This window comes from Paractinoplanes aksuensis (assembly GCF_024137025.1).
GTDB classification, from domain to species: Bacteria; Actinomycetota; Actinomycetes; order Mycobacteriales; family Micromonosporaceae; genus Actinoplanes; species Actinoplanes aksuensis.
The window spans coordinates 115,344-172,201 of the sequence record NZ_JAMYJR010000031.1 but is presented as its reverse complement, the minus strand read 5'-3'; the positions used below and the strand labels follow the sequence as shown (position 1 = coordinate 172,201).

At 70.7% G+C, this 56,858-nt stretch carries 52 protein-coding genes (1 of these 52 only partly in view); 30 read left to right on the top strand and 22 right to left on the bottom strand.

Going from position 1 to position 56,858, the window contains the following annotated elements; translation table 11 throughout:
* Positions 1-156 precede the first annotated feature (156 nt).
* On the top strand, positions 157-459 hold the full coding sequence (locus tag M1L60_RS28395) for a WhiB family transcriptional regulator (RefSeq protein WP_097317528.1): 303 nt from the start codon (positions 157-159) through the stop codon (positions 457-459).
* A gap of 3 nt (positions 460-462) precedes the next feature.
* On the opposite strand, the gene bagB is transcribed toward M1L60_RS28395, so the two are convergent.
* The 3 genes from bagB to M1L60_RS28380 are packed head-to-tail and all read right to left on the bottom strand — an operon-like array spanning position 463 to position 3,453.
* Entirely contained in the window at positions 463-1,587 is a 1,125-nt protein-coding gene (gene bagB, locus M1L60_RS28390) for an ArsA family ATPase (RefSeq protein ID WP_253240672.1), read from the bottom strand.
* Between the two features lie 58 nt (positions 1,588-1,645).
* Positions 1,646-2,599, bottom strand: a complete 954-nt coding sequence (gene bagA / locus M1L60_RS28385) for an ATPase BagA (protein WP_253240587.1) — start codon at positions 2,597-2,599, stop codon at positions 1,646-1,648.
* A 23-nt stretch (positions 2,600-2,622) separates the two neighbouring features.
* Positions 2,623-3,453 (bottom strand): Rv0361 family membrane protein, encoded by an 831-nt coding sequence (locus tag M1L60_RS28380; RefSeq protein WP_253240586.1) that lies wholly within the window; start codon positions 3,451-3,453, stop codon positions 2,623-2,625.
* Between the two features lie 118 nt (positions 3,454-3,571).
* On the opposite strand from M1L60_RS28380, the gene sp36 reads away from it, so the two are divergent.
* The 5 genes from sp36 to M1L60_RS28355 all read left to right on the top strand — a co-directional run bounded on the left by sp36 (position 3,572) and on the right by M1L60_RS28355 (position 9,698).
* Positions 3,572-3,727, top strand: a complete 156-nt coding sequence (gene sp36, locus M1L60_RS28375; protein WP_127498762.1) for a Sp36 family protein — start codon at positions 3,572-3,574, stop codon at positions 3,725-3,727.
* Entirely contained in the window at positions 3,724-4,209 is a 486-nt protein-coding gene (locus tag M1L60_RS28370) for a RidA family protein (RefSeq protein WP_253240585.1), read from the top strand. The genes sp36 and M1L60_RS28370 overlap by 4 nt, the downstream gene beginning before the upstream one ends.
* A 98-nt stretch (positions 4,210-4,307) precedes the next feature.
* Positions 4,308-5,090: an MBL fold metallo-hydrolase gene (locus M1L60_RS28365; protein WP_253240671.1), complete on the top strand. Its 783-nt coding sequence runs from the start codon at positions 4,308-4,310 to the stop codon at positions 5,088-5,090.
* A complete protein-coding gene (locus tag M1L60_RS28360) occupies positions 5,087-8,725 on the top strand; it encodes an adenylate/guanylate cyclase domain-containing protein (RefSeq protein ID WP_253240584.1) in 3,639 nt (1,212 codons plus the stop codon). Before M1L60_RS28365 ends, M1L60_RS28360 begins: the two co-directional genes overlap by 4 nt.
* Before the next feature lie 31 nt (positions 8,726-8,756).
* Positions 8,757-9,698 carry a serine/threonine-protein kinase gene (locus M1L60_RS28355; RefSeq protein ID WP_253240583.1) on the top strand — a complete coding sequence of 314 codons (942 nt, stop codon included), beginning with the start codon at positions 8,757-8,759 and terminating at the stop codon, positions 9,696-9,698.
* Here M1L60_RS28355 and M1L60_RS28350 read toward each other — a convergent pair.
* The 3 genes from M1L60_RS28350 to M1L60_RS28340 all read right to left on the bottom strand — a co-directional run bounded on the left by M1L60_RS28350 (position 9,675) and on the right by M1L60_RS28340 (position 13,892).
* Positions 9,675-11,681: an ATP-binding protein gene (locus M1L60_RS28350; RefSeq protein WP_253240582.1), complete on the bottom strand. Its 2,007-nt coding sequence runs from the start codon at positions 11,679-11,681 to the stop codon at positions 9,675-9,677. The genes M1L60_RS28355 and M1L60_RS28350 overlap by 24 nt on opposite strands.
* A complete protein-coding gene (locus M1L60_RS28345; protein WP_253240581.1) occupies positions 11,678-13,009 on the bottom strand; it encodes a carboxyl transferase domain-containing protein in 1,332 nt (443 codons plus the stop codon). The genes M1L60_RS28350 and M1L60_RS28345 overlap by 4 nt, the downstream gene beginning before the upstream one ends.
* 205 nt (positions 13,010-13,214) lie before the next feature.
* Complete coding sequence (locus M1L60_RS28340) at positions 13,215-13,892, bottom strand: Crp/Fnr family transcriptional regulator (RefSeq protein ID WP_020515203.1); 678 nt, start codon at positions 13,890-13,892, stop codon at positions 13,215-13,217.
* Positions 13,893-14,097: 205 nt separating this feature from the next.
* Here M1L60_RS28340 and M1L60_RS28335 point away from each other — a divergent pair, with 205 nt between their 5' ends.
* The 5 genes from M1L60_RS28335 to M1L60_RS28315 all read left to right on the top strand — a co-directional run bounded on the left by M1L60_RS28335 (position 14,098) and on the right by M1L60_RS28315 (position 19,008).
* Positions 14,098-15,285, top strand: coding sequence for a CapA family protein (locus M1L60_RS28335; RefSeq protein ID WP_253240580.1), 1,188 nt, complete (start codon positions 14,098-14,100; stop codon positions 15,283-15,285).
* A gap of 50 nt (positions 15,286-15,335) precedes the next feature.
* A complete protein-coding gene (gene nth, locus M1L60_RS28330) occupies positions 15,336-16,133 on the top strand; it encodes an endonuclease III (protein ID WP_256517296.1) in 798 nt (265 codons plus the stop codon).
* 257 nt (positions 16,134-16,390) lie between these two features.
* The gene (locus M1L60_RS28325) at positions 16,391-16,954 is read left to right on the top strand and encodes a TlpA family protein disulfide reductase (RefSeq protein ID WP_253240579.1); all 564 of its coding nucleotides are present in this window, start codon (positions 16,391-16,393) and stop codon (positions 16,952-16,954) included.
* A 142-nt stretch (positions 16,955-17,096) separates the two neighbouring features.
* A complete protein-coding gene (locus tag M1L60_RS28320) occupies positions 17,097-17,795 on the top strand; it encodes an NUDIX hydrolase (protein WP_438862160.1) in 699 nt (232 codons plus the stop codon).
* Between the two features lie 34 nt (positions 17,796-17,829).
* Complete coding sequence (locus tag M1L60_RS28315) at positions 17,830-19,008, top strand: MarP family serine protease (RefSeq protein ID WP_253240577.1); 1,179 nt, start codon at positions 17,830-17,832, stop codon at positions 19,006-19,008.
* Positions 19,009-19,178: 170 nt separating this feature from the next.
* On the opposite strand, the gene M1L60_RS28310 is transcribed toward M1L60_RS28315, so the two are convergent.
* From M1L60_RS28310 to eccCa, 3 genes are all read right to left on the bottom strand, one after another.
* Positions 19,179-19,652, bottom strand: a complete 474-nt coding sequence (locus M1L60_RS28310) for an HIT family protein (protein ID WP_253240576.1) — start codon at positions 19,650-19,652, stop codon at positions 19,179-19,181.
* 271 nt (positions 19,653-19,923) lie between these two features.
* Positions 19,924-21,186 carry a type VII secretion-associated serine protease mycosin gene (mycP, locus tag M1L60_RS28305; protein ID WP_438862157.1) on the bottom strand — a complete coding sequence of 421 codons (1,263 nt, stop codon included), beginning with the start codon at positions 21,184-21,186 and terminating at the stop codon, positions 19,924-19,926.
* Between the two features lie 159 nt (positions 21,187-21,345).
* Positions 21,346-25,296, bottom strand: a complete 3,951-nt coding sequence (eccCa, locus tag M1L60_RS28300; protein WP_253240574.1) for a type VII secretion protein EccCa — start codon at positions 25,294-25,296, stop codon at positions 21,346-21,348.
* Positions 25,297-25,459: 163 nt separating this feature from the next.
* Here eccCa and eccD point away from each other — a divergent pair, with 163 nt between their 5' ends.
* A complete protein-coding gene (eccD, locus tag M1L60_RS28295; protein WP_253240573.1) occupies positions 25,460-26,896 on the top strand; it encodes a type VII secretion integral membrane protein EccD in 1,437 nt (478 codons plus the stop codon).
* Between the two features lie 93 nt (positions 26,897-26,989).
* On the opposite strand, the gene M1L60_RS28290 is transcribed toward eccD, so the two are convergent.
* The gene (locus M1L60_RS28290; protein WP_253240572.1) at positions 26,990-27,493 is read right to left on the bottom strand and encodes an inorganic diphosphatase; all 504 of its coding nucleotides are present in this window, start codon (positions 27,491-27,493) and stop codon (positions 26,990-26,992) included.
* A gap of 973 nt (positions 27,494-28,466) precedes the next feature.
* A complete protein-coding gene (locus tag M1L60_RS28285) occupies positions 28,467-29,123 on the bottom strand; it encodes a hypothetical protein (protein WP_253240571.1) in 657 nt (218 codons plus the stop codon).
* Between the two features lie 25 nt (positions 29,124-29,148).
* On the opposite strand from M1L60_RS28285, the gene dacB reads away from it, so the two are divergent.
* The 6 genes from dacB to folE all read left to right on the top strand — a co-directional run bounded on the left by dacB (position 29,149) and on the right by folE (position 36,161).
* Positions 29,149-30,318 (top strand): D-alanyl-D-alanine carboxypeptidase/D-alanyl-D-alanine endopeptidase, encoded by a 1,170-nt coding sequence (dacB, locus tag M1L60_RS28280; RefSeq protein ID WP_253240570.1) that lies wholly within the window; start codon positions 29,149-29,151, stop codon positions 30,316-30,318.
* Between the two features lie 96 nt (positions 30,319-30,414).
* Complete coding sequence (locus tag M1L60_RS28275) at positions 30,415-31,476, top strand: zinc-dependent metalloprotease (RefSeq protein ID WP_253240569.1); 1,062 nt, start codon at positions 30,415-30,417, stop codon at positions 31,474-31,476.
* Complete coding sequence (gene tilS, locus M1L60_RS28270) at positions 31,476-32,480, top strand: tRNA lysidine(34) synthetase TilS (RefSeq protein ID WP_253240568.1); 1,005 nt, start codon at positions 31,476-31,478, stop codon at positions 32,478-32,480. The genes M1L60_RS28275 and tilS overlap by 1 nt, the downstream gene beginning before the upstream one ends.
* 137 nt (positions 32,481-32,617) lie before the next feature.
* Positions 32,618-33,193, top strand: coding sequence for a hypoxanthine phosphoribosyltransferase (gene hpt / locus M1L60_RS28265; protein WP_253240567.1), 576 nt, complete (start codon positions 32,618-32,620; stop codon positions 33,191-33,193).
* A 308-nt stretch (positions 33,194-33,501) separates the two neighbouring features.
* On the top strand, positions 33,502-35,517 hold the full coding sequence (gene ftsH / locus M1L60_RS28260) for an ATP-dependent zinc metalloprotease FtsH (protein ID WP_253240566.1): 2,016 nt from the start codon (positions 33,502-33,504) through the stop codon (positions 35,515-35,517).
* Positions 35,514-36,161 (top strand): GTP cyclohydrolase I FolE, encoded by a 648-nt coding sequence (gene folE / locus M1L60_RS28255; RefSeq protein WP_253240669.1) that lies wholly within the window; start codon positions 35,514-35,516, stop codon positions 36,159-36,161. Before ftsH ends, folE begins: the two co-directional genes overlap by 4 nt.
* On the opposite strand, the gene M1L60_RS28250 is transcribed toward folE, so the two are convergent.
* Complete coding sequence (locus M1L60_RS28250) at positions 36,148-36,654, bottom strand: carboxymuconolactone decarboxylase family protein (protein WP_253240565.1); 507 nt, start codon at positions 36,652-36,654, stop codon at positions 36,148-36,150. The two genes, folE and M1L60_RS28250, sit on opposite strands and share 14 nt — an antisense overlap.
* A gap of 79 nt (positions 36,655-36,733) precedes the next feature.
* On the opposite strand from M1L60_RS28250, the gene M1L60_RS28245 reads away from it, so the two are divergent.
* Both M1L60_RS28245 and M1L60_RS28240 read left to right on the top strand, forming a co-directional pair.
* Positions 36,734-37,201 (top strand): MarR family winged helix-turn-helix transcriptional regulator, encoded by a 468-nt coding sequence (locus M1L60_RS28245; protein ID WP_253240564.1) that lies wholly within the window; start codon positions 36,734-36,736, stop codon positions 37,199-37,201.
* Positions 37,202-37,278: 77 nt separating this feature from the next.
* Positions 37,279-37,680, top strand: coding sequence for a RidA family protein (locus tag M1L60_RS28240; protein ID WP_253240563.1), 402 nt, complete (start codon positions 37,279-37,281; stop codon positions 37,678-37,680).
* Here M1L60_RS28240 and M1L60_RS28235 read toward each other — a convergent pair.
* Together M1L60_RS28235 and M1L60_RS28230 are read right to left on the bottom strand one after the other, a co-directional pair.
* The gene (locus M1L60_RS28235; protein WP_253240562.1) at positions 37,673-38,356 is read right to left on the bottom strand and encodes a hypothetical protein; all 684 of its coding nucleotides are present in this window, start codon (positions 38,354-38,356) and stop codon (positions 37,673-37,675) included. The two genes, M1L60_RS28240 and M1L60_RS28235, sit on opposite strands and share 8 nt — an antisense overlap.
* Positions 38,353-40,938, bottom strand: a complete 2,586-nt coding sequence (locus tag M1L60_RS28230) for an FtsK/SpoIIIE domain-containing protein (RefSeq protein ID WP_438862159.1) — start codon at positions 40,936-40,938, stop codon at positions 38,353-38,355. Before M1L60_RS28230 ends, M1L60_RS28235 begins: the two co-directional genes overlap by 4 nt.
* Before the next feature lie 143 nt (positions 40,939-41,081).
* On the opposite strand from M1L60_RS28230, the gene M1L60_RS28225 reads away from it, so the two are divergent.
* Positions 41,082-41,630 (top strand): Rv0361 family membrane protein, encoded by a 549-nt coding sequence (locus M1L60_RS28225; RefSeq protein WP_253240560.1) that lies wholly within the window; start codon positions 41,082-41,084, stop codon positions 41,628-41,630.
* Here M1L60_RS28225 and M1L60_RS28220 read toward each other — a convergent pair whose 3' ends face one another.
* The 7 genes from M1L60_RS28220 to M1L60_RS28190 form a co-directional block, all read right to left on the bottom strand.
* Entirely contained in the window at positions 41,631-42,236 is a 606-nt protein-coding gene (locus M1L60_RS28220; protein WP_253240559.1) for a hypothetical protein, read from the bottom strand.
* Positions 42,233-43,345, bottom strand: coding sequence for a M23 family metallopeptidase (locus M1L60_RS28215; protein WP_253240668.1), 1,113 nt, complete (start codon positions 43,343-43,345; stop codon positions 42,233-42,235). The genes M1L60_RS28220 and M1L60_RS28215 overlap by 4 nt, the downstream gene beginning before the upstream one ends.
* Before the next feature lie 2 nt (positions 43,346-43,347).
* On the bottom strand, positions 43,348-43,890 hold the full coding sequence (locus M1L60_RS28210; RefSeq protein ID WP_253240558.1) for a hypothetical protein: 543 nt from the start codon (positions 43,888-43,890) through the stop codon (positions 43,348-43,350).
* Between the two features lie 4 nt (positions 43,891-43,894).
* The gene (locus M1L60_RS28205; protein ID WP_253240557.1) at positions 43,895-45,895 is read right to left on the bottom strand and encodes an MFS transporter; all 2,001 of its coding nucleotides are present in this window, start codon (positions 45,893-45,895) and stop codon (positions 43,895-43,897) included.
* Position 45,896: 1 nt separating this feature from the next.
* The gene (locus M1L60_RS28200; RefSeq protein ID WP_253240556.1) at positions 45,897-49,427 is read right to left on the bottom strand and encodes an ATP-binding protein; all 3,531 of its coding nucleotides are present in this window, start codon (positions 49,425-49,427) and stop codon (positions 45,897-45,899) included.
* Positions 49,428-49,530: 103 nt separating this feature from the next.
* Positions 49,531-49,893, bottom strand: a complete 363-nt coding sequence (locus tag M1L60_RS28195) for a hypothetical protein (RefSeq protein WP_202990866.1) — start codon at positions 49,891-49,893, stop codon at positions 49,531-49,533.
* A 1-nt stretch (position 49,894) separates the two neighbouring features.
* Complete coding sequence (locus M1L60_RS28190; protein ID WP_253240555.1) at positions 49,895-50,188, bottom strand: hypothetical protein; 294 nt, start codon at positions 50,186-50,188, stop codon at positions 49,895-49,897.
* A gap of 341 nt (positions 50,189-50,529) precedes the next feature.
* Here M1L60_RS28190 and folP point away from each other — a divergent pair, with 341 nt between their 5' ends.
* From folP to M1L60_RS28155, 7 genes are all read left to right on the top strand, one after another.
* The gene (gene folP, locus M1L60_RS28185) at positions 50,530-51,381 is read left to right on the top strand and encodes a dihydropteroate synthase (protein ID WP_253240667.1); all 852 of its coding nucleotides are present in this window, start codon (positions 50,530-50,532) and stop codon (positions 51,379-51,381) included.
* 5 nt (positions 51,382-51,386) lie between these two features.
* On the top strand, positions 51,387-51,749 hold the full coding sequence (gene folB / locus M1L60_RS28180; RefSeq protein ID WP_253240554.1) for a dihydroneopterin aldolase: 363 nt from the start codon (positions 51,387-51,389) through the stop codon (positions 51,747-51,749).
* A complete protein-coding gene (folK, locus tag M1L60_RS28175; RefSeq protein WP_253240553.1) occupies positions 51,746-52,267 on the top strand; it encodes a 2-amino-4-hydroxy-6-hydroxymethyldihydropteridine diphosphokinase in 522 nt (173 codons plus the stop codon). The genes folB and folK overlap by 4 nt, the downstream gene beginning before the upstream one ends.
* A 41-nt stretch (positions 52,268-52,308) precedes the next feature.
* The gene (locus tag M1L60_RS28170) at positions 52,309-52,788 is read left to right on the top strand and encodes a DUF3180 domain-containing protein (protein WP_253240666.1); all 480 of its coding nucleotides are present in this window, start codon (positions 52,309-52,311) and stop codon (positions 52,786-52,788) included.
* 134 nt (positions 52,789-52,922) lie between these two features.
* Positions 52,923-54,170, top strand: a complete 1,248-nt coding sequence (locus M1L60_RS28165) for an ABC transporter permease (RefSeq protein WP_253240552.1) — start codon at positions 52,923-52,925, stop codon at positions 54,168-54,170.
* A 31-nt stretch (positions 54,171-54,201) separates the two neighbouring features.
* Entirely contained in the window at positions 54,202-54,486 is a 285-nt protein-coding gene (locus tag M1L60_RS28160) for a hypothetical protein (protein ID WP_253240551.1), read from the top strand.
* A 64-nt stretch (positions 54,487-54,550) separates the two neighbouring features.
* Positions 54,551-55,042, top strand: coding sequence for a hypothetical protein (locus M1L60_RS28155; protein WP_253240550.1), 492 nt, complete (start codon positions 54,551-54,553; stop codon positions 55,040-55,042).
* Between the two features lie 3 nt (positions 55,043-55,045).
* On the opposite strand, the gene M1L60_RS28150 is transcribed toward M1L60_RS28155, so the two are convergent.
* Positions 55,046-56,044, bottom strand: a complete 999-nt coding sequence (locus tag M1L60_RS28150; protein ID WP_253240549.1) for an ABC transporter ATP-binding protein — start codon at positions 56,042-56,044, stop codon at positions 55,046-55,048.
* A gap of 2 nt (positions 56,045-56,046) precedes the next feature.
* Here M1L60_RS28150 and M1L60_RS28145 point away from each other — a divergent pair, with 2 nt between their 5' ends.
* Positions 56,047-56,769 (top strand): ABC transporter permease subunit, encoded by a 723-nt coding sequence (locus M1L60_RS28145; protein WP_253240548.1) that lies wholly within the window; start codon positions 56,047-56,049, stop codon positions 56,767-56,769.
* A protein-coding gene (locus tag M1L60_RS28140) for an ABC transporter permease (protein WP_253240547.1) crosses the window boundary here: on the top strand, positions 56,766-56,858 show its 5' end (the start). It continues 621 nt past the right edge of the window; only the first 93 of its 714 coding nucleotides appear in the window; its start codon is at positions 56,766-56,768; its stop codon lies off the right edge, out of view. Before M1L60_RS28145 ends, M1L60_RS28140 begins: the two co-directional genes overlap by 4 nt.

Sequence of the window (56,858 nt, the reverse complement as noted above, 5' to 3'; positions counted from 1 at the left end):
GAACCACCGAGCTGTACGTATTTCAGGTACAACGTTGCGTAATCGCCCGACTACGGAGCATGATGGTCCGGCGAGCTTGTCGCACGACGTCCGCACGGCCCGGGGGACAAAAGGGCGGTGGACGTCAGGGGGTAACGCAAGGGGGGACGTTTACACATGGGGATGATCAGCGACTGGCCCAGCATGGCGGCGTGTCAGAGTGGCGACCCTGACGCGCTGTTCGTGCAGGGCGCCGAGCAGAACGTGGCGAAGAGAATCTGCCGCAGCTGCCCGGTCCGCTACGAGTGCCTCGCCGATGCCCTGGACAACAGGATCGAGTTCGGCGTCTGGGGAGGCATGACCGAGCGGGAGCGGCGGGCGCTGCTGCGCCGTCACCCGCACGTGGCGAGCTGGCGCAAGATGTTCGAGGCCGCGATGAAGGACAAGGGCGCCGACAAGGTGCTGGTCCCCACCCGCTGAGCCTCACGCCAGGAGCGAGCCGATCGTCCGCAGCCCGTCGACGTCATGCACGTCGGCGGGCTGTGCCGTGACCGACACCGTCGGCACGGCCGGGAAGGCGTCGATGAACTTGGCCGCGACCAGCTGCTCGCGCTCGGTCTGGCGCACCAGGTCGGCGTGAATGCGCAGCGCGTCGGCGGTCAGCGGCTGGTCACCGGCGGCGGTCAGCGCCTCGGCCGCGGCCAGCGACGCCTCGGCCGAGAGCCCGGGCACCTCGGAGCGGTGCATGCGGTTGAGGACCAGGCCGGCCAGCGGCATCCGCTCGGCGACCAGGCGCTCGGCGAAATAGGCGGCTTCGCGTACGGCATCCCGTTCGGGCGCGGCCACCAGCAGGAACGCGGTCTGCGGGTCCTGCAGGATCCGGTACGTCTGGTCGGCCCGCTGCCGGAAGCCGCCGAACATCGAGTCGAGCGCGGCCACGAACCCGGACAGGTCGGTGAGCAACTGGGCGCCCAGGACCTTTTGCACCGTACGGGAAAAAAGTCCGAAAGATGCAGTGACCAGGCTGAACATGCTGCGGCCGCCGCGGGCCGGAGCCAGCAGCATGCGCAGCATCCGGCCGTCCAGGAAGCGGGACAACCGGGCCGGCGCGTCGAGGAAGTCGAGCGCCGAGCGCGACGGCGGCGTGTCGACCACGATCAGGTCCCACTCGTCGGTGGCCCGCAGCTGACCCAGCTTCTCCATCGCCATGTATTCCTGCGTGCCGGCGAAGGTGGAGCTCATGGCCTGGTAGAACGGGTTGGCGAAGATCTCTTGAGCGCGCTGCGGCGTGGTGTGCTGCTGCACCACCTCGTCGAAGGTGCGCTTCATGTCGAGCATCATGGCGTGCAGCTCGCCGCCGTTGTCGCCGTCGATGCCCTTGACCTGGCGCGGGGTGTTGTCGAGCTCGCTGAGGCCCATGGACTGGGCCAGCCGGCGGGCCGGGTCGATGGTGAGCACCACCGTGCGGCGCCCGTGCACCTCGGCCGCCCGCAGCCCGAGCGCGGCCGCGGTGGTCGTCTTGCCCACCCCGCCGGCGCCGCAGCACACGACGATGCGGGTGGACGGGTCGGCGAGCAGACCGTCGACATCGAGTCGTTGCGTGCTCACTTCAGCCACTACTCAATGGTAGGCCGTAGTTGATCCGGCGCACGGTGACTGTGGCCGGTCACGCACGCATGAGCGCCGCGGCCAGTTCGTCCAGCCCGGCCTGGTCGACCCCGCCGGACAGCAGTGGAAGCTCGACCAGGGGGCGGCCCGTCTCGGTCAGTTCCGTGCGCAAGGTCTCTTCCAGCTCCTGCCGGGTCTGGTGGGCCCGGACCTCGGTCGCCAGGCCGGTGACGGTGGCCGCGTCGGCGGGCAGCCCGGCCTCGGTCAGGCCCCGCTTGAGCTCGGCCTTGGTCACCTTGCCCCCGGCCACCAGGGCGGGCCGGGTGGCGTTGAGCACGATCCGGCCGATTGGGATGTGCAGGGCGCTGAGCTCGGCGATCGCGTCCAGCGTCTCTTGCACCGGCATCTCTTCGAGCAGGGTGACCACGTGCACCGAGGTGATCGGCGAGCGCAGCAGGGAGGCGACACCGTCGCTCTGCGTCTTGATCGGGCCCATCTTGGCCAGCTTGGCCGTCTCGGCCGTGACGTTGAGGAACCGGCCGATGCGGCCGGTCGGCGGGGCGTCGAGCACGACCGCGTCGTACGCCCGTTTGCCGTCCTGGGATCGGGTCGTGGCCTCTTTCACCTTGCCGGTGAGCAGCACGTCACGCAGACCGGGGGCGATGGTGGTGGCGAAGTCGATCGCGCCCACCTTGCGCAGCGCCCGGCCGGCCGCGCCCAGGTGGTAGAACATGTCGAGATATTCGAGGAGGGCCTCCTCGGGGTCGACGGCCAGCGCGCGCACCTCGCCGCCGCCGGCCACCTTGGCGATCCGCAGCTCTTTGTAGGGCAGCGGCTCGGTCTCGAAGAGCTGGGCGATGCCCTGCCGCCCCTCGACCTCGACCAGCAGCGTGCGCTTGCCCCCCGCGGCCAGGCCCAGGGCCAGGGCCGCGGCCACGCTGGTCTTGCCGGTGCCGCCCTTGCCGGTCACCACATGCAGTCGTGCCGGCCATCTGCTGACGTGCTCACCCATGGCCTCAACGGTACGGCGGCCGGTCAGCCGGCCACCTCGCAGACCAGCCAGCCGGTCTTGCGGATCACGGTGAACTCGAGATCCTGCGACGACGTCTTCTCGTCGGCCGTGGACATGGTGAGCTCGACCGAGACCAGCGCGCGGTCGTCGGAGTTGTCGGAGACCTTGGGGTCGGCCCAGCGGAACACCGGGTCGGAATAGCCGTCGGCGTACGCCTTGATGTCGGAGACCCGGTCGGCGATCTTCGTCTCGTCCCGCGCCTCGCGGCAGACCAGATCGTCGGCCGCGGCGGCGTCCTGCTCGGTGTAGACCGCGGTGAGGAACCGGTCGACCGCCGTGGCCGGGTCGGGCGAGCCCGGGTTGTCGGCGTCCCGCAGCAGGAAATAGGCCGAGACGGCGCCGCCGCCACACAGAAACAGCGTGCCGACGAGCGCCAGCGAGATGAAGAGCGGGCCCCGGCGGCGGCGCGCGCCGTCCGGCTCGAGGGGCACCTGGTAGGGCTGCGGGGCGCCGGCCCAGATCGGCTCGGGCGGCTGAGGGCTCGGGTTCTCGGCCGGGATCGAGTGCTGCCAGGCCAGATGCTCGGGCGGCGTGGTCTGCCACTCGCCGGGCGCCTCGTGCTGGGCGTGCCAGGGCGCGGTGGCGGGGGCCGGCTGCCAGCCGCCGCCGGGCTCGGCCGGGATCACCTGGGTCGCCTCGTGCGGCGCGGCCTCGTCGGCGAACGCGCCGGACGGGGGATAAGCGGTGTCGTCCGGCTCGGGCGCGGCGTCGATGAAGTCGATCACAGGCGGCGCCGGGGCGGGCACGTCCGAGGGCGGGGCAGGCGGCGGCCACTCGCCCGGTGGCTGCGTCATGTCGCCCTCCGTGATCTCCCGGTCTCGGTCCGCTCCGAGGCTCGATCAGCCTAGCCAAACCCACCCCCTCCAGGGCCCTAAGCTGGCCGAGGTACCGACTATTAGGGAGTAGGCGAGCATGCAGAAGTGGGAGTACGTGACCGTGCCCCTGCTGGTCCACGCGACCAAGCAGATCCTCGACAACTGGGGCGAGGACGGCTGGGAACTCGTACAGGTGGTGCCCGGCCCGAACGCTGAGCAGCTGGTCGCGTACATGAAGCGGCCCAAGTCATGACGACGCCCATCAGTGGCGAGGGTGGCGTCGACGCCTACGCGAAGCTGGCCGAGCTGGGTCTGACCCTGCCCAAGGTGGTGCCGCCGCTGGCGTCGTACGTCCCGGCCGTGCAGAGCGGCAATTACGTGTACGTGTCGGGTCAGCTCCCGCTCGTCGAGGGCAAGTTGCCGCACACCGGCAAGGTCGGGGCCGAGGTCACCACCGAGCAGGGCACCGAGCTGGCCCGCCTGTGCGCGCTGAACGGCCTGGCCGCGATCGAGTCGCTGGTCGGCCTGGGCCGGGTCGTCAAGGTCGTGAAGCTGACCGGCTTCGTGGCGTCGGCCCCGGGCTTCACCGGTCAGCCCGCCGTGATCAACGGGGCGTCGAACCTCTTCGGTGACGTCTTCGGCGAGCAGGGCCGGCACGCCCGGAGCGCGGTCGGCGTGGCTGAACTGCCCCTGAATGCCCCGGTCGAGGTCGAAATGATCGTCGAGGTGGCGTAGCTTCGGCCGTTCCGGTTGCAATGCGTGACCTGAGCGGACAGGGAGATCGCACATCCGGTCCTCTTGTTCAACCCCATGCGCGACGTAGGATTTCGCGCATGGGGGGTGTCGCGCCGAACGGGCTGCCGGGCTGGGTGACGCTGTTGCGCGCGCCCAACCCGGGCCCGATGACGCTGGACGGCACCAACACCTGGGTCCTGCGGGCCCCCGGCGCGACTCACGGCGCGGTCATCGACCCCGGCCCGCTCGACGAGGGGCACCTGCGCCGGATAGCCGACCACGGCCCGTACGAGTTCATCCTGATTACCCACGGTCACCATGATCACGTCGAGGGCGCGGCGCGGCTCTCCGAGATCCTGGGCGGCACGCCGGTGCTCGCCGCGGGGACCCTCCCGGCCGAGATGACCGTCGGCGGCCTCTCCATCACCACCCTGGACACTCCGGGACATACGTCGGATTCTGTGTGTTTTCTGGTCGAGTCGGGGAACACGACAGCGATGTTCACCGGCGACACGATTCTCGGGCGCGGCACCACGGTTGTTGCCCATCCGGACGGCGACCTGGGTGCGTATTTGGGCAGCCTCGAGCGGCTCAGCGCGTACGAGAATGTTCTTATGTTGCCGGGGCACGGCCCTTCGCGTACTGACGTGGCCGCGCTCGCGCGGGAATACCTGGCCCACCGCCGGGAGCGATTGGCGCAGGTGACAGCGGCGATGGCGGCCGGCGCGAGCACCGCCGAGCAGGTCGTCGACATCGTCTACCCGGACATCGATCCGGCCGTGCGATTTGCGGCCATCTGGTCGGCCTCCGCGCAACTGGATTACCTCAATCACAAAAACGGGGAATCAGGAACACCCGGCGGCAGGTTGGATCCGCTGTGACCTGTCCTGTGTGTGGAACCGTCGCCGTGCCCGGCGCCCGCTTCTGCCACAACTGCGGCGCGGCTCTGCCGGCGGCCGCGACCCTGCCGGCGGCCGAGCGACGCATCGTCACCGTTCTCTTCGGTGACCTGTCCGACTTCACCTCGTGGTCGGAGGATCTCGACCCGGAACGGGTCGGCGCGGTCACCGACCGGGTGCTGGCCGCACTGGCCGGGGCGGTCAAGACCTTCGGCGGCCACGTCGACAAGCTGACCGGCGACGGCATCATGGCCGTCTTCGGCGCCCCGGTGGCCCACGAGGACGATGCCGAGCGGGCCGTCCGGGCCGCCCTCAGCATGCAGCGCGCGGTCCGCCGCGTCCTCGACGACGAGCGCGGCGGCGGCGCCCCGCTCGGCCTGCGCGTCGGCCTCAACACCGGCGAGGTCGTCGCGGGCATCCAGGCCTCGATCGAATACACAGTCATCGGCGACACGGTGAACACCGCCGCCCGGCTGGCCGACGCGGCCGCCGTGGGCGCGGTCTACGCCGGTTCGCGCACCAGCGGCGGCACCCGGCACGTGGCCTCGTGGCGGCAGCTGCGACCGCTGCGGCTCAAGGGCAAGCGCGAGCCGGTGCCGGCGTTCGAGCTGCTCGGCCTGCACGACGCGCCGGGCACCCGCTCCGGCCTGGGCGACGAGGCGCCGTTCGTGGGCCGCGAGACCGAGCTCGGCCGGGTCGCCGGGCGGCTGGCCGAAGCGATCGACTCCGGCACGTCGCGCGTGATGGTGATGACGGCCGAGGCGGGCATCGGCAAGTCGCGGTTCGCCGGTGAGGTCAAGCGGCTGGCCGCCGGCTACGACGTCGGCAACGGGCGGTACGCGGCGCACACCGGGGCCCGGGTGCTGCGGGTGCGCTGCCGCGCGTTCGGCGAGCGCCGCCGATTCGCGCCGCTGGCCGACCTCGTACGCAAATCGGTTGGTCTGCCCAAAGACGTGGTGGCCACGGTGGGCCGTTCGGTGGTCGAGGAGAGGCTGCGCAAGCTGGCCAACCGGCTCGGCCGCGACGGCGAACCGGCCCGGATCGACATCGACCGGCTGCTGGCGCTGCTGGGCTACGGCGAGGCCCCGGCCAACCCGGTGGGCCCGGCGGCCGGCGCCGACTGGCAGCCCTCGACCAAGCGGGCCGACGCCGAGGCGATGTCGTCCGCCGTCGCCGAGCTGCTGAGCGCTCTGGCCGCCGAGGCGCCGCTGGTGGTCATCGTGGACGACCTGCACGACGCCACGGCCTCGACCGTGGACGCTCTGGGCCGCACGCTGTCGCTGCTCGACGGCCCGGTGGTGGTGCTGCTGCTCGGCCGGCCCGAACTGGTGCGCACGGCCGGCGCGCTGACCCGGCTGGCCGACGCCGAGGTGCACTCGCTGCCCCCGTTGCGGGGCGCCGACGCCTCCCGCCTGCTGACCTCTTATCTGAACGGCGGCAAGCTGCCCCAGCCCGACACCGACCGGCTGCTGGCCACCGCCCAGGGCAACCCGTTCTATCTGGCCGAGATGGTCACGCTGCTCATGGAAAGGGGCGCGCTGACCCCCGCGGTCGGGGCCAACGCGGCCGGCAAGTGGCAGCTGGCCGACGGCTCGCTCGGCCGGCAGTTGCTCTCCCGCGACCTGGCGGCCGTGCTCGCGGCCCGCATCGACGCGCTGCCGCCCGAGCCGCGCTCGGTGCTGCGGGACGCGGCCGTCGCGGGCGACTCGGTGCCGGCCGGCGTGATCGAGGCGCTGCGCGAGCGCCGGGCGTCGAGCGACGCGCGGCCGGGCGCGGTGGCCGCGGTCGAGCTGGAACGCTCGATCGACGAGCTGCTGCAGCGCCGCATGCTGCACCGCTCGCGGGGTGGCTACGCGTTCACCACGCCGCTGATGCGTGAGGCCGCCTACTCCGGCATCGGCAAGGCCGACCTGGCCGAGCGGCACGCCTATCTGTCCCAGTGGGCCGCGCCCGAGAGCATCGAGCGGATCGGCTACGACAGCGCGGGCCGGCTGACCCTGACCGACAACGAGCGGGACGCATTCGTGGCCACGCACGCCGAGTGCGCGGTCGAGCTGGCCAACGCCGTCCGGCTGCGGCCCGAGGCGGCCGTCCGCGAGGTCGCCCCGCTCGGGGTGTCGGCGCTGGGCCGGATGGCCCGCCGCGCGCTGGCCAACATCGAACCGGCAGCCTCGATCGAGTACGCCGAACGCGCGGCCGCCCTGACCCCCGAGGGCCTGCCCCTGCCCGACCAGCTCGTGCACGCCCGGGCCCTGCTGCGCCTGGGCCGGGCCGAGGAGGCGCTGACCCAGGGCGAACGGATCGCCAAGAACGCCGCCGACGAGCCCGTCAACCGGGCCGAGGCGCTGCTGGTGGTGGGCCGGGCCCACGAGGCGATGGGCGACAGCGGTCGTGCCGTCGCCGCCTGGCAGGAGGCGCTCGAGGTGGCGACCGAGGCCGAGTTGCTGCCCGAGCGGGCCAACGCGATGCGCCGCCTCGGCATGGCCGACTTCCTGGCCGGGCGGCTCAGCCAGGCCAGCAGCCGGTTCGCCGCCGCCTATCAGGTCACGCTGGCCGCCGGCGACCGGCACGGGCAGGCCTGGGCCCTGCAGAACCTCGCCTGGGTGACCACCACCCGGGGCGATTTCGCCGGCACCGACGCCGTGCTGGGCCGGGCGGCCCGGCTCTTCGCCGAGCTGGGCGATCCGGTCGGCCGCTCGTGGCTGCGCGGCACCACGGCGTTCGCCCGGCTGCTCTCGGGCCGGCTGCAGGAATCGCGCCGGCTGGCCCGGATCTTCCTGCCCTTCGGCGACCGGGTCGGTGAGGCCTGGGCCGTCGGCACGTTGCGCGCGGTCGAGGCGTACGCGGCCTCCGAGCTGGGCGAACTGGCCGAGGCGGACGGCGAGGCCCGCCGCGCCTACCGGGACTTCAACGCGGTCGGCGACGACTGGGGGCGGGGCCTGGCGCTGGTCGTGCGGGGGGCGATCGCCCGCGGGCTGGGCGAGCTCGACCACGCGTACGACCTGCTGACCGATGCCCTGGCCTACGCCGACCGCACCGGCCACCCGCTGCTGCTGGGCATGGCCGGCACGCTGCGCGGGTTCGTCTCGCTCAACCGGGGCGACCTGCCCGGGGCCGAGGCCGACGCGCGCCGGGTGATGTCGGCCGTCGAGCCGCACAACCCGATGGCTCCGGCCCAGGTCGGCCCCCGGGTGTTGATGGCCGAGGCCCGGTTGCGCACGGGTGACGCCAAGACCGCGATGGGCCTGCTGGCGCCGATCGCCACCGACACCGGGGTGCCCTCGCTGCTCTTCTCGCGGCGGCACGCCTTGGCCTCGTACGCGGCCGCCTTGCTGGCCGACGGGCGGGTCGAGGCCGCCCTGACCTGGATCGAACGGGCCCGTCAGGTCAACGCCGAGGACGTGCGCAGCGGGGTGCAGGCGGCGATGGTCCACGCCCGGGTGCTGGCCGCGGCCGACCGGTGCGACGACGCGCAGGCGGCGGCGGAGGAGGCGGTTTTGCTGGCGTATTCGACCGAGCAGACGAGCGAGCGGATGGCCGCTGAGGAGCTCCGGGCCGCGCTCACAGCCGGCCCGTTGGAGGCGACTGTCGCCTACGCGTCTGACGTGCCCGGATGATCGCCCGGGCCGCTGGCGTATTTTCAATTTCATGACCGAGACATCGCGCGGAGCCCTGCCCGCTCCGTACGTGCCTGGCATGTCCGGTTTGACCGCGATGGCGCGTGGGGGATACGCCACCGTCTATCGCGCGATGCAGGACTCGGTCGGCCGCGAGGTCGCCATCAAGGTGGAGAATCGCCGCCTCGAGAGCGACCGCGACCAGGCCCGTTTCCTGCGCGAGGCGCGGGCCGCCGGGCGCATGTCGTCGCACCCGCACGTGGTCGACCTGTTCGACGTGGGGGTGACGGTCGACCAGCACCCCTACCTGATCATGGAACTGTGCGACGGGTCGTACCTCGACCGCATGCGCCGCTCGCCGCTGGGCGCGGCCGAGACCCGCGACCTCGGCGTCAAGATCGCCGACGCGCTGGTGCACTCGCACGCCAACGGGGTGCTGCACCGCGACGTGAAGCCCGCCAACATCCTGTACTCGCAGTTCAACACGGCCGTGCTGGCCGACTTCGGGCTGGCCGTGCTGGGCGAGATGCGCGACTCGTCGGTGACGTTCGAGGTGCTTACCCCGGCCTACGCGCCGCCCGAGATGTTCCGCCACGACGAGCCGAGCGGGGCCGTCGACGTCTACGCGCTCTGCGCCACGCTCTACGCAGTCATGTGCGGCCGCCCGCCGCGCTGGGACGGTGACCGCAGCCCCAGCCTGCTGACCCTGATGGACCTGTTCCACCAGCCGATCCCCGACCTGCCGGGCGTCCCGGCCGGGCTGACCCAGGTGCTGCGGTACGGCATGGTCAACGACCCCGGCTCGCGGCCCACCGCCCAGCAGCTGCGCGAGATGCTCACCGCGGTCCAGCTCAACCCGCCGCACCAGGTGCCGCCGCCGCGCTTCGGGCCCAGCGACGACACCCCGACGATCCGCAACCCGCGCTCGCCCAAGAAGAAGTGGTTCGGCCTACTCGGGAGCGAGAACCGCTAACAGCTCGCCGGTGTCGACCTCGGCCCCCGGGTGCACCGGCAGCGAGGCGACCACGCCCGCGCTGGGCGCGTGCACCGGGTGCTCCAGCTTCATCGCCTCCAGCGTGAGCAGCAGCTCCCCGGCCCGCACGCGCTGACCGGGCACGACCAGCACCCGCCGGACGGCGCCGGGCAGCGGGGCGATCAGGGAGCCCTCGACCGCGTCGGGGGCGGGCAGCGGGAACCGGGACAGCGCGCGCAACGCCACCGAGCCCTCCGGGCTGTCCACGTACGAGACCTCGCCCACCCGGTGCACGTTGAAGGTCAGCCGGATGCCGTTGACGTCGAGCACGACCCGCTCGTCGCCCGCCTGCACGACCACCGTCTCGGGATAGTCGGCCGAGACCGGGGCCTGACCGAGCCCGGCCAGGTCGAGCTCCTCGGGGTCGACCGTGCGCACCCACCAGCCGGCCAGCTCGCCGTGCCGGTTCATCCGGTAGCCGACCTCGACCGGGCCGGTCGGGCCGTCGTACACCGCGGTCTGGGACCCGGACGGCACGTTGCGCCAGCCCGAGGGCAACGTGCCCAGCACGGCCGCCGTGGCCCGCCGGTCGGCCGCTCCGGCCAGCGCCGCGGCCAGGCACGACAGGCGTACGGCATCGACCGCCGACAGCAGCGGGGCGAACACCTCGGGCCGCCGGTCGAGGAAGCTGGTGTCCACGTCGCCGGTGCGGAAGGCGTGATGGCGCAAGGCCCGCACCAGCAGATCCCGGTTGGACGCGACACCGTGCAGCTGGGTCCGGGTCAGGGCCGAGGCCAGCATGCGGGCCGCCTCCTGCCGGGTCGGGGCCCAGGCGATCAGCTTGGCCAGCGTGGAGTCCTGGTGCACGCCGACCACCGAGCCGCTCTCGACCCCGGAGTCGAGCCGCAGGCCGGGGGCGGGCAGCGGGCGGAACCGGCCGGCCACGTCGGGCACGGCGAACCGGTGCACGGTGCCGCTCGCGGGCAGCCAGGCGTACGCCGGGTCCTCGGCACACAGCCGGACCTCGATCGCATGGCCACGGATCGGCGGCGGCCCGGGCATGGGCAGACTGCCGCCCTCGGAGATCAGCAATTGCAGGCGTACGAGGTCATAGCCCGACACACACTCGGTGACCGCGTGTTCGGCCTGCAGGGTCGGGGTGAGCTCGAGGAACCAGAAGTCCCCGTCCGGGTCGAGCAGGAACTCGACCGCGCCCGCGCCGATGAAGCCCAGCGCCCGGACCGAGACGATCGCGGCCCGGCACAGCTCCTCGCGCAGCCCCGGGTCGACGGCCGGCGACGGCGTCTCCTCGACGATCTTCTGGTAGCGGCGCTGGATCGAGCACTCGCGCTCGCCGAACGGGATGACCGCGCCGTGCTCGTCGGCCAGGATCGGCACCTCGATGTGGCGCACGTCCTCGACGTACGGCTCGCAGTAGACCTCGCCGCCGACCTCGCGCCGGGTCGAGGCCAGCGCCTCGGCCAGCGCCGCCGCGTCCCGGACGACCCGCAGGCCGACGCCGCCGAGCCCGGTGTCCGGCTTGATCAGCACCGGGAAGCCGGGCACCTCGTCCGGGTCGGTGAAGCTGGGCAGCACCGGCACCCGGGCCTCGGCCACCCGGGCCTTGGTCTCCTGCTTGCTGCGCAACACGCCGAGTGTCTTGGCCGGGGCGCCGACCCAGATCATGCCCGCGTCGGCCACCGCCGCGGCGAAGTCCGGGTCCTCGGCCAGCTCGCCGATGCCGGGGTGGATCGCGTTCGCGCCGGACCGCTGGGCGGCCGTGATGATCAGGTCGCCGCGCAGGTACGACGAGCGGGGGGTGCCGCCGTCGAGGCGTACGGCATAGTCCGCCTCACCGACGTGCGGTGCGTCGGAATCGGCGGCGGAATAGACGGCGACCGTCTCGATGCCGACCAGGCGGCAGGTGGCGAACACCCGGCGCGCGGTCTCGCCGCGGTCGGCCACCAGAAGCCGTCGGATCACTGGTCCACCTTTCCGGATCGGAACACGCCGACGTGCCCGGCGCCCTCGACGACCGCGCTGTGCACGGCCGAAAGGCAGAGTCCGAGCACCGTACGGGTGTCGCGGGGGTCGATGACGCCGTCGTCGTCCCCGTTGGCCAGCGGGCCGTCGGCGGGCCAGCGGAAGGCGAAACGGGGGTCACCGGTACGCCCGGTGTTGAGGGCGAGCAGGGGCACCGTGGAGTGGGCGAGGGCGTCGACCGCACCCGAGCCGAGGGCGCCGGTCTCGCCGGGCCGGATCAGCAGCAGCGAGGTGTCGGTGGCGTTGGCCAGTTGGATGAAGTGCACCGCCTTCTGGGTGTCGGCCGCCGTCTGCGGGGCGCCCGACGTGGACAGGACGCCGACCGGGTAGCCGTGCAGCTCGCCCCAGCCGGCCAGCACGGCGGCACCGACGGCCGGCTTGAACTCGTCGAAGTCGCTGCCGTCGAGGATGCGGGCCAGTACCTCGCGGGGCTCGATCAGCGCCGGGCGGCCGGCGCCGGCCAGGGCGAGCAGATCCTCGGCGTCGTACTTGGGAGCCGACGGCGGGAAAACGCGGGGCGGGGGGCCGCACTTGCGCCAGTTCAACCGGCGTACGCACTGACGGGCCAGCCGCAAGGCATCGCGCTCGTCCTCGGCCAGTTGGTCGGCCGGCGCCGCTGCGGCCCGCACCTCGGCCCCGTTCGTGCCACCCCGGGGCAGCATCTTGGCGTGCCCCCGCACCATGATCGTGTAGTCCGACAGGGCCGGCAGATAGGCAGCGTCCCCGCTGGTCGGCCCGAAGACCACCCCGATCGTGGGCACCCGGGCCGAGGCCAGCCGGCTCAGGTCACGGGCGATGCCACCGCCCGGGGGCGAACCGCTGCCCCCGGTCTCGGCGGCCGACTCGACCAGGTTGACCAGCGGCAGCCGGTTGGCCGCGGCGATCCGCGCGGCCCGTCGGATCTTTTCCACCGCGTACGGGTTGACCGAGGTTCCCTCGACCGTGGGGTCAGTGGCGATGATCATGCACTCGGCCGCCTCGACCACGCCGATGCCGGTCACCACGCCCGCGCCCACGGCGAACTCGGTGCCCCAGCCGCACACCGGGGACAGCTCCAGGAACGGGGCGTCCTGGTCGAGCAGCATCTCGATGCGTTCCCGGGGCAGCAGCTTGCCCCGGGCGTGATGCCGGGTGACCGCCCGCTCGCCCCCGCCGGCCCGGGCTTCCTCGATCGCCGCCTCGAGCCGTTCCAGCCGGTCGAGGGTGGTGTTGCGACCCTCCAGATAACCGGGGGTGCGCGTGTCGATGGCGGTGTCGAGCACGGTCACGTCGGCACCCCGATGTGCTGTACGACCCCGATGTTCAAAGCCGCGCCCTCTCGTATCCGCTGATGCCTCTCGACCACCTCCGTAACGAGTGGTTGAGCGGGTGCGACACGGATGCAAATGCGGCTGGTTTGTCGCCTTTTCAGGGGGTATGAGACGAAATGCAGGGGCCGCCCCATCGGGACGGCCCCTGCATCGTTGGAGAAGATCAGACGCGCGCGCGGCGCGCGAGACGCTCCGGGTCGAGGATGATCACGCTCTTGCCGTCGAGCCGCAGCCAGGCGCGGGAGGCGAAGTCGGCCAGGGCCTTGTTCACCGTCTCGCGGGACGCGCCGACGAGTTGCGCCAGCTCCTCCTGGGTGAGGTCGTGGGTCACCCGCAGGACGCCACCGTCGCGGGTGCCGAAGCGGCCCGCCATCTGGAGCAGGTTCTTGGCCACGCGGCCGGGCACGTCCGTGAAGATCAGGTCGGCCAGGGCGTCGTTGGTGCGCCGGAGCCGCCGGGCGAGCACGCGGAGCAGCTGCTCGGCGATCTCGGGCCGGTTGTTGAGCCACGGGCGCAGCGACGTCTTCTTCAACCGGGCCAGCCGGGCGTCGGTCACCGCGGTCGCGGTGGCCGTGCGCGGGCCGGGGTCGAAGAGCGACAGCTCGCCCACCATGTCGGACGGGCCCATGATCGAAACGAGGTTCTGCCGGCCGTCGGCGGCGCGGCGTCCCAGCTTGATCTTCCCGGACAGCACGATATACAGGCTGTCACCGGCCTCGCCCTCGTTGAACAGGACGTCGCCCTTGCGGACTTCGACCGTGTCCATCTCTTTGGCGAGCGCCTCGGCGGCCTCCGGGTCCACGCCCTGGAAGATCCCGCTGCGCGCCAGTACCTCATCCATCGCCGCACCTCCGAACACGCGCAACGCCTGCGCTCGATCAGTCTAGGCGCACGCGGGCAAGAATCGGGCGGGCACCCCTTGATCCAGATACCGCAGGGTAACCATCCCGGCCGTGACGGGCAGTATTTTTCGTCGCCGAGTGTGGTCGACGACCAGCCTTTCGACGGTTCTTCCGCGTCGCCATCTGAAGGTATCGTCGCCGTCGATGAATTCCCACCCCCCGCAGCATCGCCCGGGCGTTTTCGGCAGGCCTGTCCTTACTGTCGCTATCGTCCTGGCCGTTCTGGCCGCCGTCGGTGTCGGAAGTGTCGCTTTCGCGAAGCGCGACACCTCGTCGTCCTCGTCCGCGGCCTGGAGCGATCCGGCCGATCCGGCCGCCCCCGCGCCCACCTCCCCCTCCTCTTCGGCCCCGGCGCGGGAGGAATCGGGTGTCAGCACCGTCACACTGTCGGCCACCGGCGACATCATGATGAGCAACGCCCCCGGCCGCATGCCGCCGGCCGACGGCGAGGGGTTCTTCGACTCGGTCAAGAAGGCGCTCGCCTCCGACCTGGTGATGGGCAATCTCGAACAGCCGCTCACCGGGGACACCGGCACCTCCAAGTGCGGGGCCGCGGCCACCAACTGCTTCGCCTTCCGGTCCCCGCCGTCGTACGCCCAGCACCTCAAAGATGGCGGCTTCGACCTGGTCAACACAGCCAACAACCACTCCAAAGACTTTGGTCCGCAGGGCGCGCGCAACACCCGCGAGGTGCTCGACGAGACCGGCATCAAGGCCACCGGCAACACCGACGAGATCACCGTGGCCGAGGTCAAGGGGATCAAGGTCGCGGTCGTCGGGTTCTCGTCGTACGCCGGCGCCAACAGCCTCATCGACCTCGACCAGGCCCGGTCCGTCGTCGAGAAGGCGAAGGAAGAGGCCGACCTCGTCGTGGTGCAGGTGCACATGGGGGCCGAGGGCTCCGACGAGCAGCACGTGAAGCCGGGCACCGAGACGTTCTTCGGCGAGAACCGGGGCGACCCGATGAAGTTCAGCCGCGCGGTGATCGATGCCGGGGCCGACCTGGTTGTCGGGCACGGGCCCCACGTGCTGCGGGGCATGGAGTTCTACAAGGGCAAACTCATTGCGTACAGCCTGGGGAACTTTGCCGGGGGTGGGCGCACCCTGTCGCGTACGGGGGTGCTGAAATACGGCGGGGTCCTGCACGTGACGTTGGGGCGGGACGGGTCGTACGTGGGTGGGAAGTTGCTCTCGACCTACATGAACTCCAACGGCCTGCCGACGCGGGACGAGTCGAACGAGCAGGGCCGCAAGCTGGTGGCCCAGCTGAGCAAGGCCGACTTCCCGGACACGGGTCCCTCGTTCGGGGCCGACGGCTCGATCAAGCAGTAGTCGCGGGCGGAAATCTTGTCGCAGGGGCGACGTACTCTTTAGCGGTGGATCTGGTGGCGCGGTCGGCTAAGCGGTTCGCGGCGGAAACGCCCATCGGGCGCAAGCGGCGTGCGCGCAAGATGGCGCGGGTCCTGGCCGAGACGCATCCCGACGCGCACTGCGAGCTCGATTTCACCAATCCGCTCGAGCTCGCGGTGGCGACGATCCTGTCCGCGCAGACCACCGACGTGCGGGTCAACCAGGTCACCCCACAGCTGTTCAAGCTCTATCAGTCGGCGGCCGACTACGCCGCGGCTGATCGCACGGCGCTCGAGACCCTGCTCAAGCCGACCGGGTTCTTCCGGGCCAAGACCGACTCGCTGATCAAGCTGGGCCAGGCCCTGCTCGAGCGGCACGACGGCGTGCTCCCCTCGACGCTCGACGAACTGGTCAAGCTGCCCGGCATCGGGCGCAAGACGGCCAACGTCATCCTGGGCAACGCGTTCAACGTCCCCGGCATCACGGTCGACACCCACTTCCGGCGTCTCACCAACCGTTTCGGCTGGGTGGCCGAGGACGACCCGGTCAAGATCGAATTCCTGGTCGCCGACCTGATCGAGAAGCGCGACTGGACCATGCTGTCGCACCGCGTGATCTTCCACGGCCGGCGGGTGTGCCACGCCCGCAAGCCGGCCTGCGGGGCGTGCACGCTGGCTCCCATGTGCCCGTCCTACGGCACCGGGCCGACCGAGGCGGCGGCTGCGGCCAAGCTGCTCAAGGGGCCGCGCGCTCGTGAGCTGGCCGTTGCCGCGGGGGTCGACCCGTCGCTGGTGCCGGCGGCTGCGGTCGCCGCCCCGGAGGCCCCGTGAGCCAGGCCGCCCACTCCCGGCGCACCGCCCGATTCAGTCGTTCACCGATCACACCGTCCGCCGCGCCCCTGACCGTACGGCGACGGACTGCCCTCGGGCGATCGAAGACGGCTGCGGCCATTGGTTCGCGGTTGCGGGCTGCCCTTGGCGGATCAAGAACGGCTGCGGCGTCGAGTTCGCGGTTGCGGGCTGCCTCGGGGCGGTCGGGCGCGGTAATGGTGCCGGGTTCGTGGCGCGGGGCTCGAGGTTTCCGGCTGGTGGCGGGGCCGCTTGTGCTTCTGCTGGCGGCTGGGGTGGTGGCCTGCAGCCCCGATGAGCCGGCCGTGGCCTCGCCGTTCGCGGGCTGTGAGGCGTTGAGCGTGCCGCCACCGTCGGCTGCGCCCTCCTCCGCGGCGTCCGCGGCTGCCGATCTGCCCGATCTGAAGCTGCCCTGCTTCACCGGGGACGACGAGGTCTCGTTGCGCGCGTTGCGCGGTCCCGCGGTGATCAACATTTGGGCGTCGTGGTGTCAGCCCTGCCGCACCGAGCTGCCGGTCGTGCAGAGCCTGGCCGACAAGGCTCAAGGGCGGCTCACCGTGCTCGGTGTCGACTCCGGCGACCAGCGCGGTAAGGGTGCCGACTTCGCCACCGACAAGGGCGTGCGCATGCCGACGCTGTTCGACGAGAAGGGCAGCCTGCTGAACAATCTCGGCCGCATCAACCTGCCGGTCACGGTTTTCCTCGACTCGGCCGGTCGGTCCTACGTCCACCCGTTGCCGCTCGACGCCCGCGGGCTGTCCGAGCAGGTCCGCAAGCACACTGGCGTGACGGTGACCCCGTGAACCGGCCGGCGGCGCGCGGTGCGGCCACGGCCGCCGATTTCGAAACACGGCTGGCCGACCGTGGCTCGGCCCAACCGTGTGGTCGCCCGGCTTGTCGGGTCAGCGGCAGCCGGGCCGGGGCGGCGTCGTGAGCGTGGGCAAGATCCTGGAACGGCCCGTCGGGCTGCCGTCGTGGTTCGAGCCGCTGCTGAGCCGGGTGGGCGACAGCCGTACCGAAGATTTCACCCCGCTGCGGCCTCCGCCCAGCGGTGGGCGGCCCAGCGCGGTGCTCGTCCTGCTCGGTGAGGATGAACCGAACGCCGGGCCCGACCTGCTGGTGCTGCAGCGGGCCGCGACCATGCGCAACCATGCGGGTCAGCCCGCGTTTCCAGGCGGCGGCACCGACCCCGAGGACGCCGACGCCGTGGCCACCGCCCTGCGCGAGGCCAACGAAGAGGTGGGGCTCGACCCGGCCAGTGCCGAGGCGCTGGCCCTGCTGCCCGACCTCTACATCCCGGTCAGCTCGTTCGTGGTGACGCCGGTGCTGGCCTGGTGGCGGCGCCCGCACCCGGTCAGCCCGCGGCAGCCGGCCGAGGTCGCGCACGTGGCCCGGTTGCCCGTCAGTGAACTGGTCGACCCGCGCAACCGTATCCGGGTACGGCATCCCAGTGGCTGGGTCAGCCCGGCCTTCCAGGTTCGGGGGATGCTGGTCTGGGGCTTCACGGCAGGGGTGATCTCGACGGTGCTCGACATGGGTGGCTGGGCGCAGCCGTGGGAGCCCGGTCCCCTGGTCGAACTGCCCGAAGCCAGTGCCCCGGTGCCCGCCACGCGCGGCGGAGCACCCGACGAGGTCCTGCCATGAGCCGATGGTGGCCCGCGACTTCTACTCTGGGTGAGTGTCCGTGGTCGATGGCATCCTGATCCTGCTCATGCTGATCTTCGCGATCAGCGGATACCGCCAGGGCTTCGTCATCGGCGCGCTCTCGTTCGGCGGCTTTTTCAGCGGGGTGCTGATCGGCCTGCAGGTCGGTCCGCTGATCGCCGACCGCTTCACCGACCCGACCGCGCGGCTGGTCGTCTCGCTGGTCACGATCTTCGCGATCGCCGTGCTCGGGCAGACGCTGGCCGGCTGGCTCGGCACCCATCTGCGCCGGGCCATCCAGAGCAAGCCGCTGCAGCGCGTGGACGACGCCGGCGGCGCGGCTGTCTCGCTGGTCGCCGTCCTGTTGGTGGCCTGGCTGATCGCTGTGCCGCTCGGTTCGACGCCGTTTCCCGGCCTTAACTCCGCGGTACGCAACAGCGCCATCCTCGGCGGCATCAACAGCCTCATGCCCGAGCAGGCGCAGGCGCTGTCGTCGGCCCTGGGCGACACCCTCGACACGAGCGGCTTCCCGGCCGTCTTCGGCGGACTGACCCCGACCAAGGCCAAGGACGTGGCCGCGCCCGACCCCAAGCTCAAGGGCTCCCAGATCGTGGCCCGCTCGAAGCGCTCGGTGCTCAAGGTGCTGGGCACGGCGCCGAGTTGTTCCCGGCGCATCGAGGGCACCGGCTTCGTCTACGCCGACGAGCGGGTGATGACCAACGCCCATGTCGTGGCCGGCACCCGTGAGACGACGGTCGAGGTGAACGGCCGCCGCGTCGACGCGACAGTGGTCGTCTACGACCCCGACCGCGATCTGGCCGTGCTGTACGTGCCCGGCCTGACCGCCCCCGTCATGCCGTTCGTGGCCAAGCAGGCGACGACGGGCGCGAGCGCGATCGTGCTCGGCTACCCCCAGGACGGCCCGTACGACGCCCAGTCGGCCCGCGTCCGCGACGTCGGCAAAATCACCGGCCCCGACATCTACGACTCAGGCGACGTGACCCGCGAGATCATCACGATCCGCTCCCTGGTCCGCAGCGGCAACTCCGGCGGCCCCCTGATCACCACCAACGGCCAGGTGCTGGGCGTCATCTTCGCCGCCGCGGCCGACGACAAGAACACGGGCTTCGCCCTGACCGCCAAAGAAGCGGCCCCGGTAGCCCAAGCCGGCGAATCCCGAACCCGAGGCGTCCGCACCGGCGACTGCGCCTGACCGTCGCGGTCAACCCGCGGTTCGGGCACACCAGAAGGTGGCGACTAAGCGGTCGAAAGGGCTCAGCGCTCGAACGGCCGCGTCCGGTCAGCCGTCGAAAGCCCGTGGCGGTGAGCGGTTGAAGGCTGCGGCGGGTCAGCGGTCGAAGGCCGCGCCGTTTATCGTCCTGGTCACGAAGCGGCGAGTCGTTTGATCTCCCTGGTCAGCTCTGAACGCAGAGCATCGTGTTGCCGGTCGAGGGCCGTCTCCGCCGCGAGCCGCGTCTGCCGTGGGTAACCCCACACCGGCCCCTTGGCCATGTCGGCCGGTTCCCAGGTGTACCGCGCCTGGACATGGGCGTGCAGGTAGGGATCGAGGTTGCCCAGGATCGAGAAGTTGACCCGACGGAACGCGCTGTCGAAGCGTTGGCACACATTCGTGACCGCCTCACCGAGCAGGTCCATGTCGGCGAGGAAGGCGAGCCGGCGCGCCCGGGGCAGGTCGGTGAGGCAGGTGACCGCGGGATCATCGGTCAGCAGAACGCAGTAGCCGGGCAGAAACTGGTGATCCCCGATGACGGCGAAGCTTGCCTCGAGCCGGGCCAGGACAGTCGGGTTGTCGCCGCGCAACGCGGCTCCGATCCGGTCGTTCCGCCAGTCAGCCACGGTGTGAATGATATCGAGGCACGTCGAGGTGGCCGGCCACGCCCGGAGAACACGCCCGAGGTGCTTATCGAACTTCGTCGCGCACCGGCCCCAGTCCGCCGGTCGTCGCGAGCGGTCGAGTTTGCAAGGCGAGTGAGTGGCCGGGCTTGCCGTGCGAGCGGCGGGGCTTGCCGTGCGAGGTGGGGCGAGCGCCGGGCGGGGTGAGGTGAGTGGCCGGGCAAGGCGAGTGAGTGGCCGGGCTCGCCGTGCGAGGTGGGGCGAGTGGCCAGGCTCAGGTGGTGCCGGCGAAGCGGCGGATGGTCAGCACGGCGGCCACGGCCGAGAGCAGGAACAGGGCCGCCGCGGCCCACCACGTCTGGTGGGAGGAGGACTTGGGGGCGGCCACGGGTGCCGCGCCTGAGCCGGGCTCGGACTGGGGTGTGGCCGGGGCCAGGCCCGGTGTCGTGCCGTCGGGGGCTGACAGGGCCTGGCCGGGAGCGGGGGCGCTGCCGAAGCGGGCGATGCCGGGCGACGGGGACGTGTCGAGCGGGTTCTCGAAGACCGGGGGGATCGAGGCGGTCAGGGCGGCGACGGGGTCGACCAGGCCGAACCCGAACTGGGCGTCGCGGCCGGGGGCGCCCTTGTCCTTGGCCGTACGGATGATGCGGTTGATGACCTCGCCGGCCGGCATGTCGGGCCAGCGGGAGCGGATCAGCGCGGCCGTGGCCGAAACCATGGGGGCGGCGAAGCTGGTGCCCTGCACCTTCCAGTAGTCGCCGCCCTTGTTCGCGCCGACCAGCTGGGTGGCGGGGGCGGTCACGACCGTTTCCTTACCGGTGATCGAGCCGGACCACAGGGTGGTGCCGTCGCGTTCCATGCCGGCCACGGCCAGCACGCCGGGCTCGCGGGCCGGGTACCAGACGCCGCTCGTCGACGACGCGCTCGCGTTGCCGGTGCAGGCCACGACCACCACGTCTTTGGCGAACGCGTAGTCGAGCGCGGCGGCCAGGGCGGCGCTGCTGCCGTTGCCGCCCAGCGAGAGGTTGATGACCTTGGCGCCGTGGTCGACCGCCCAGCGGACACCCTGGGCCACGATCAGCGCGTCGTTGTAGCGGTTGTCCTCGTCCAGGACGCGTACGGGAAGGACTTTGGCTTTCGGGGCGATGCCGACCACACCGGACGTGTCGTCGCTGCGGCCCGCGATGATGCCGGAGACGGTGGTGCCGTGGCCGACCAGGTCGGTGTCGCCGTCGCCCTTGTCGTCGACCAGGTCGAGGCCGGGGAGCACCTGACCCTGCAGGTCGGGGTGGTCGGCGTCGACCCCGGAGTCGATGACCGCGACCGTCACCCCGGCGCCGCTGGAGTACGTCCATGCCTCGGCGATGTTGAGCGAGCCCAGGTGCCACTCGTCGGCGCGCACCGAATCGCCCTGCAGCGGCGCAGGCTCGGCCAGTGAAGCCGCGTGGGCGGGGACGGTGGGCAGACCGAACGCGAACAGGCCGGCGGTCGCGGCCGCCGCGAGACGGCGCGCGGTCACCAACGCGCACCACGCCATCGCGGCGCGGCCGACCGGCTACTCACCCATTCAGCGCTCAAGGTTCGCATCGCCATTCTGGATCCTGGATGGTCGATGCAGATTACTCCTAAACAGGCCCCAGCGGATGTGGTCTGTCTATGCCTATCGCACTGCCTGTCTGTTAATTCCTGGCGCATGTCAGTACGGCGCCAGGTGTGCCAACTGAATCAGCCTCACGCCCTCACGCCGAGTGAGCAAACGGCCGCGGCCGGGCGGCAGCAGCGCGGGCCGGATGTTACCGACCAATGGCCCCTCATCGGACGGACCGGACATGACCAGGCCGGGCGCGGACAGTTCGCGCAGCCGCTGGATGACCGGTTCGTAGAGCGAGCGCCCGGCGCCACCGGCCCGCCGGGTCAGGATCAGGTGCAGGCCGACGTCGCGGGCCTGGGGCAGGTATTCGAGCAGCGGGGTGAGCGGGTTGGTCGGGCCGGCCACGACCAGGTCGTAGTCGTCGACCAGCACGAACAGCTCGGGCCCGGTCCACCACGAACGTTCGCGCAGCTGCTGGGCGGTCACGTCCGGGCCGGGCAGGCGGCGTTCCATGTATCCGGCGACGGACTGCATGAGCTCGAGCGTCTTCTGGGCCTGGATCCCGTACCCGATGCGGTGGTCGGTCTCGGGCAGGTCCATGAGGGACCGTCGGTAGTCGACCAGGATGATCCGCGCCTCCTCGGGCGCGAACCGCTGCGTGATCGTGGTGGCCAGGCCGCGCAGGAACGTCGACTTGCCGCACTCGGCGTCGCCGAACAGCAGGAAGTGCGGGTCCGAGGCGAAGTCGATCTCGACCGGTTGCAGGTCGGCCTCGCTGATGCCGATCGGCAGGCGCAGGCCGCCGCTGCGATGCAGATCCATTTCCGCGTACGGGACCAGGGCCGGAAGAAGCCGGACCCGCGGCGCCAGTCGGCCGTGCCAGTTGGCGGCGACCTCTTTCACCAGGTCGGTCGTGTCGGCCAGGGTGCTCAGCTCGGGTCGCACGGTCAGCAGATGCAGGAACTTGTTCTTGTCGGTCGGGTGGTCGATGATGCCGCGGCCGGACTTCTCGGGCACCGTCATCGCGGCCCGCCGGTTGATCGTGGAGTCGCTCGGGTCGCCCAGCCGCAGTTCGAGCCGCGAGCCGAACATGTCGCGGATCGCCGGCCGGAAGTCCATCCACCGTGAGGTGGCCGCCACGACGTGGATCCCGTACGAGAGACCGCGGGTGGCGATGTCGGTGATCACGGGTTCGAGCTCTTCGTACTCTTTGCGCAGAGTGGCCCAGCCGTCGATCACCAGGAACACGTCGCCGAACGGGTCGGTGTCGGTGCCCGGGTTGGCGGGATTCGCCCGGCGCCGGCGGTACGACGCCATCGAGTCGATCCCCATCGCCCCGAAGCGGGTCTCGCGCTCGGTCAGCAGCGTGGAGATCTCACCGACCGTACGCCGGACCCCCACCGCGTCCAGCCGGCCCGACACCCCGCCGACGTGCGGCAGGTCGCGCAGCGTGCCGAGCGCGCCGCCACCGAAGTCGAGGCAGTAGACCTGCACCTCGGCCGGGGTGTGGGTGAGGGCGAGCCCGCAGATCATCGAGCGCAGCGCCGTCGACTTGCCGCTCAGCGTCGCGCCGACCACCGCGACGTGCCCGGCCGCGCCCGACAGCTGCAGCCACATGACGTCGCGGATCTGCTCGCGCGGCTTGTCGACCAGCGCGATCGGCACCTGCAGCGCGCCGTGCAGTTCGGGGTTGGCGAACGCGAGGCCGCGGACCGGGTCGGCCACCACCGGACCCAGCAGCTCGTCGAGCGCGGCCGACATGTCCAGCGGCGGCAGCCACACCTGGTGGGCCGGCGGTCCCTGCCCGCCCAGGCGGTCGACCATCACGTCGAGCACGCTCTCGCCGGCCGGGGTCTCCTCGGGCGGCGGCTCGATCGGCTTCACCGGCTTGGGCGCCGGCACGTACCTGGTCGAGTACGGCAGGACCTGCGGGTCGGCCCCGGCCCCGCCCGCGGCGGCGCGAGCACCGGTCTTGCGCATCGGCCCCGAGACGTACGCGGCCTTGAATCGCAACAGCGGCTCGGTGCCGAACTTGAGATAACCGTGCCCGGGCGACCGCGGCAGCTCGTAGGCGTCGGGGACGCCGAGCACCGCGCGCGACTCGAGCGCCGAGAAGGTCCGCAGGCCGACGCGGTAAGACAAGTGGGTGTCGAGCCCGCGCAGGCGTCCCTCCTCGAGCCGCTGGCTGGCCAGCAGCAGGTGGACGCCGAGCGACCGGCCCAGCCGTCCGATCTGGACGAACAGGTCGATGAAGTCGGGCTTGGCCGACAGCAGCTCGGAGAACTCGTCACAGATGACCAGCAGCGACGGCAACGGTGGCAGGGCCGCGCCCCCGGCTCGCGCCTTCTCGTAGTCGCGCAGGCTGGCGTAGTTGCCCGCCTTGCGCAGCACCTCTTGCCGCCGCACCATCTCGCCGTCGATCGCGTCGACCATGCGGTCGACCAGCGGCAACTCGTCGGCCAGGTTGGTGATCACGGCGGCCGTGTGCGGCAGCCGGTCGAGCGAGGCGAAGGTCGCGCCGCCCTTGAAGTCGATCAGGACGAAGTTCAGCGACTCCGACGAGTGGGTGGTGGCCAGGGCCAGCACCAGCGTGCGCAGCAGTTCCGACTTGCCGGAACCGGTGGCCCCGATCAGCAGGCCGTGCGGGCCCATGCCGTCCTGGGCCGACTCCTTGAGGTCGAGCTCGATCGGCGCGCCGTCGGCCCCGACCCCGATCGGCACCCGCAGCTTGTCGCGGTTGGGCCGGGGCATCCAGGCCTGGGCCACGCTGAACGTGTCCGGCTCGCCGATGCCGAGCAGGTCGGACAGGCCCATCTCGGCCGCCAGCGGGGTGTCGGCCGATTTCGACATGGCGGCCAGCCTCAGCGGGGACAGCCGCCGCGCGACCGCCTCGGCCTCCTCGACGCTGAGCCGGTCGGGCGTGCCGACCTCGGCCTCGTGCTCCATCGAATAGGTGTTGAGCACCCGGCGGCCACCGTGGTGGGCGACCTCGAGCACCAGCAGCGACCGGTCGAGCAAGCGCGGCGGCTGCTCGTCGAGATCGAGGACGGTGACCCCGTCGATGCCGTCGTCGAGCTGGGTCGCGCCGCGCAGGTCGGCCCCGTCGAGCACGATCACCACGTGCGGCGAGCTGTGCCCGCCCGACCCGAACCGGGGCCGGTTGCCGATCACGTCCTCGAGCAGTTGTTCGAGCTCTTGCCCACTGCTGGCGACCAGGCGTACGTGTCCCAGGGCATCGGTGCGGGCCGGGTGCAGGTTGTGCGGCAGCCACTTGGCCCACTCCCACGAGGAGCGGCGCTCGGGCCCGGCGCAGATCGCGACGATCAGGTCGTCCGGCGCGTGGAAGGTGGCGAGCTGGGTGACCACCGCGCGCGACAGCGCCTGCGCGTCCGGCTCGGGGCCGCGCAGGAACACCCGCGCGAAACCTCGCAGAGAGGCGGCCACGGGCAGATCAGGGACCACCGAGTACGCGTCGAGGAAGCGCCGCAGCGCACCGGCGGTCATCGGTTCGAGTTCGTCGAGCGGCCGCGTCACCGGCGGCAGCAGCGGGGTGGCCAGCGTCTGCGGACCCACCGCGAGCCGGACGACACCGAAGTCGGGATCGCTCGTGCGGCGTTCCCACACCCGGTGGCTGCCGGCCGTCGACCACAGCTTGGTCGGGTCGGGATGCCGGTAGAGCAGGCCGACGCGCTGCTTCTGGGCCGTCTCGCGGACGCGTTTACGCAGGCCGGAGAGATGACGCAGATATTCGCGGCGGGCCGCCATCATCTCGGCCTTCTTGGGCGAGCCGTTCGAGCCGAAGCTGGTCGCCATCATCGCGATCGAGGAGACGCCGAACAGGCCACCGATCACATAGGAGTACGCGCCGCCGCGGCCCTGCCCCATCATCATGGCCATGGCCACCGAGCCGCCCAGCATCGGCAGCGCCATCATCGCCTGCTGCCAGCGGCCGCCCGCGGCCTGCGGGATCTCGGGCGGCGGCTCGACAGCGATCTCGCCGGTCGGAATCTCCGGCGCGGGTCGCCGGGCCGACCGTTTGATCACCACCGTGCTCATGCCGCGTTATTTCCCTTTCGTCCACAAGGGTGTGATGGTCACTCCCTGTGCGCGCATCCGTCGCCGGACGTCGCGTTGGCCCCATGGTAGGTAAAGTCTGCTCGCGTCCGCAGCCTCGTCACTTTCGATCTCATATGCGGCACGCACCGGGGGAGGGCGATCCATGAGCATCGGTCTGGCGCGGGTGACCATCAGCGCGCCGCAGCGCCGCATCGACGTGGCCCTGCCCGAGCACGTTCCCCTGGCCGAACTGCTGCCCGAGGTGCTGCGGCACGCCGGCGAAGGGCTGGCCGACGACGGCGAGAAACACGGCGGCTGGGTGCTGCGCCGCACCGACGGCGTCGCCCTGGCCACCGCGCAGGGACTTTTCCCGCAGGGTGTACGCGACGGCGAGATCCTGCATCTGGTGCCGGCCCACGACGAGTGGCCCGAGCTCGAGTACGACGATGTGGTCGAAGCCATCGCCGAGGGCGCCCGCCGCCGTGGCAACGCCTGGACGCCCGCCTCGACCCGCGCGGCCACCCTGGTCGGGGCCGGGGTGCTGCTCGCGCTCGGCCTGTTCGCGGTGCTCGCCGCCGGGCCGTCCTGGAACGGCGCGGCGTTCGCCGGCCTCGGGCTCGCGGTGCTGCTCGCGCTGGCCGGGGTGACAGCTTCCCGGGCGTACGGTGATGCCGCCGCCGGGGCCGCCCTCGGTGCTTACGCGATGCCGTTCGGCTTCGCCGGCGGCGCGGTCCTGGTCGCCACCGACGACCGGGTCGGTGTGGTCGGGCTGCTGCCGTGGCTGGGTGGCTCCGAACTGCTGGCCGGGTCGGTCGCGCTGCTGCTGGTCGCGGCGCTCGGCGCGGTCGGGGTGGCGGCCCGGCAACGCCTGTTCACGGCGGGCGCGGTGGCCGGTCTCCTCGGCGCGATCACGGCGCTGGTCAGCATGGTCACCACCGCCGCCGGCGCGGCCGCGGTGCTGATCTCGATCCTGGTCTGCGGCATCGGCGCGCTGCCGCTGCTGGCCATCCGCTTCGGCAAGATGCCCACCCCGCCGGTCACGCTGCCGACCGGGGCCGAGGCGGCCGAGGGGTTCACCACGGCCGGCACGTCGAGCGCGCTCGACGCGGCCCGCGAACGTCCCGACCGGGCGACCGTCTTCGCCGCCGTCACCCGCACCGAAGAACTGCTGGCCGGCATGCTGCTGGGTCACGCCGTGCTGGCCGTGGGCGCGTTCGCCGTCCTGGCCGTGGCCGGCACGATCTCGGCCCGCATCCTCATCGCCGTCTCGGCGGCGGCCCTGCTGCTGCGCTCGCGGCTGTTCATCACGCTGCGCCAGCGGGTGCCGCTGGTCGTCGGGGGCCTGGCCGGGGTGGCCGCGCTCGGCGCCGACCTGCTGCGCGGCGCGGACGCGACGATGCAGCTCGGGGTGACCGCGACGGCGCTGGCCCTGGCCCTGATCACGGTGGTGGCCGGGGCGACCTACTCCCGCAAACCGCCCTCGCCCTACCTGGGTCGCGCGGCCGACCTGATCGACACGCTCGTGGTCGTCGCGGTGATCCCGGTCGCCTGCGCGGTGGTCGGCCTCTACGACGCCGTGGGCAACATCAGCCTCGCTTAGAAAAGCAGCACGCGCGGGCGGTCCGGGGACCACCCGCGCGTGCGGGCCGCGCGACGTCGGCGGGCGACGGCGGGGCGCGGCTTTCCTACTTCGTCAGTGCTCGAGGCCCTCGGCCTCGGCGGCCTCCTGGCGCTTGAACGACGCCCGGATCTCTTCCTCGGCCTCGACCCGGCCGGTCCAGGTCGCGCCCTCGACCGACTTGCCGGGCTCGAGGTCCTTGTAGACCGTGAAGAAGTGCTGGATCTCCATCCGGTCGAACTCGCCGAGGTGGTGGATGTCGCGCAGGTGCTCCTGCCGCGGGTCCTCGAACGGGACGCAGAGGACCTTGTCGTCGCGGCCCTTCTCGTCGGTCATCCGGTACATGCCGATGGCCCGGGCCCGGATCAGGCAGCCGGGGAAAGTCGGTTCTTGCACCAGGACGAGCGCGTCGAGCGGGTCGCCGTCCTGACCCAGGGTGCCCTCGATGAAGCCGTAGTCGGCCGGGTACTGGGTCGAGGTGAACAGCGTGCGGTCGAGCCGGATGCGGCCCGTCTTGTGGTCGACCTCGTACTTGTTGCGGTGACCCTTGGGGATCTCAACCACTACGTCGAAATCCATCTTGTGCTCCCTTGTTCGCCCGCTGAAGAGAAACCGGGCCGGGCGAGAAACACTGCGGCCGGTCTGGCGGCCGACAGGATCCGCGCGCGACGGTGTGCCGGATGTCGCTAGTCTCCCCTAAGTCTTACGCCGCGCTCTAGGAGGGGCTCGTGGGGAGGCAAGATTCACACGATGGTCCCGGATACGACGGCGTGTCCGAGTCGCATCACGGCCCTGGAAACGGTAACCCGAGCGACGGTGCGGCGGGTGGCGCTTCGCCGCAAGCCGCGGTGACCGCCGATCTCAGTGGTCACGCAGGTGCGCGGGCGTCCCGGCAATCACCCGAACCGGCCGGTGGCGAGGGTCGGGCGACCGTGCCGCCGTCGGCCGTTCGGTCGCCGGAGGTGCCTGGTCGGGCACAGATTCCGGGCGAGGGCGACCCCCGATCGGGGCAATCACCGCTCGGCGGCGCGAATGGGTCGGAAAATCGGGGGATGCAGCCGCAGACGCCGGGGCGCGAGGCCGACCGATCGCCCGGCGAGAAGACGCGCGATCTCGGGCCACCCCCACCCGCCCGAGCCACAGGCGGCGGAATCCTGCATGACGGCCTGCCCAAATCGTCCCAAACACCGTCATCTGCGCATCCGTCGCACCAGAGGCAGGTGTCACCGTTCCCGCCGTCGGCACACCCGTTGCCGCAGTCGGCGTCAGCCGCGCCGCCGTCGCACCCCGGTCAGCCGCAGCAGGCGTCATCGTCACATCCGGTGCAGCCGCAGCCGTCGGTTCCGTCCCCGCCGCCACACACGCAGCAGCCACCGTCGTTTGCGCAGCCGCCACCTTCGTTCGTGCCGCAGTCGGAGCCGCCGCCTGCGTCGCGGCAGTCCGAGCTCGCGCGGCCCGAGGCACTGGAGGGCGAGTCGTCAGGGCAGAACTCGGGGGAGCGGGCCCAGGGGGCTTGGGCCACGGCGCCCGGATCGCCTGCGAGTGGCGGCACCTATGGTCGGGCCTCGGTGCCGCTGAACACCGCGCGCCCCACATCGCCCGGCCCCGCCGGTGCACCACTTGCGTTGCCGCCTGCCCCACCGCCGGTGGCATCAGCTGCGAACGCGGCGTCGTCGGCCGTGCCGCCCGCGTCGGTCTTTCCTCCCGCCGCGTCGGCGCATTCGGCTGCTGCGCCGCCCGCATTGTCGGCTTTCCCGTCCACGGCGCCGTCCGCTTCACCAAATAACCCGTCCACGGAGCCGCCCGCCTCCCCGGTTCGCCCGCCCACTGCGCAGGCTGCGTCGTCAGTGCCCGCGTCTGGGGCGGTCGGTGCGTCGGCGGCGGCGCCTGCTGGGCGTTCGGCGGTGCCTGTGGGGGCGGGGAGCGCTTCCTCGACTGCCGACGACGGCGCGAGGACGGCAGGGGGCAGCGCTCGAAAATCCCGTACAAAATGGGTTTTGGTTTTTGCGGTTCTGTTGCTTTTGGCGGCTGCCGCAGGCGTGGTCGGAGTGGTGCGGCCGGGGCCGGTCGACAAGTGGCTCTCGTCGGCCGAGCCGAGCACGAAGCCGGCGCCGGTGCCGCTCGCGCCCGACCCGTCGCCGACGCCCGTCCTGGCTGCGGCCAACGGTGGTGGAGCCGCGCTGACTGCCCAAGCCGTTACAAAAGCCATCGATCCGCTCGTCAAGTCGCCTGCGATGGGGACGAAAGTGCACGTCGCGGTGCTGGACGTGAGCTCGGGCGAAGTCCTCTACGAGCGCAACGCGGACACGATGACCACGCCCGCCTCGACGACGAAGCTGCTGACCGCGGCGGCCGTCCTGGACGCCCGCGGCCCCTCGCACCGGCTGAGCACGCGGGTCGTGGCCGGCGCCCAACCGGGCGAGATCGTGCTGATCGGCGGCGGTGACCCGACGCTGGCCACGACGAAGAACAAGCTGTTCCCGGGCGCGGCCCGGCTCGATCTGCTCGCGGCCCAGGTCAAGAAGTCGCTGGGCGGGACCAAGCCGACCCGGTTGCTGTACGACACGTCGCTGTTCAGCGGGCCCGAGACGGCCAAGGGCTGGGACTCGAGCGACATCTCGTTCGGGCAGGTGTCCCGCATCCAGGCGCTCATGGTCAACGCGGGGCGGATCAAGCCGATCCACAACGAGTTCGGCGGTGACCCGCGGGCGTCGGATCCAGCCAACGCCGCGGCCAAGGCTTTCGCCAAGATGCTCGGAGTGCCCGCTTCGGCCGTACGCAAGGGGAAGGCGCCCGCCGCGGACTCGGAATCGGCGGCCGACGGAGCGCCGGGGCAGGAGCTGGGCGAGGTCCAGTCGCCGCCGATGGTGCAGCTCACCGACTGGATGCTCGAGCAGAGCGACAACACCGCGGCCGAGGCCCTGGGCCGGCAGGTCGCGCTGGCCGAGGGCAAACCGGGCACGTTCGACGCCGCCACCGAGGCCATCGTCGGACGCATGCGCGAGCTGGGGCTGCCGGCCGACGAGGCCAATCTGTACGACGCCAGTGGGCTCTCCCGCAACAACGGGATCAGCCCCACGATGCTGACCCAGCTGTTGTCGACGGCCGCCTCGGGGGAGCAGCCGGCGCTGTCGTCACTGTTCGGCGGGCTGCCGGTGGCGGGCTGGTCGGGGACGATGCTCAAGCGTTTCGTGTCACCCAAGCCCAACCAGGGTGGCCAGGGCGTCGTCCGGGCCAAGACCGGCACGCTGAGCGGGGTCAACACGATGGCCGGCACTTTGACGACGGCCGACGGGCGCCTGCTGGTCTTCGCCATCATGGCCAGCGGCTCCGGGAACGCGATCACGGGCCGGGCGGCCTTGGATGCGGTGGCCGCGAGGCTCGTTCGATGTGGCTGCTCTTGATCCGGTTCGGGTGGCGGGCGGGGCGGTTGGACGGAGGCTGCTGATCTCAGGGTTTCACCCGAGGATGGGCTGGAATTCCGCGGGTACGGTGGGGTGATGGCGCAGTTCGTTGATTGGGATCTGGCCGCCGCGACCGCTGGCGCGCTGTCGAAATCAGGCCCCGCGGTCTCCTACGAGGACGCGATGGCGGTGGTGTCCGAGCTGCGGGATCTCACCGACGAGGCGGCCGGTCACGTCGCGGCCTACACGGGTTTGTCCTCGCAGGTCGAGGTGCCGCCGGTCCGCGTGGTCGACCGCAAGGACTGGGCCGCCGTCAACATCGAGGGCCTCAAACAGGTGATCATTCCGCTGGTCACCCGGCTCTCCGGCGACAAACAGCCGGGCGGGCTGGCCGACGCGATCGGCTCCCGGGTCACCGGGGTGCAGGCCGGAACGATCCTGGCCTACCTGTCGGGCCGCGTGCTCGGGCAATACGAAGTCTTCTCCGGCAACCCGGGCCAGCTGCTGCTCAATGCGCCCAACATCGTCGAGGTCGAGCGCAAACTGGGCGCCGACCCCCGTGACTTCCGGCTCTGGGTCTGCCTGCACGAGGTCACCCACCGCACCCAGTTCACCGCCGTCCCGTGGATGCGTGGCTACTTCCTGGGCGAGGTGCAGGCGTTCGTCGACGCCTCGAACAGCACCGAGCACATCCTCGAGCGGCTGCGCCGCGGCGTGGCCACGCTGTCCGACGCGCTGCGCGACCCCGATTCGCGCTCGTCGGTGCTCGACATCGTGCAGACGCCGGGCCAGAAGGCCGTGCTCGACCGGCTCACCGCGCTGATGACCCTGCTCGAGGGGCACGCCGAGTTCGTGATGGATGGCGTCGGCCCCGAGGTCATCCCCAGCGTCGAGTCGATCCGGTCCAAGTTCAACCACCGTCGCGAGAGCGGCAACCCGCTCGAAAAGGCGGTGCGGCGGCTGCTGGGCATCGAGGTCAAGATGCGGCAGTACGCCGAGGGCCGCAAGTTTGTGCACGGTGTGGTCGAGCGGGTCGGCATGGCCGGCTTCAACAAGATCTTCGACTCGCCCCTGACGCTGCCGCGCCTCGACGAGCTGGGCGACCCGGACGCCTGGGTGGCCCGCGTGCACGGTCCGCAGCCCGCGATCGGCGGGTAGTGGCCCGCATCCCGCCCGCAGTCGCCGCGGTGCGGCTGGCCGTGCGGCGGGCGCTGCCGGCGGACGGTCCGGTGCTGGTGGCGTGCTCGGGCGGGGCGGATTCGCTGGCGTTGGCCGCGGCGGCCCGGTTCGTGGGCGCCTCGGTCGGGCTGGTCACGGTCGACCATGGGCTGCAGGCCGGCTCAGCCGATCGTGCGGCCGAGTTGGCGGCCTGGGCCGCGGCGGCGGGATTCGACCCGGTTATCGTCGAGACGGTGTCCGTCGAGGGGCGGCCGGGCGGGCCCGAGGGCGCGGCCCGGACGGCCCGTTATGAGGCGCTGACCTCGGCCGCCGGGCGGGTCGGGGCGGTGGCTGTATTGCTCGGGCACACGCGCGACGACCAGGCCGAGACCGTGTTGCTGGCTCTGGCCCGGGGTGCGGGGCCTCGTGGTCTCTCCGGGATGCCGGTTCGGAGGGGGCTGTTTCTGCGGCCGCTGCTCGACGTGAGCAGGGCTGACACGCGTAAGGCGTGTGCCGCGCTCGGGCTGGCGCCCTGGGAGGACCCGCACAACAGCGACCCGGCCTTTGCCCGCTCGCGGGTACGCGGGGATGCGCTGCCGGCGCTGGTCGAGGCCCTGGGGCCGGCCGTGGTGGCCAATCTGGCCCGTTCGGCCGAGCTCATCGCGGCCGACAACGAAGAGCTGGATCGTCTGGCCGCCGCTGGGCTGGATCAGGCGTTCGTTCCTGCACCTTCTTCATCCCGCGTGACCTCCCCGCCGTTGCTGGACGTGAGCCCCTCCTCCGCCCTGGACATCTCCGACTTGTCAGGCATGGGGGCGGCGATCCGGCGGCGGGTGCTGCACTCGTGGGCGCTGCGGCTCGGAGCGCCGGGGGGCGCGCTCTCGCATCGGCACGTCGAGGCGCTGGATGCTCTCGTCACCCAGTGGCACGGTCAGGGGCCCGTGCATCTGCCGGGCGGCATCGAGGTCGCGCGCGAACACGGCGTACTCGTTCGGGTGTCTTGACGGTCTGTGAGAGTTGTCACTCCGCGTGTGCACCGGGCGGACGGCATGGGCGGATCTGCCCGATTCCCTGCGGTTCCGCCGCTCTTGATCGCTGACCCGTTGGACGAGCCGCAACCTTCATGCGGCAGGCTGGGCCCATGGCTGAGGGCACCTGGTACGACGCCGACATCGACCACGTGATCATCTCTGAGGAGCAGATCCGGGAAAAGATCGCCGAGCTGGCGAAGCAGGTCGCTGCCGACCACGCCGAGGCGGAGGACGGCATCCTGCTGGTCTGCGTGCTCAAGGGCGCTGTCATGTTCATGGCCGACTTCGCCCGCGCGCTGGGCAATCACGGTCCGTCGACCGAGATGGAGTTCATGGCCGTCTCGTCGTACGGGCAGGGCACCACCTCGTCGGGGGTCGTGCGTATCCTCAAGGACCTCGACAAGGACATCACCGGCCGGCACGTGGTCGTGGTCGAGGACATCGTCGACTCCGGCCTCACCCTCTCGTGGCTGATGAAGTACCTGCAGTCGCGCTCGGCGGCCAGCGTCGAGGTGGTCGCGCTGTTCCGCAAGCCCGACGCCGTGAAGGTGCAGGTGCCGGTGAAGTACGTCGGCTTCGACATCCCGAACGAGTTCGTCGTCGGCTACGGTCTGGACTTCGCCGAGCGCTACCGTGAGCTGCCGTACGTCGGGGTGTTGCGGCCCGAGGTCTACGCCCGTAGCTGAACCATTTCTCAGCGCCTTCTCAGTATTCAGTCCTTATGGGCGGTTTTGCCACTAAAGCTGGCTGAACGGGCGACGACCGGGAAGTGTCCGGGCAACGGGCTCACGGGTTCGTAACCGGCACCCACGGTGTACCGTCGAGTGACCGATGGCGCAGTGTCACAAGCGCCGGAGGGACCGGGAAGATTCACCGCCACGGGGTTTCACCACGGCAGCGGGGGTTATCAGACCCGGGGCCGCCGGTGAGCGGCACGTTGAGGTGACCAGGACGCCGATCAGGAGGGTCCGGGCGCTTGGCGCCCGACAACAGTATGGAACGTACGCGTTTCTTCCGCCGCCCGGTGGTCTGGATCATTCTGGTGATCATCGGCGTGATTGCGCTGAGCTCCTTCTTCACCAGTGGTCCGAGCTACCAGCGCGTAGATACCTCGGTGGCGCTCGAGCGCCTGAACCAGCCCGGCATCAAGAAGGTCGTCCAGAAGGACAAGGAGCAGACGCTCCAGATCGACCTCGCGACGGCCGAGCGGTTCGAGGGCAAATCGACCGACAAGATCGAGACCCAGTACCCGTACGAGGTCACGCGCGAGATCTGGGCCGAGGTCCAGGAGGCCAAGACGGCCGGCCGGATCACGGGCACGATCAACGCCACGGTCTCGGGCGACAACATTCTCTTCAGCCTGCTGATCAACCTGCTGCCGATCGCCATTCTGGTGATCCTGCTGCTGCTGTTCATGTCGCAGATGCAGGGCGGCGGCTCCCGGGTGCTCAACTTCGGCAAGTCCAAGGCGAAGATGATCACCAAGGACACCCCGAAGACGACGTTCGCCGACGTGGCGGGCTCGGAAGAGGCGGTCCAGGAGCTGCACGAGATCAAGGACTTCCTGCAGAACCCGGCGAAATACCAGGCGCTCGGGGCCAAGATCCCGAAGGGTGTGCTGCTGTTCGGCCCGCCCGGAACGGGTAAGACCCTGCTGGCCCGCGCCGTCGCCGGCGAGGCCGGGGTGCCGTTCTACTCGATCTCGGGTTCCGACTTCGTCGAGATGTTCGTGGGTGTCGGCGCCAGCCGCGTCCGCGACCTGTTCGAGCAGGCCAAGTCCAACGCGCCGGCGATCGTCTTCGTCGACGAGATCGACGCCGTCGGCCGCCACCGCGGCGCCGGCATGGGCGGCGGTCACGACGAGCGCGAGCAGACGCTCAACCAGCTGCTCGTCGAGATGGACGGCTTCGACACCAAGGGCGGGGTCATCCTGATCGCGGCCACCAACCGGCCCGACATCCTCGACCCCGCGCTGCTGCGCCCCGGCCGTTTCGACCGCCAGATCCCGGTCGACAACCCGGACATGGAGGGTCGCAAGCAGATCCTCCGCGTGCACGCCAAGGGCAAGCCGTTCACGCCCGACGTCGACCTCGACTCGGTGGCCCGTCGCACGCCCGGCTTCTCCGGCGCCGACCTGGCCAACGTGATCAACGAGGCCGCGCTGCTCACCGCGCGTAACGAGAAGCGGGCGATCTCCAACGAGTTCCTCGAGGAGTCGATCGACCGGGTCATCGCGGGCCCCGAGCGCCGCACCCGGGCGATGAGCGACAACGAAAAGAAGATCACGGCGTACCACGAGGGCGGGCACGCGCTGGTCGCCTACGCGCTGCCGCACTCTGCCCCCGTGCACAAGGTGACGATCCTGCCGCGTGGCCGTTCGCTGGGTCACACGCTGGTGCTGCCGACGGAAGACAAGTACACCCAGACCCGGGCCGAGATGATCGACACACTGGCCTACGCGCTGGGTGGCCGCGCGGCGGAAGAGCTCGTGTTCCATGAGCCCACCACCGGCGCCGGCAACGACATCGAGAAGGCGTCCGGCCTGGCCCGGGCCATGGTGACCCAGTACGGCATGAGCTTCAAGCTCGGTGCGGTCAAGTACGGCACCAGCGGCGACGAGCCGTTCATGGGTCGCAACATGGGCCACGAGCGGGACTACTCCGACTCGGTCGCGGCCGACATTGACGCCGAGGTGCGCGCGCTCATCGAGCTGGCGCACGACGAGGCGTGGGAGATCCTGGTCGAATACCGGGACGTCCTCGACAGCATGGTTCTCGAGCTGATGGAGAAGGAAACCATCACCCGGGAAGACATGGACCGGATCTGTGCTCGCGTGGTCAAGCGCCCGCCGATGGCGCCGTTCAACGGCTTCGGCAAGCGCCTGCCCTCCGAGGCCCCGCCCGTGCTCACCCCCGCCGAGCGGGAGAAGCTGCGGACGCAGGCCGAGGCGGACGGTCAGATCGCCGTCGGGCCCCACCCGAACGGCAGCGGCCCGGAAGGCAGCAACTGATAAGCGACGACGACGAGCTGGACTATCTCGCCGCCCGCCTGGTCGACGGCAAGCTCACCGGTGCTCCGGTCGAGCAGGCCGTCGACCTCGGGCGGATCGAGAAGGCAGTCAGAGAGATTCTCATCGCGGTCGGGGAAGATCCCGACCGCGATGGTCTTGAGCGCACCCCGGCCCGCGTGGCCCGGGCGTACGCGGAACTCTTCGCCGGCCTGCGGGTCGACCCGGCCGAGGTGCTGAAGACCAGCTTCGAGGCCGACCACGAAGAGATGGTGCTCGTCCGCGACATCGAAGTGATGAGCATGTGCGAGCACCACCTGCTGCCCTTCAAGGGCGTGGCCCACATCGGCTACATCCCCGGCCCGAACGGCCGGATCACCGGGCTCTCCAAGCTGGCCCGGCTGGTCGAGGTCTACGCCCGGCGACCGCAGGTGCAGGAGAGGCTGACCTCGCAGATAGCCGACTTGCTGATGGAAAAGCTGGACGCCCGCGGCGCGATAGTGGTTCTCGAGTGCGAGCACCTGTGCATGGAGATGCGCGGCATCCGCAAGGTCGGCGCCCGCACGGTCACCTCGGCCGTCCGCGGCGCGTACCAGACCGACGCCAAGGTCCGGGCCGAGGCGATGGCGCTGATCAACGCGCGCTGACCAGCCGGTTGGCCAGCGTCGACATCGTGTAGGTGCCGATGCCCAGCACCACCTCGAGCGCGTTGCGGTCGGTGAAGCCGGCCTTCTTGAAGTCGTCCAGTTCGTGGTCGGGCACTTCGCCGGCCGTTTCGAGCACCCGCATCGTGAAGATCCAGACCGCCGCCAGCCGCTCGTCGGCCGGCGGCGTCTTCGCGCGCAGGGCAGCGATCAGCGCGGCGTCGGCGCCGAGCGCTCGCAGCCGCCCGGTGTGCATGGCCAGGCAGACCCGGCAGTCGTTGCGCGCGGCGATCACCATCACCACCACCTCGCGCGCCAGCGGGTCGAGGGTGCTGCGTTCGAAGAGGTCGCTGGCCTGCAGAAACCCACCGAGCATCTCGGGTGACGCGGCCAGCCGGGCCACCGCCTCGGGCAGATGGCCGAGGTGCTCGAGCGTCTGTTCCATGAGCGGCCGCGAACCGGCCGGCGCGGTTTCGAGGGTGTGCGGGACGAACATCGGTCCTCCGGTAAACTGGTCAACGTGGTTGTCGAAACCGTAAACCAGGTTGTCGAGTTTGCCAAGGGTCGGCGTCGTCGTGGCTGAGGCCGACCCGCCCGGATACGAGCTGCCCCTTCTGTTGTTCGCGGGCTTCCGCTCCCTCATCGACGAGCTGCATCGAGAACTGGCGGCGCACGGCCACACCGAAGTACGCCCGGTGCACGGCTTCGCCCTGCAGGCAATCGGGCCGTACGGGGCCTCGGCCAGCGAGATAGGCCGGCGTCTGGGCGTCTCGAAGCAGGCCGCGGGCAAGACCGTCGACCGCTTGGCCGCCCTCGGCTACGTCGAACGGGCCGACGACCCCACCGACGCCCGCCGCAAACTGATCCGCCTGACCCCGCGCGGCCTCGACGTCCTGACCCGCTCGGCCGAAATTTTCGACCGCCTGCGCGCCACCTGGGTCGACCGGCTGGGCGCCGCCCAGGTCAACCAGCTCGAAACCTCCTTACGTACGGTCGTGCCACCCACGACCTTCCCGGTCGACGTCCCCGGCTGGTTCGGCTGAGCTCTGGCTCGCAGCACTCCCGGTCGCCCGACCGTTATTTGGTGTCCTGAGGAAGCGGGCCTCGTGATACTGGCTGGATGATCGAGAAGTTCAATCCGTCGACCGTTCATGAGCCGCCGGGCTACTCGCATGTCACGATCTCGGCTGCTGGGCGTCTTGCTCATCTGGCTGGGCAATGTCCGCTCGACCTCGACGGAAACGTGGTGGGAGAGCCGGGGGACTACGAGGCGCAGACTGATCAGGTCATCGCCAACTGCCTGGCTGTGCTCGAGGCCGCCGGAGCTCAGCCCGGGGACGTGGTGCGGTCGGTGATCTATGTGGTCAGTTCGGAGTCGGCGGTGCTGGCCGCGGTGTGGGAGCGGCTCAACTCGTCGCCGCTGGCGCCCGCGTTCAGTACGGCTTCGACGCTGCTGGGCGTCAATGCGCTGGGGTTCGGCGGGCAGCTGGTCGAGGTCGACCTGACGGCGGCGCTCAGTTGAAGAACGACGCCAGGCCGACGCCCATGCAGGTGAGCAGCACGGGGGTCAGGCAGGCGATGGCGCCGACTATCGGGGTGCGGTCGACGCCCTCGGGATCGCCGCCGTAGACGAAGCCGATCGTGACCCAGCCCAGGCCAAAGGCCAGCACCGGCATGCTCAGGCCGCACAGCAGGGCGTACGTCGGCACCGAACCGGGTGCCGCGACCAGGTAGAGCACGATCTGCACGATCAGGACGACCGCGGCGAACGGGCCGTAGATCAACAGGTTGCGGGCCCACGGGCGCCACGGGCGGGCCGACGCCGACTCGGTGAGCAGGGCGTCGCCGGCCTCGGCGGTGCGGCGGGCCTGCTGCAGGGCGGCCAGCGCGGCGGACGGGCCCCCGGCGACCGCCTGGGCGGCCACGTCGCGGTCGGCGGGCGACGGCGTGAGCTCCAGCGAGGGTACGGAAAGGTCGCGGGCCAGACGGGTGTTCTGGGCGGCGAGCCGGGCCCGTACGACGGAAAGCTCTTGCCGGGCCGCCGAGACCGCCGCCTGGTGCTCGGTCGCGGCGGCGCTCGCGGCGCGGCGGACCGCGTCGAGTTGTTGCGCGGCGGCCAGGTAATCGGCCCACGGACCCGGCGCGGGCGGCGTCGGCTGGGCCGGGATCGCGCCGGTGGCCTGCTGCTGGTCGGTCACAGCGGGCCACCCTGATCGTCGGTCACACCAGGGTCGAGGAACGGCACGACGGTGACCGTGCGTTCGTCGCGCCGGTCGTGCAGCAGCGCCCGGTTGGGCCGGGGATGCCAGGCGACCGTACGGCCGATCATCGCCGCCACCTCGGCCGGGGGCACGTTGAGGAAGAGCAAGCCGGACACGTCGTCCCGACCGGCGCTGTCGGCGAACCGATGCGGGTCACGCCACCAGGAAAGCAGATGGGCGCCGCGAGCCGGGCCGTCGCGCAACAGCTCGGGCAGGCCGGCCAGGCTGCCGGGGGCGGCCGCGTCCATGCCGAAGACCACGCGGTAACCGGGGCGGTCGGGGTCGAGCTCGCCGGCCAGACCGGCCGCGTCGACCAGCGTCACTTCTTGCCGGTGACCGATCTCGGCCGCCAGGGCCTCGGCGAGCCGGTCACCCTCGGCGACGAGCGAGGCAATGACAAAGCGGGCCGTACGCGGTGGGTGGAACGCGGCCACGCTCCGTGCGGCCGCGTCGAGCACCTCGGACGCCGAGGCCTGCGACCCGAAGATCGCCAGGTGCCGCCCGGGGGCGCGGTCGAGCGGGAACGCCGCGGTGGTCAGCCCGACGTCGAGCAGGCGGCCGATCAGAGCCGACGGAACGGCGCCGCGACCGGCCAGCGCGGCCCGGTACGTCGGGTCGTCGGCGAGGTGCTGGTGGGCGTACCCGGCAAAAACGCGCGGCGGCTGCGACTCCGGATCGCGGGTGCCCCAGAGCCGATGGCGCAGGTCGCTGAGCAGCGCGTCGTCGGCGTGCGGGTCGGGGAAGCGGATGATGCGCTCGTGCCCGCGGGTCGCGCCGCGCGGCCCGCCGAGCCCGCCCGCGGTGTTGACGACCGCGGTGCCCAGCGGCAGCCCGGCCGCCGAGTCGTTGGCCGGCTCGAGCACGTCGCCGCCGCCCGGCAGCGCGATACGCACCGGGAACTGGCCGAAGAACGAGTCGCGCTTGGCGTAGTGCGCCTCCAGCCCGGCGACGTTCTGGCTGGCCAGCACCAGGTGGATGCCGCACGAGCGACCGGTGCGGGCCAGCGACTCGAGCAGCGTCGTGGCCTCCGTCGCCACCGGGTCGTTGCCGGCCAGCAGCGCCGGGAACTCGTCGATCACACACAGGATGCGCGGCAGGGGACGCTTCAGACCGTCCTCGGCCGCGGCCGCGCGCAGCTCGGGCAGGGTCGAAACACCAGCCCTTTCGTACGCCGTATTGCGCCGCGACATCTCGGCGTTCAACTCTCGCAGGACGGCGAGACCGTACTCGCGGTCGGCCTCGACCCCCACGGCGCGGGCCTGCGGCAGCCAGGTGCGGTCACGCTGGGTCGGCACGAACTCGGCGAAGGTCACGCCCTCTTTGAAGTCGAGCAGGTACAGCGCCAGCTCGGTCGGGCTGTACCGGGCACACAACCCGTAGAGCACGTTGACCAGGAAGGCGGTCTTGCCCGCGCCGGAGCGTCCGCCGACCATCCAGTGTGGTGTGAGGTCGTTGAACCGCAGCGCCAGCGGCGTCTCACCGTCGTGGCCGACAACGGTGCTCAACCCCTCGCCGGCGTCACCGGCCCACAGCTCCTCACCCGGCTCGGGCAGCAGGTCGGCCAGCGTGACCCGGGTGGCGGCGGCCGAATGCGCGGCCAGCTCGCGGCACACCGCGTCGACCAGATGGGGCGGCGGATCCTCGTCGAGGAAGACGGGGGCGTTGAGCCAGGAAACATCGGACGTCGAACCGTACGTGGCCCCCGGCGGATCGCCGATCACCGCGTACGGGTTACGGACCGACACCATCGTCGTGCGTGGCAGCGGAGCCTGGGTGGTCTCGGCCGTCAGCGGGGGCGGCGGCCAGCCCGCCACGATCAGATGCAGCCCGGAATCGGGCCCCTGCTGGGCGAGCGCGGCGATGCGGCGCAACTCTTCGCCCTCGGTCAACTCGGGCAGGCTCGCGATGACGACCAGCATCATCCGGTCCCGCCGGGCCCGCCGCGGCGCGGCCCCACGACCGGGCCGCAGCCACTTCTCGGCCTCGGCCAGCACGTCCCGCAAACCTTGCCGGTCGGTGGCCGGCGGCGACAACAGACCCGCATCCTGCAACCCGGCGAACGGCGCGAACACCTCACCGCCACCGATGCCGTCCACCGCCCGCACCAGCAACGACCCGGCCGGCGCGGCGGCCAGCAGCCGCACCAGGATCGAACGCAGCAGCCCGAAGACCCGCGAGTCGGTGGCGGTGGCATCAATGGTCAGGTGACCGGTGCCGAGCAGCGGAATCACGGCCGGGAAGCGGGCATCGTCGAGCGGCTGGGCCACCCCGAGCCGCACGAACTGGGGCGGATAGACCCCGCCCAGCGGCGTGTTGGCCGACTGCGCATCAAGCGGCGACCCGAGCCAGCCCGGCGCCAACGCCCCCGCGGCGGACCGCAACTCTTCGGCCAGCCGATGCTGCTCCAGCGGGTCACTGCCGCCCGACTCCGCGTCGAGCGCGGCCGAGGCAGCATCGGTCAGGGCCGCCGCCTGCCGATGCAAAGCGGCAGCCTGCTGGACCCGCAAAGCCGAATCCACCACCGCTCTCACCTCCTGTGTGCGGGTAAAACTTATCCCAGACGGGGCGAGGCATCGCGTTCCCGGTGCCCGGTTCGATGTCCGCGTCGTACGGATCGTCCCGCTCCAGGTGCGGTTGGGGTGAAGGCACTACTGTCGTATGTGTGCAGCCGCAGGAGCCAGTGTCCGGCCTGACGCCCCCGCCACCGGGCGCCGGGACACCACCGGCCGCGCCGCCGAAGAAGCCCCGAAACCGCCGCCTGCGCTTGTGGCTGGCCCTGGGCGCCGGCATCGTGAGCCTGCTCTGCCTGGGCGGCATAGGCATAGCCGTCCTCGTCTACGACGACGAAACCAAAATCGAACGCGCCGAACCCGACGCGGTCGTAGACAACTTTTTGCGCTCATACCTTGGTAATCGCAACGACGATGAAGCTGCGCTGAACACGTGTAAGGCCGGCGCACAGTTGACGGAACTTCAAGCTCTGCGCTCGGAGATGGTTGAGCGGGAGAAGAACTTCGATGTTGCGGTTTCCGCGACGTGGGGCACATTGACCGTCATCAACGGCGATGCGAAGCAGAGCAACGTCGACGCTGACCTGACTATCGCGAGCTTCAAGAACAACGATCCGGTGAGCAGGCGCACCGAGACATGGACATTCGGCCTCGTCGACGAAGATGGATGGCGAGTTTGCAGCGCCACCAAAACCGCCTGACTACTCGATCCAGAGGCGATGAACCAGGACCTCGAGCGTTCGAGGTGCGTGGCCGCTCCAACCCCAGCGGTACCAGTCGAGCTCGGTCGTGACGCGGGCGCAGATATCGCCTTGACTGTTGGTATGTAGCTCAGTTACAGCACGGAGTTCCCGCTCTTCGTCGCCGTTGTCCTTCAGACGAACAACGCGGCGACCGGACAAGGTGGGTGCGTCCAGTGCGGGCACGGGCGTACGTCGTGCCGGCTCGTCCAGCGAGACCAGCCGCGAAGCGAGGCTGTCAGACGGCAGCGAGATGCCTGCCACTCCATATTCCTCGACCCAGACACGCTCAACGGGGACGAGTGGGGCGAAGATCTCGGTCTGTTCCGCTTCGGCGCGATACCACTCGCCCTCGGTCATCACGGGCACGTAGGTACGGCTACCTTGCACCACCTTTTCATCAGCACGAAGGTCCGAGCGCCATCCGTGACCGGGTAGCCCGATCAGGACCCGGCGCCCGCGTAGCTGGCCCGTCAACGTGGCCGGTGTCGGCACCACTGGACGTGGCGGATCGAGTTGCCAGTCAGGAAGACCGGCGAACGGATCAGGTTGTGATTCGCCGGTCATCCTGCGCCTCCCAGCGGTGTCCCCTGCTCGCGCATGAAGCGCACCGGGTCGATAGCGCCGGCGCTGGACCGGTCGTTGTTGAGGTGAACCTCGAAGTGCAGATGCGGGCCCGACGAGTTGCCGCTGGTTCCGACCCGGCCGATGAGCTCACCGGCCGTGACTTCCTGACCCTCGTGGACGAGCGGTTTCACAATCAAGTGGCAGTACCTCGTCATCACGTCCCCGGCGTGTCGGATCTCCACCATCCAACCGCATCCACCCTTACCTGGGTAGCCGTCGACGTTGCAGGTGCGTCGCCCGTTGTGGTCCTCGTCGCATTTCACCTTGGAGACGATGCCGCTGGCCGCCGCCGTGATCGGTGTCTGCTTTCCCGCGATAAGGTCGACGCCCTGGTGGGTGGGCCGGGATGAAGTGCGGAACCCGGAACCGACCAACGCGCCGACCGGTCGCGTCCAACCGGATGCTGCGATCTGCCCACCGGAGGCGCAGATCATTGCTGTCGAGTCGCCGGCCGCGTTGGCTGCGCCGTCCGCCAACTGATTCACGATCTGAGTAGCAAGCGGTTCGTGCTTTGCATAGGCGTCCGGGTAGGCGCTGATCTGCACCCGCTGTGCGGCTCGGGTGAGCGACATCCTCTCCCACCCCCGCACTGTCTTGAGCTTGTTGTAGAACTTCGTGGCCGCGTACACGGGGTCGCGTACTTGCTTGGGCGAACCCCAGCCGGAACTCGGCCGCTGCTGGAAGAGGCCCAGCGAGTCGTGGTCGTTGTCCTCGCCGAGGTTGCCCAGGTTCGTCAGCCGTGACTCTTGCATCGCCGTGGCGACCGCGATGACCCAGGCTCGGGGTGGCATCTTGAGATCGGCGCCGACATTGATGATGACAGCCGCGTTGCGGACCTGCTCGGCGCCGTAGGGTCGGATCCTGGGCAGTTCAGTGTCCGGGTTGACCGGCCCGCCCTTGCCGCATCCCAGCGAGGACAATTTCAGATTGTCCTGACCCTCGTCGGTGAGTGTGCCGACAAAAAGAGCGGTGATGCCACCGCCGCAACACAACAGAGCCAGCGTCGCCACCAAGGCGACGAGCAGGGCTATCTTGCGCGGCCGTGGCATGTTCACGACGACCAGTCGATCCCGTCAACCCGCCAATGACCGTCGGGCGCAATCAGACGCAGGTTCAGCTTTCCGGTGTCCATCGTGACAACCGCGTTGACCACCGTGTCGCTGACCGGCACCAGGCTGGGTCGGCCGATTACCCGCTCGGCCGGAACTCCGGCCGGGTCGACCCCGTCCAGTTCGTCGGCGAGCTTCGTAGTGGAGTTCGGCAGCAACTGCGCGCGCCACGCCTTCGGGGTGACGTTTTTATGGTCAGCCCAGGCCGAGGCGAAGGCGTACGCGACAGCCTCAGGCTTCGCTCGCCCGGGGCTGGTGGTTGGGCTCGGCGGTGGCTCGGTCTCGAGAACGGTGTCGTCGTCTTTGGGGTCAGCGCTGACCACTGGGCCCGGCGACGCGGTGCCGAGCGAGGGCCGGGAGTCGTCACCGTCGGAGAAGAGCCGAGCCAGACCGACTATTGCCAGCACAATGACTCCTAGGACGATGGCTACGCCCCATCGTGACCGGAAGATCCTGTTAAGGCCGAGTTCGAGGGAACGGGGCATGCGATCACTTGGTCTCGGAGCGGATACGCGGGGCGGCCGGTTCGGCAGTGGTGCTGCCGGTCTCAGGCCGGTAGATCGCATACGAAGAGGGCTGCTCGGCCACGTCCGGCTCGGTCCACCCAGTAGCTTGGCGCGATCGGTTGGCGCCACGCGCTGTAGGCGACACTGTCGCCGGCTCGCGGGTGTCGTCGCGCGTGGGCCGCTCACGTGCCGGGAGTGGGTCGCCTACTGACTCGTTGCCATCCGGCCTGATCGGTCCGGCGGCACCACCACGGCTTCCTGTGGTCGCCGAGGCCAGATCGCTGCGGTTCGCCGAGTGAGCCGGGTCTTCCAGCCGTGCCTCCGGACGCAGGTTGCCCTGGTCGACGTATACGGTGCGGTTCCCCTTCCCGATCACCTGGCCCCGATCGTCGCCGACAGCCCCTTCGACCTTGGACGCCTCCCGCATGTCCCGGAAGAACCGTCGGTGCCAGGACCCGGTAGCGATCGTGCGTGCGTTGTCCTTACCGCCCAGCTGGGTGATGCGTCGGTAGGGCCGGAGAAGCAGCCAGCCCACCACGCCGCAGAGCCAGACGAGCACAACCTGCAGCCAGCCGGGCAGTGTGGCGGTATTCATGATCAAGTCGACCGCGAACAAATAGATGGCCGCGCCCGTACCGAAGATGGCGATGTTGAAGACAGCCGCGACTACGGCGTTGCCGAGCCGCTTGATTCCGGAGTTGGCCGGTCGCAATAGGCCGACAGTTCCAAGAATTGGTGCGGCAATGACCGCCCACCGGAAGACCAAGAAGCCGAGAAGTACAAGCAGTGATGCCGTCACGTCGAACATTGCGAACATGACAGCGGCAAGGACGGCGATGAATCCGGCGCCGATCCTATCCATGCCCTTTACGCCCTGCAGGTATTCGTATGCCTCAGGATCCTCAGTCTTGATCTGCTGAGCGACTCGCTCCCACTGCTCGTTCTTGCCATCGAGTACACCGTCGCGGGTGGCAGGATTCTGGCGGATCCGCTCGGCTTCGTCCCACGTCAGCGATCGCGCGTCGTAGAGAGCGCGACCGTATTTCTTGGCGGTGTCGGTGTCGGCCGAACCCAGCACTCCGCGCAACCAGTTCCGGTAAAGCATTGTGTCCGCTGCGGTATCACTGGCTCGGACCGCAGGAGGGCGGTTGTCCTCGCAGGCACCAGGTGTCGGATCGTCACAAAGACTGCCTGGTGTGTTCTGTGCTCTGGGTCCGACTGCGTCGTGCACGACTCCTAGTGTCGTGACGAGCGTCTGATCCGCGATGCTGGCCGACTTCACCGGCCAGGTGGCGATCGCCGTAACGACAATCATGACCAGGATGGCCCATCCCGCCGTAGTGGTCGCCGCGCCCATTTCGGCCTGTCTTGACCGCCAGATGAGGTAGAGGCCAACGATCGCCAAGGTTACGACGCCGAAAACGCTGAAGACCTTTTCGTAGACGGCCCTGGTCGCTTGATCGACAAGAGTGTCAGCCCAACCCCATAAACTCTGCGGATCCCAGGCTCGCTCCCGCAGAGCGTTCGATGCGCCGATAACGGCAGTTGCCACCATGAATTCGCCATTGGCGATGGTCGTCTCGAATTTATAGTCCGGATCAACCAACGTGGACGCGCAGCCGCTATCTAAATCGTATGTCGTGTAGCTGTAACCAGCGTAGCCGTACTGGCTGTAGAGGCCCTGCGGCCCTGGCTTCGTGGAGGATTCCGGACGTTCCGCGAACCATCCTGCTAGTCCGGAATCTGGTGTACTCGGGGTTGGAGGTTTCAGGCAATCGGCGCGATCCGAAGCCACCTTGCCCAGTCGGTTGACGCAGCCTTTCAGGTCCTGTTGCCATTCCTCGAGGCTGCAGGCGCCGCCCGGGGCCTTGGACGGTAGGCCGGCCGGGGCGGCCGAAGCCGCCGGTGCCGCCACCGCCCAGGCGATCGACGCCACCACCATGACGGCCATCGTCGCCAGCAGCGCCAACCCGCGACGGACCATCTCAAACCTCCAGGTCGGACGGCAACATCGGGACCGAGGGGGCGGCCTTGGCGGCCGTCGGCGTCGTGTCGAGGTGTTCGAGCAGACCCTCAACGTACGACACGTCGACCCGCACCTTCTGCACGCGCCCGTCGACGTCCCGCATCACGAATTCGCGGAAGCCGAGCCGCGACTGCGACGACGTGTCCACCTGGGACAGTGACGCCAGCGTGGCCTCGTAGCCGTCGTGCACCGGCACCCTCAGCAGCCGCAGCGCCTCGGACGCGATCTCCTGGTCTTCCGCGATGCGGCCCACGAAGACCGTCGACACGAGGTTTTGCACGTCGAGGCCGAGGATGTCGCGCGGGTTCTGCGACGCCACCAGGGCCGCGAGGTTCCATTTGCGGGAGTCGCGGGCCAGGCGGACGAGGAACGACCGCCCGGAGCGCCAGCCCTCCATGAAGTGGGCCTCGTCGAGCCCGACCATTTTGCGTGAGCTCATCGAGCCGCCGTAGCAGCGCCTCACCGCCAGCCGGTGGGCTGTGTGCAGCATCGGCAGGGCCAGCGACTCTTCCGCCGACCAGTACTCGCGCTCGATCTTCAGGTCGGGCAGTCGCAGCCCGGCCATCGTGATGACCGTCAGGGCCGCGTCCGCGCCGAGCAGGTGTTGCGGCGGCGAGCCGAAGAACAGCAGCGCGAGCGGCATCTCGGCCGTGTCGAGCAGCAGGTTGGCCAGTTCGCGGCCCTCGTCGTCGTCCAGGCCCTGCAGGGTGCGGACGACGTCGTCCAGGGTGGACGTCTCTTCGGCCGGCACCTGGCGCACCGCGTGCCGCAGCAACGTCGCCGTGGACGCTTCCTTGGCCACCTGGGGCGGCACCAGCATCGAGCAGATGTCCTGCACCAGCATGCGGCGTTCGGCGCGGGCGTTGGAGACCGCGATCTCGTACTCGCGGTCACCGGCCGGGCCGGTGGCGAACTCGGAGCGTACGGGGGTGGGAATCAGCGCGTACGGCGCCAGCGTGCCCTGTTCCGAGCCGGTGAGATTCAAGACCCGGGAGTACGGCCGCAGTTCCGGCATCTGGCACAGCCGGGCCAGCGGTCCGGACGGGTCGAGCAGGGTCACCTGCACACCCCGGCGCGCGTTGAGGTAGCCCAGCGCGCCCATCAGCGTCGACTTGCCACCGCCGGGCTCGGCCACGAAGACGCCGAGGCCGGAGCGCTCGCGCACCTCCATGGGGAAGTGCAGGTCGAGGAAGACCGGCCGGCGGCAGGTGCCCGCCGTGCGCCCGATCAGGTCGCCCCGGCGGTCGCCGACCGTGGAGGCCGCCTGGGGCAGGGCCGCCGCCAGCAGCTTGACCGGCATGCGGCGCACGTATCCGGTGTTGGCGATCGGCTCGCCCGGGATGAACTCGCGGGCCAGCTGGTCCTGGTTCTTGGGGTGCTGCAGCGAGATGCGCAGCTCTCGCGAGTAGAGCTGGATCAGGCGGCGCGCCCGTTCCAGGCATTCCTCGCGGGTGGCGCCGCCGACCGCGATACGGTGCCAGCCGTGGGCGCGGGCCGATTCGACCGGCAGGCCGGTGGTCATCTCGTCGCCGATCACCAGCGCGCGCTTGGCCAGGCGTTCCAGTTCGGGCGGGGCGTCGATGCCGTGCTCGGCGTAGTCGAGCTGCTGCGAGCGAATCATCCGGAGTCGATGCTCCAGATTCTTGAACGAGCTGCCCGAGCCGAGGATGTCGAGCCGCGACGAGAGCTCCATGGGCCAGGGCAGCCGCTCGTGGAAGTGCATCCACGGCTCGTGCTTCTCGGGGATCTCGAGTGGCTCCATCCGGCCGACGGAGAGCACGGCGACGTGCCGTTCCTCCCCGGTCATCCGGTTGACGAGCTTCACGGTCGAACCGTACGGGGTGCGGTAGCGCTCGACCTGCTCGGTCAGGGCCAGCAGGTCGCCGGTGTCCCACTGCCCGTTCGTGACCGGTGAGAGCGGCCCGGGCGGGGCCATGCACAGCGCCACGGAACGGAACAGCAGCCATTCCAGCTCTTGCGGAGTGACCCGGCGGCCGCGCATGCCGAACGCGTTCAGCACCTCGTCGAACTGCTCGACCGCGCGGTTGAGCTTGCGCCGCTCGCCGTCCGAGGTGCCGCGCCCGAAGATCCGCAGGACCCGTTCCGAGAACGTGTCACCCAGCGAGCGCCGGGCGAAGGTCACCCCCAGGTACGTCTGTCCCTCGGCGTGGTTCACCGAGAGCAGGTGCCGCTGGGCCGCCACGAGATGGTCCGACCAGGAGGTTCCGCCCCGCACGTCGGGCAACGGCTTCGCCGTGAACGAATCGACCGTACGGGCCCACTCGTCGGCCGGGAACGGCCGGTTGGTCCGCCGCAGGTGCAGCCGGAAGCCGGCCAGGCCCGCGTACTGCTCGGAGATCGCGCTGAGCAGGGCCTCGCGCTCGGCGTCGGGCCGGAACGCCCAGCGCACCTCGGGCAGGTAGTACCAGGCCGTGACCGTGCTCTGGGTGAAGGTCAGGTGGCCGGCGATCTCGCTGATCTCCAGCTCCATGACCGGGTCACGGTCGTTGAACTTCAGCTTGTGCGGCCGCAGCGCCGACGTCTTGGGCTGCCGGACCGGGAGGTTCCTGGGCTCTTTCTTGCGCTTGGCCGGGGATTTCTCCTTGCGCTTGGCCGGCGCCCGGTCGGTGGCCGGCACGGGCAGCGGCGGCTCAGCCGGCGGAGCTTGCGGGGCGTACGCCTCCACGGGCCCAGCTTGGGGCGGAGCCGGCGCGGCGCCGCCCACGTTCTGCCACAGCGGCGGCGTCGACACCGGGGGCGCCGTGACGGGCTCGGTGGTCGGCGTCGGCGGCCAGTTGTCGAAGTCGGGCCACTCGTCGAAGTCGGCTTCGGGGCTGGTGGCGCCGGTGGCACTCGAGTCCTGGAAGTAGTCGGCCTTGGGCCCGATCGGCGCCCGGCTGTACGGCGCACCCGGCTCGGGCGCGCCCCATGGACCATCCGGCTCGTCCGGAAGACGGGCCGGCGGCATCGCCGGCGGCGGGGCCGAGGCGACCGGCGGCGCCGCAGATGCGGCCGGTGGCGCAGAGGCGACCGGTGGGGCCGAGACGGGACGCTCGGCAGCCGGCGGAAGAGCCACGGGCGGCTCGGCCGGCGGCAACGCCACGGGCGGCCCGGCCGCCGCGACCGGGGCCGGGGACACGGGCCGCGGCTCGACCGGATCAGGTCGTACGGGCTCGGGGGTGGGAAGGGTCTTCGGCGCGGGCGGCGGGGCCGGGTCGTCGAAGTCGAACCCGAAATCGAAGTCGAGCTCCGGATCGGCCGCCGGCGGCTCGATCGGCGGAGGCGCGGCGACCGGCGACGGCGGCGCGGCCCCACCGAAGAGATCGAGGAACGGCGAATCGATGTCGAGCGTCGTGTCCACGGCCGTGCCCCGTGGGCGCAGCGGCTGGGGCGACTGGAAGACCCCGACTGCGCCGTGCCCCGGCGCGGCCACGAACTCCTCGGCCGCCTCGTCCGCGGAATCTGACGAGGAGTAGTGGTTCGAGCGCACTCCGTTACTCTGCCTGCCCTGCGTGTCGGCATCCGCCCGGGGATGACCGTGCGGAACGGGTCCGGTCATGCGCCATCTCCGTGGGAGCGTGCGAATGAACTGGTCATACCAACTCCTCCCGAACCCGGATGCGAGTGGCGACAAGTCTCGGATCGCGTCGCTCGACCGCCGGCTCGCGCGTGCGGCGCCAGTCGGTGAGTGCGGTCCGGATGACGACCCGGGCCGGGCGGTCGGGGTCGACATGGCGGAAGACGTACGAGGTGGTGACCATGGCGAGCGCGATCTCCCAGGCCGGGAACGGATCGAACTCGAAGGTCATCAGGTAGTGCAGGAACATGAACAGCGGCACCAGCGCCACGAACATGCCGTACTGCGCGTACGGCAGGTGGATGGGCAGGGTGTAGCCCGGGGGGCCTAGATAGACGAGGCGCGCCCGGTAGATGTCGTCGTCGGTCCGGAGCCGCATCTCAGTTGAAGATCAACTTAATCAGGGCGTCGCCGACGAAGAACAGGGTCGCGGCGCCGGCGATGAAGGCCAGGCCCACGATGGCGATGGCCGAGCTGGTCAGGACCTTCGAGATCTCACCGCGGCTGGCTCGTCCGATGAAGATCACGCCGAGCACCGCGAGCAGGATCGGCGCGATGTTGCTGGCGAAGAAGGTGACGATGCCTTCGGTGTTGATGCCCTTGGGTTCGGGCGCGGCGAGTGTGGCCTGCTGGAGCAAGGCCGCCGCCTGCGTGGCGAGCTCAGTGGCGATCATCGGTAAACCTCCCCGTGCCCGGCTAGGGGGTTCCGGGCACGCTGCAGTTGTGAAGCTTCACGGCATCGCCCATATCGTGCTACTTCCCACCCTGCGCGTCGAGTGAGCCGTTCGGGCATTGCCATGCTCGTCTGCTCTCTTCGGTTCATGCAAATGATGCCTGGTTCCGAAGCGTACGGCCCGTCGTTCATGGCTACAAGCGTCGGAAACGTTACGGATGGTGATGGCGTGCATGAAGTTGAGTTACCGGACATCGTACGCACGTGCGACAACCCCGCCCGCCGTACCCTCGTGGCGTGACCAAGGAGCCGACGGATGCGCAGGTCGCGGGCCGCGCACTGATGCAGATGGATCACCCGGTCGTGATGGGAATCCTCAACATCACTCCCGATTCGTTCTCCGACGGCGGGAAATACACAGACGTGGACGCCGCCGTCGCGCACGGCGCTGACCTGTACTACGCAGGTGCGAACATCGTGGACGTGGGCGGCGAATCGACCCGGCCCGGGGCCGAGCGGGTGGACGCCGAGACCGAGATCTCCCGCGTGGTCCCGGTGATCCGCGCCCTCGCGAGCGCCGGGGTGCCGCTCAGCATCGACACCACCCGGGCCTCGGTCGCCCGCGCGGCCCTGGCCGCCGGGGCGGTGGCGATCAACGACGTGTCCGGCGGTCTGGCCGACCGGGACATGGCGCGGGTCGCGGCCGAGGCCGGCTGCCCCTGGGTTCTCATGCACTGGCGCGGTCACTCGCGCCACATGAACGAGCTCGCGGTCTACCACGACGTCGTCGCCGAGGTCCGCGATGAGCTGCTGGAACGGGTGGACGACGCGCTCGCCGCCGGTGTCGCGCCGGAACAGATCATCCTCGATCCGGGACTCGGCTTCGCCAAGACGGCCGAGCACAACTGGGCCCTGAGCGCCCACCTCGACGTCCTGATCGGGCTGGGTCACCCGGTGCTGTTCGCGGCCAGCCGCAAGACCTATCTGGGCCGGTTGCTGGCCGGTCCGGACGGCACGCCACGCCCGGTCGAGCAGAGAGAGGCCGCGACCCTGGCCACCTCGGTGCTGGCGGTGGCGGCCGGGGCCTGGGGCGTACGCGTCCACGATGTCACCGCCACGGCCGACGCCATCGCCGTGTGGCGCGCGACCGGCTCGCCGCGGCTGCGCACCGTGTCCGAGAGTGAGAAGGAGTGAACGGGGTGGAGGGACGGATCACGCTGACCGGGCTACGGGTGCGCGGCCGTCACGGCGTCTTTGACTTCGAGCGCGAGCAGGGGCAGGACTTCGTCATCGACGTACGCCTGGATCTCGACCTCGGCCCGGCCGCGAGCAGCGACGACGTGGCCGACACGGTGCACTACGGCGAGCTCGCGGGCCGGCTTGCTGAGATCGTCGGCGGCGAGCCCGTGAATCTCATCGAGACGCTGGCCGACCGGCTGCTCACGGCCTGTCTGGACGACCGCCGGGTGACCGCGGCCGAGGTCACCGTCCACAAGCCGCAGGCCCCGATCCCGCTCGAGTTCGCCGACGTCGCGGTCACCCTGCGCCGGAGCCGAGCGTGACCCGGGCCCTGCTCTCGCTGGGCAGTAATCTGGGCGACCGCGAACAGCACCTGCGTCGCGCGGTCGGCCGGCTCGGCCCGGGAGTCGTCCGGCGCTCCGGCATCTTCGAGACACCGCCGTGGGGCGACGCCGACCAACCGTCGTACCTCAATGCCGTGCTGATCGTCGCCGACCCCCGAGCGGAGCCGTACGACTGGCTGGTGCGCGCGCGGGCGGCCGAGTCCGAGGCCGGGCGCGTACGCGACCCGGAGCGCCGCTTCGGCCCGCGCACCCTCGACGTCGACGTGATCGTGGTCTGGGACGACGACGGCCGGCCCGTGCTCAGCGACGACCCCGAGCTGACGCTGCCCCACCCGCGGGCCCACCTGCGCGCCTTCGTGCTGCGACCCTGGCTCGACATCGAACCGGCAGCCGAACTGCCCGGCCACGGCCCGGTGGCCACGCTGCTGGCCGCGCCCGACCTGGTGGACGACGTCGCCGGTCTGACACCCCGGCCTGATCTCGCACTAGAGTCGTAAGTGTGAGCAGCAATCCGCAGGCGCCCAAATCGGACCCGTCGATGCGCCCGACCAGCATCTCGGTGCTGATCGTCGCGGGCCTGGCCGCCGCCGCGGTCGGCTGGCTGCTGCTCAGCTTCTCGTATTCGACGCTGCCCGACCTGCCGTGGTCGCCGGTGATCGTGCTGGCCGTGCTGGCCGTGGCCGAGGGCCTGCTCGCCCAGAACACGGCGGCCCGCATCCAGCGCAAGCCGGGCACCCCCCGGGTCGATCCGCTGGCGGTCGCGCGGTACGTCGCCCTGGCCAAGGCGTCCTCGCTGGTCGGGGCGATCTCGGCCGGGTTCTCGATCGGCCTGCTGGCCTGGCTGGCCATGGAGCCGACCCAGGCCGCCAACAACGATCTGCCGGTCGCCGTGGGCAGCGCGGTCTCGGCCGCGGCCCTGATCGGCGCGGCCCTCTGGCTCGAGCGGGCCTGCCGCGTCCCCGAGCAGCCCGAGGACGAGAACGAGAAAGATTCGGGTCGACCCACCGGCCTACTCTGAGGACCGGCAGCACCCCCAAGTTTCGGCCTTGAACTGAGACCGTCTCGTATCCGTATGCTCTGAACGCGGGGCACGCGCCCGGCGGATTCCGGCGTGCGTCACCGCACGGGGGGCGCACACGAGGAGGCGCGACGATGGCGTACGACGACTCGACCTACCGCCGGCAGGCCGAGGAACCCACGCCCACCGATCCGGCGGCCTACCGGTCCAACACGCTGGCCGCGGCCGAACAGCGACGACGGGCCGAGGAGCTCGACGGCGTCGGCGACACCACAGCCGACGTGCTGCGCCGGGCCGAGGCCGAGGAGGACGGCCGTGACCGGCTGGGCATCCACCTCGGCTGGGAGGTCGTGCTGCTGGTCGCGGCGGCGGCGATCGGTTTCCTGCTCTGGCGTCTCGAACCGGAGAGCCTGCGCCGCCCCGACCTCGACGACCTGCTCATCACCGGCGCCGCGATCGGCCTGCTCACGCTCGGGGCCGGCCTGACCCTGCGGGCCGGGGTGCCCAACCTGGCGCTCGGCCCGATCGCCCTCGCCGCGTCCCTGCAGTACGCCGAGCAGGGCGACCAGGGCCTGGTCAAGGCAATGGTGCCGGCGCTCGTGTTCGCCGCCGCGGGCGCGATCGTGCTCGGCGTGATCATCGTTGTGCTGCACGTGCCGGGCTGGGTGGCCACCCTCGCGGCGGCCCTCGGCGTGATCGTCTTCGACCAGCTGCGGGTCGTCCCGGTCGCCGTGCAGGGCACCTACGACCCGACCGGCCAGGCGTTCTTCCTGTTCGGTGGGTTCGCCGTGCTGGCCGTGTTCGGCGGCGCCCTGGGCATCGTCACGCCCGTGCGCCGCTGGCTGGGCCGCATGCGCCCGACCGGCGACCCGGCCCGGCGCCGGGGTGCGATCGTCGCCTTCCCGGTGATCGGCGCGCTGGTGCTGTCCTCGCTGTTCGCGGTGGCGGCGGGCACCCTGTTCGCGGCCCAGTCGGACGGTCCGATCGTCCCGGCCACGGGAATCGAGTGGACCGGCATCGCGCTCGGCCTGGCCATGCTGGCCGGCACCAGCGGCTACGGCCGGCGGGGCGGCATCTTCGGCACGCTGTTCGCGGTCGCGGCCCTGACCCTCTTTCTCGACTACGCCGACCGGCGCGAGTTCGACATCTCGCTGTTCGCGATCGCGGCCAGCGTCGTCGCGGCCGGGCTGGTCGTGACCCGGCTCGTCGAGGCGTACGGGCGGCCCCTGCCGGTCGTCGGCCCGGCCGACTGGAACGCGGCCGCGCCGGCCACGGGCGCCAACTGGCAGCCCGATCTGCCCGAGACGTGGTCGACGGCCTCCACGACGCCGCGCGGCGACCGCTGGGACTCCGGCCCGTGGGGTACCGGCACTGGCCGGTGAGCGTCGGTCCGGGCGGCTTATGCTCTTGGTCATGACCTCTCCGAGCTTCGCCGAGCTGGACGCCCTGCCCACCGAGGAGCTGCGTGAGCGCGCCTTCCACCGGGCTAGGGAGCGGCGCGACGTCGGCTTCTTCTGGTCGGTCCTCAAGCACCTGCCCAACGCCGACGAGGCGGCCGAGCTCGACGGCGCGCCCAACTCGATCGGCCCCACGGTCGACGAGGCGTTCGCGCTGTGGCGTGAGCTCGAGGGCCACGGGTACGGCGAGAACGAGCCCCTGCTGCGGGCCGCGTTCATCGACTACCTGCAGAAGCACTGAAGTTACCGAGAGTCATTCATATTCATCGTTTGAAATGAGCCACGCGCCGGGAAATTAGCGGCGCATGGCTCTCGGTAACCGTTACAAGTCTGCGCCTGGTGCGGGCACACTCGCCGCGCTCATACTCGTCCTCGTCTTCGGCAGCCCCTGGTACGCCGAGTGGGCGATCAAGAACACCAACCCCGAGACGGCCGGCGGCTGGTTCCTCAACCTGCTCGCCTGGCCGCGCTGGTCCTTCGACTCCGACGACTCGCTGCGGCAGATCATCGTCGGCGACCTCAAGGCGATCCTGCTGGTCGTGCTGACCGCGCTCTTCCTCTACCTGCTGCCCGGTTCGCAGCTGGCCCGGGCCCGGGGCACGATCAGCCAGTTCTTCGCCGGCTGGGGCGCCTACATCTTCGCGGCCGGTTTCGCCGCCCTGCTGACCACGCTCTTCCTGGCCAACCCGTCGCTGGTCGGCGCTTTCCGGGCGGCCGGCAACGGAGCGTCGTACGGGTTGTTCGTGGGGTGGATCGTCGGCATCGCCACCCTGGGTGGCTACCGCGGCACCAGATAGGTCCTAGGCGGTCTCGCGGCTGTGCTCCTCGAAGAGCCCGGCCTGCGAGACCGTCCCCACCGGCTGACCGTCCTCGACCACGACCACCTCGCTGACGTCGGTGGCCAGCATGACCGCCAGCGCGTCGTACAGCGTGCCGCCGGCGTCCACCGTGGGGCGGTCGCCGGCCGGTGCGCCCGGCTTCATGGCCGCGCGGACCGGGGTGACGGCGAGCCGGCGGATCCCGCGGTCGGCGCCCACGAAGTCGGCCACCTCGGCCGAGGCCGGCCGGCTCAGTAGCTCGGCCGGGGGTGCGTACTGCCGCAATTGACCGCCCATGCCGAGCACCGCGATCCGGTCGCCCAGCCGCACGGCCTCGTCGATGTCGTGGGTGACCAGCACGATCGTCTTGCGCACGGTGGCCTGCAGCTTGAGGAACTCTTCCTGCAGACGGCCGCGGGCGATGGGGTCGACGGCCGAGAACGGCTCGTCCATCAGCAGCACCAGCGGGTCGGCGGCCAGCGCCCGGGCCACACCTACCCGCTGCCGCTGACCGCCGGAGAGCTCGTGCGGATAGCGCTTGGAGTAGCGGGCCGGATCGAGGCCGACGAGGTCGAGCAGCTCGTCGGAGCGGGCCGCGACCTTCGCCTTGTCCCAGCCCAGCATGCGCGGCACGGTGCCGACGTTCGTGCGGATGTTCTGGTGGGGGAACAGGCCCACGTTCTGGATCACGTAGCCGATGTGCCGGCGCAGCTCGACCGGGTTGCGATCGAGCACGTTCCGGCCGTCGATCAGGATCCGCCCGTGGGTGGGCTCGATGAGCCGGTTGATCATGCGCAGGATCGTGGACTTGCCGCAGCCGGACGGCCCGATCAGCACCGTCAGCTCGCCCGCGTGGACCTCGAGGCTGAAGTCGCCCACGGCGACCGTGCCGTCGGCGTAAGTCTTGCCGACGTCTTCGAGCGTGATGGAGGCCGCGCTCCGGCTGTCGCGCCCGGGCTGGTCATTCGCGGTAGCGTCCACCTATGTCCTTCCTTTCCTGGGGCCCAGTGGGTGTTTCACCGCTGGCCGCGCCCGCGGATGACGGGCCGGGAAATCCGTGGTTCTCGTGGCAGTACGTGCGGGACAACGCCGGCGCCCTGGGCGACGCGCTCGAGTTCCACGCGGGCCTGACCGCTCGGGCGGTGCTGCTCGCGCTGGTCGTGGCCCTGCCCCTGGCCGTGCTGGCCTACTGGATCAAACCGCTGACCGGACCCATCCTTGCACTCTCGGGCGTGCTCTACACGATTCCGTCGCTGGCGCTGCTGGCCCTGCTGGCGCCCGCGGTTGGCACGACGACGGACACCTCGGTGCTGATCGCGCTGGTCCTCTATGCGCTCCTGGTTCTCGTACGCAACGCTCTGACCGGCCTGACCCAGGTGCCCGACGAGGTGCGGGACGCGGCGACCGGCATGGGCTACGGCCGGTTCGGCCGGCTGCTGCGGGTGGAGTTGCCGTTGGCCCTGCCCGGCATCATGACCGGGTTGCGGCTGGCCACCGTCTCGACGGTGGCGTTGGTCACGGTGGGCTCGCTGATCGGGCAGGGCGGCCTCGGCGACCTGATCCTCGGCGGCTTCCGGAACAACTTCTACAAGGCCGAGATCGTCACCGGCTCGGTCCTCTGCCTGGCCCTGGCCCTGGTCCTCGACCTGCTACTGGCCGGCCTGGGCCGCCTGCTCACCCCCTGGGCGCGGAGGCGGTCGGCGTGAACTACCTGAGCGAAGCCGTCGTCTGGCTCAACGACCCGCTCAACTGGACCAACCCGGGCGGCCTGCTCGACCGGCTCTCCGAGCACCTG

Coding starts and splice junctions, on each gene's coding strand:
- M1L60_RS28395 (WP_097317528.1), top strand. CDS start 157: ATGGGGATGATCAGCGACTGGCCCAGCATGGCGGCGTGTCAGAGTGGC.
- M1L60_RS28365 (WP_253240671.1), top strand. CDS start 4,308: ATGGGGGGTGTCGCGCCGAACGGGCTGCCGGGCTGGGTGACGCTGTTG.
- M1L60_RS28250 (WP_253240565.1), bottom strand. CDS start 36,654: ATGTTCGTCCCGCACACCCTCGAAACCGCGCCGGCCGGTTCGCGGCCG.
- dacB (WP_253240570.1), top strand. CDS start 29,149: ATGGGGACGAAAGTGCACGTCGCGGTGCTGGACGTGAGCTCGGGCGAA.
- ftsH (WP_253240566.1), top strand. CDS start 33,502: ATGGAACGTACGCGTTTCTTCCGCCGCCCGGTGGTCTGGATCATTCTG.
- M1L60_RS28335 (WP_253240580.1), top strand. CDS start 14,098: ATGAATTCCCACCCCCCGCAGCATCGCCCGGGCGTTTTCGGCAGGCCT.
- M1L60_RS28290 (WP_253240572.1), bottom strand. CDS start 27,493: ATGGATTTCGACGTAGTGGTTGAGATCCCCAAGGGTCACCGCAACAAG.
- eccCa (WP_253240574.1), bottom strand. CDS start 25,296: ATGAGCACGGTGGTGATCAAACGGTCGGCCCGGCGACCCGCGCCGGAG.
- mycP (WP_438862157.1), bottom strand. CDS start 21,186: ATGGCGTGGTGCGCGTTGGTGACCGCGCGCCGTCTCGCGGCGGCCGCG.
- M1L60_RS28145 (WP_253240548.1), top strand. CDS start 56,047: ATGTCCTTCCTTTCCTGGGGCCCAGTGGGTGTTTCACCGCTGGCCGCG.
- M1L60_RS28220 (WP_253240559.1), bottom strand. CDS start 42,236: ATGACCGGCGAATCACAACCTGATCCGTTCGCCGGTCTTCCTGACTGG.
- M1L60_RS28170 (WP_253240666.1), top strand. CDS start 52,309: ATGCGCCCGACCAGCATCTCGGTGCTGATCGTCGCGGGCCTGGCCGCC.
- M1L60_RS28160 (WP_253240551.1), top strand. CDS start 54,202: ATGACCTCTCCGAGCTTCGCCGAGCTGGACGCCCTGCCCACCGAGGAG.
- M1L60_RS28240 (WP_253240563.1), top strand. CDS start 37,279: ATGATCGAGAAGTTCAATCCGTCGACCGTTCATGAGCCGCCGGGCTAC.
- M1L60_RS28155 (WP_253240550.1), top strand. CDS start 54,551: ATGGCTCTCGGTAACCGTTACAAGTCTGCGCCTGGTGCGGGCACACTC.
- M1L60_RS28370 (WP_253240585.1), top strand. CDS start 3,724: ATGACGACGCCCATCAGTGGCGAGGGTGGCGTCGACGCCTACGCGAAG.
- M1L60_RS28355 (WP_253240583.1), top strand. CDS start 8,757: ATGACCGAGACATCGCGCGGAGCCCTGCCCGCTCCGTACGTGCCTGGC.
- M1L60_RS28285 (WP_253240571.1), bottom strand. CDS start 29,123: ATGGCTTTTGTAACGGCTTGGGCAGTCAGCGCGGCTCCACCACCGTTG.
- M1L60_RS28380 (WP_253240586.1), bottom strand. CDS start 3,453: ATGACGCAGCCACCGGGCGAGTGGCCGCCGCCTGCCCCGCCCTCGGAC.
- M1L60_RS28210 (WP_253240558.1), bottom strand. CDS start 43,890: ATGCCCCGTTCCCTCGAACTCGGCCTTAACAGGATCTTCCGGTCACGA.
- hpt (WP_253240567.1), top strand. CDS start 32,618: ATGGCTGAGGGCACCTGGTACGACGCCGACATCGACCACGTGATCATC.
- M1L60_RS28340 (WP_020515203.1), bottom strand. CDS start 13,892: ATGGATGAGGTACTGGCGCGCAGCGGGATCTTCCAGGGCGTGGACCCG.
- eccD (WP_253240573.1), top strand. CDS start 25,460: ATGAGCATCGGTCTGGCGCGGGTGACCATCAGCGCGCCGCAGCGCCGC.
- folP (WP_253240667.1), top strand. CDS start 50,530: ATGCAGATGGATCACCCGGTCGTGATGGGAATCCTCAACATCACTCCC.
- M1L60_RS28165 (WP_253240552.1), top strand. CDS start 52,923: ATGGCGTACGACGACTCGACCTACCGCCGGCAGGCCGAGGAACCCACG.
- M1L60_RS28190 (WP_253240555.1), bottom strand. CDS start 50,188: ATGATCGCCACTGAGCTCGCCACGCAGGCGGCGGCCTTGCTCCAGCAG.
- M1L60_RS28275 (WP_253240569.1), top strand. CDS start 30,415: ATGGCGCAGTTCGTTGATTGGGATCTGGCCGCCGCGACCGCTGGCGCG.
- M1L60_RS28205 (WP_253240557.1), bottom strand. CDS start 45,895: ATGGTCCGTCGCGGGTTGGCGCTGCTGGCGACGATGGCCGTCATGGTG.
- bagA (WP_253240587.1), bottom strand. CDS start 2,599: ATGGGTGAGCACGTCAGCAGATGGCCGGCACGACTGCATGTGGTGACC.
- sp36 (WP_127498762.1), top strand. CDS start 3,572: ATGCAGAAGTGGGAGTACGTGACCGTGCCCCTGCTGGTCCACGCGACC.
- M1L60_RS28195 (WP_202990866.1), bottom strand. CDS start 49,893: ATGCGGCTCCGGACCGACGACGACATCTACCGGGCGCGCCTCGTCTAT.
- M1L60_RS28215 (WP_253240668.1), bottom strand. CDS start 43,345: ATGCCACGGCCGCGCAAGATAGCCCTGCTCGTCGCCTTGGTGGCGACG.